Origin of the sequence: Flavobacterium inviolabile (assembly GCF_013389455.1) — a bacterium.
In the GTDB taxonomy this organism is placed as follows: domain Bacteria; phylum Bacteroidota; class Bacteroidia; order Flavobacteriales; family Flavobacteriaceae; genus Flavobacterium; species Flavobacterium inviolabile.
Genome location: NZ_CP058278.1, coordinates 2,076,175 through 2,133,845, shown reverse-complemented (window position 1 = coordinate 2,133,845; position 57,671 = coordinate 2,076,175). Strand labels below are relative to the sequence as shown.

The 57,671-nt window shown below is 35.2% G+C and carries 47 protein-coding genes, 1 tRNA gene and 1 pseudogene (2 of these 49 only partly in view); 25 read left to right on the top strand and 24 right to left on the bottom strand.

The window, feature by feature from the left end:
- A protein-coding gene (locus HW120_RS09525) for a Pycsar system effector family protein (protein ID WP_177733539.1) crosses the window boundary here: on the bottom strand, positions 1–373 show its 5' portion. Its footprint begins 815 nt before the window's first position; 373 of the gene's 1,188 nt are visible here — the first part of the coding sequence; its start codon is at positions 371–373; its stop codon lies beyond the left edge, outside the window.
- 25 nt (positions 374–398) lie between these two features.
- On the opposite strand from HW120_RS09525, the gene HW120_RS09520 reads away from it, so the two are divergent.
- On the top strand, positions 399–4,121 hold the full coding sequence (locus tag HW120_RS09520) for a metallophosphoesterase (protein ID WP_177733537.1): 3,723 nt from the start codon (positions 399–401) through the stop codon (positions 4,119–4,121).
- Here HW120_RS09520 and HW120_RS09515 read toward each other — a convergent pair.
- On the bottom strand, positions 4,104–4,985 hold the full coding sequence (locus HW120_RS09515) for an SdiA-regulated/phytase-like domain-containing protein (RefSeq protein WP_177733535.1): 882 nt from the start codon (positions 4,983–4,985) through the stop codon (positions 4,104–4,106). The genes HW120_RS09520 and HW120_RS09515 overlap by 18 nt on opposite strands.
- 428 nt (positions 4,986–5,413) lie before the next feature.
- Here HW120_RS09515 and HW120_RS09510 point away from each other — a divergent pair, with 428 nt between their 5' ends.
- The 15 genes from HW120_RS09510 to HW120_RS09440 all read left to right on the top strand — a co-directional run bounded on the left by HW120_RS09510 (position 5,414) and on the right by HW120_RS09440 (position 22,624).
- Positions 5,414–7,018, top strand: a complete 1,605-nt coding sequence (locus HW120_RS09510) for a T9SS type A sorting domain-containing protein (RefSeq protein ID WP_177733533.1) — start codon at positions 5,414–5,416, stop codon at positions 7,016–7,018.
- Positions 7,019–7,026: 8 nt separating this feature from the next.
- On the top strand, positions 7,027–10,371 hold the full coding sequence (locus HW120_RS09505) for a hypothetical protein (protein WP_177733531.1): 3,345 nt from the start codon (positions 7,027–7,029) through the stop codon (positions 10,369–10,371).
- Positions 10,372–10,383: 12 nt separating this feature from the next.
- A complete protein-coding gene (locus tag HW120_RS09500) occupies positions 10,384–13,944 on the top strand; it encodes a DUF6443 domain-containing protein (RefSeq protein WP_177733529.1) in 3,561 nt (1,186 codons plus the stop codon).
- A 209-nt stretch (positions 13,945–14,153) separates the two neighbouring features.
- On the top strand, positions 14,154–14,540 hold the full coding sequence (locus HW120_RS09495; RefSeq protein ID WP_177733527.1) for a hypothetical protein: 387 nt from the start codon (positions 14,154–14,156) through the stop codon (positions 14,538–14,540).
- Positions 14,541–14,680: 140 nt separating this feature from the next.
- Positions 14,681–15,436: a toxin-antitoxin system YwqK family antitoxin gene (locus HW120_RS09490; RefSeq protein WP_177733525.1), complete on the top strand. Its 756-nt coding sequence runs from the start codon at positions 14,681–14,683 to the stop codon at positions 15,434–15,436.
- A gap of 52 nt (positions 15,437–15,488) precedes the next feature.
- Entirely contained in the window at positions 15,489–16,235 is a 747-nt protein-coding gene (locus HW120_RS09485; protein ID WP_177733523.1) for a toxin-antitoxin system YwqK family antitoxin, read from the top strand.
- A 113-nt stretch (positions 16,236–16,348) separates the two neighbouring features.
- Entirely contained in the window at positions 16,349–16,606 is a 258-nt protein-coding gene (locus HW120_RS09480; RefSeq protein ID WP_177733521.1) for a hypothetical protein, read from the top strand.
- Entirely contained in the window at positions 16,603–17,022 is a 420-nt protein-coding gene (locus tag HW120_RS09475) for a hypothetical protein (RefSeq protein ID WP_177733519.1), read from the top strand. Before HW120_RS09480 ends, HW120_RS09475 begins: the two co-directional genes overlap by 4 nt.
- Before the next feature lie 89 nt (positions 17,023–17,111).
- The gene (locus HW120_RS09470; protein ID WP_177733517.1) at positions 17,112–17,861 is read left to right on the top strand and encodes a toxin-antitoxin system YwqK family antitoxin; all 750 of its coding nucleotides are present in this window, start codon (positions 17,112–17,114) and stop codon (positions 17,859–17,861) included.
- Between the two features lie 290 nt (positions 17,862–18,151).
- Positions 18,152–18,895, top strand: coding sequence for a hypothetical protein (locus HW120_RS09465; RefSeq protein WP_177733515.1), 744 nt, complete (start codon positions 18,152–18,154; stop codon positions 18,893–18,895).
- A 44-nt stretch (positions 18,896–18,939) separates the two neighbouring features.
- The gene (locus HW120_RS09460) at positions 18,940–19,284 is read left to right on the top strand and encodes a hypothetical protein (RefSeq protein WP_177733513.1); all 345 of its coding nucleotides are present in this window, start codon (positions 18,940–18,942) and stop codon (positions 19,282–19,284) included.
- A 4-nt stretch (positions 19,285–19,288) separates the two neighbouring features.
- Positions 19,289–19,735, top strand: coding sequence for a hypothetical protein (locus tag HW120_RS09455; RefSeq protein ID WP_177733511.1), 447 nt, complete (start codon positions 19,289–19,291; stop codon positions 19,733–19,735).
- A 78-nt stretch (positions 19,736–19,813) separates the two neighbouring features.
- Positions 19,814–20,311 (top strand): hypothetical protein, encoded by a 498-nt coding sequence (locus HW120_RS09450; protein WP_177733509.1) that lies wholly within the window; start codon positions 19,814–19,816, stop codon positions 20,309–20,311.
- Positions 20,312–21,632: 1,321 nt separating this feature from the next.
- Positions 21,633–22,154, top strand: a complete 522-nt coding sequence (locus HW120_RS09445; protein ID WP_177733507.1) for a hypothetical protein — start codon at positions 21,633–21,635, stop codon at positions 22,152–22,154.
- 239 nt (positions 22,155–22,393) lie between these two features.
- Positions 22,394–22,624 (top strand): hypothetical protein, encoded by a 231-nt coding sequence (locus tag HW120_RS09440; RefSeq protein ID WP_177733505.1) that lies wholly within the window; start codon positions 22,394–22,396, stop codon positions 22,622–22,624.
- Positions 22,625–22,834: 210 nt separating this feature from the next.
- Here the strand turns inward: HW120_RS09440 and HW120_RS09435 are convergent, their stop codons facing one another.
- The 3 genes from HW120_RS09435 to HW120_RS09425 form a co-directional block, all read right to left on the bottom strand.
- On the bottom strand, positions 22,835–23,572 hold the full coding sequence (locus tag HW120_RS09435) for a YggS family pyridoxal phosphate-dependent enzyme (protein ID WP_177733504.1): 738 nt from the start codon (positions 23,570–23,572) through the stop codon (positions 22,835–22,837).
- A gap of 17 nt (positions 23,573–23,589) precedes the next feature.
- Positions 23,590–23,663, bottom strand: a tRNA-Cys gene (locus HW120_RS09430).
- A 40-nt stretch (positions 23,664–23,703) separates the two neighbouring features.
- Positions 23,704–24,150, bottom strand: a complete 447-nt coding sequence (locus HW120_RS09425) for a GNAT family N-acetyltransferase (RefSeq protein WP_177733502.1) — start codon at positions 24,148–24,150, stop codon at positions 23,704–23,706.
- 91 nt (positions 24,151–24,241) lie between these two features.
- Here HW120_RS09425 and pdxR point away from each other — a divergent pair, with 91 nt between their 5' ends.
- Positions 24,242–25,690 carry a MocR-like pyridoxine biosynthesis transcription factor PdxR gene (gene pdxR, locus HW120_RS09420; protein WP_177733500.1) on the top strand — a complete coding sequence of 483 codons (1,449 nt, stop codon included), beginning with the start codon at positions 24,242–24,244 and terminating at the stop codon, positions 25,688–25,690.
- 43 nt (positions 25,691–25,733) lie between these two features.
- On the opposite strand, the gene HW120_RS09415 is transcribed toward pdxR, so the two are convergent.
- The 14 genes from HW120_RS09415 to HW120_RS09350 form a co-directional block, all read right to left on the bottom strand.
- A complete protein-coding gene (locus HW120_RS09415) occupies positions 25,734–26,492 on the bottom strand; it encodes a phosphatase PAP2 family protein (RefSeq protein ID WP_246296971.1) in 759 nt (252 codons plus the stop codon).
- 9 nt (positions 26,493–26,501) lie between these two features.
- Positions 26,502–27,569 carry a phosphatase PAP2 family protein gene (locus tag HW120_RS09410; protein ID WP_177733499.1) on the bottom strand — a complete coding sequence of 356 codons (1,068 nt, stop codon included), beginning with the start codon at positions 27,567–27,569 and terminating at the stop codon, positions 26,502–26,504.
- 904 nt (positions 27,570–28,473) lie between these two features.
- Positions 28,474–29,037 carry a hypothetical protein gene (locus HW120_RS09405; RefSeq protein WP_177733497.1) on the bottom strand — a complete coding sequence of 188 codons (564 nt, stop codon included), beginning with the start codon at positions 29,035–29,037 and terminating at the stop codon, positions 28,474–28,476.
- Positions 29,038–29,413: 376 nt separating this feature from the next.
- The gene (locus HW120_RS09400; protein WP_177733494.1) at positions 29,414–30,352 is read right to left on the bottom strand and encodes a 5'-nucleotidase; all 939 of its coding nucleotides are present in this window, start codon (positions 30,350–30,352) and stop codon (positions 29,414–29,416) included.
- 173 nt (positions 30,353–30,525) lie between these two features.
- Positions 30,526–31,158, bottom strand: a complete 633-nt coding sequence (locus HW120_RS09395; protein WP_177733492.1) for an HNH endonuclease — start codon at positions 31,156–31,158, stop codon at positions 30,526–30,528.
- Complete coding sequence (locus tag HW120_RS09390) at positions 31,145–32,290, bottom strand: AAA family ATPase (protein ID WP_177733489.1); 1,146 nt, start codon at positions 32,288–32,290, stop codon at positions 31,145–31,147. Before HW120_RS09390 ends, HW120_RS09395 begins: the two co-directional genes overlap by 14 nt.
- A gap of 485 nt (positions 32,291–32,775) precedes the next feature.
- On the bottom strand, positions 32,776–33,186 hold the full coding sequence (locus HW120_RS09385; protein WP_177733487.1) for an SMI1/KNR4 family protein: 411 nt from the start codon (positions 33,184–33,186) through the stop codon (positions 32,776–32,778).
- A gap of 232 nt (positions 33,187–33,418) precedes the next feature.
- Complete coding sequence (locus tag HW120_RS09380; protein WP_177733485.1) at positions 33,419–33,838, bottom strand: SMI1/KNR4 family protein; 420 nt, start codon at positions 33,836–33,838, stop codon at positions 33,419–33,421.
- A gap of 1 nt (position 33,839) precedes the next feature.
- A complete protein-coding gene (locus HW120_RS09375) occupies positions 33,840–36,542 on the bottom strand; it encodes an HNH endonuclease (protein WP_177733483.1) in 2,703 nt (900 codons plus the stop codon).
- A 267-nt stretch (positions 36,543–36,809) separates the two neighbouring features.
- Positions 36,810–38,279 carry an ATP-binding protein gene (locus HW120_RS09370; RefSeq protein ID WP_177733481.1) on the bottom strand — a complete coding sequence of 490 codons (1,470 nt, stop codon included), beginning with the start codon at positions 38,277–38,279 and terminating at the stop codon, positions 36,810–36,812.
- A 616-nt stretch (positions 38,280–38,895) separates the two neighbouring features.
- On the bottom strand, positions 38,896–39,576 hold the full coding sequence (locus HW120_RS09365) for an MBL fold metallo-hydrolase (protein ID WP_177733479.1): 681 nt from the start codon (positions 39,574–39,576) through the stop codon (positions 38,896–38,898).
- 53 nt (positions 39,577–39,629) lie between these two features.
- Entirely contained in the window at positions 39,630–40,217 is a 588-nt protein-coding gene (locus HW120_RS09360) for a Crp/Fnr family transcriptional regulator (protein ID WP_177733477.1), read from the bottom strand.
- 474 nt (positions 40,218–40,691) lie between these two features.
- Entirely contained in the window at positions 40,692–41,306 is a 615-nt protein-coding gene (locus HW120_RS09355; RefSeq protein WP_177733476.1) for a hypothetical protein, read from the bottom strand.
- Positions 41,307–41,548: 242 nt separating this feature from the next.
- Entirely contained in the window at positions 41,549–42,742 is a 1,194-nt protein-coding gene (locus HW120_RS09350) for a hypothetical protein (RefSeq protein WP_177733474.1), read from the bottom strand.
- 683 nt (positions 42,743–43,425) lie between these two features.
- On the opposite strand from HW120_RS09350, the gene HW120_RS09345 reads away from it, so the two are divergent.
- From HW120_RS09345 to HW120_RS09315, 7 genes are all read left to right on the top strand, one after another.
- Entirely contained in the window at positions 43,426–43,671 is a 246-nt protein-coding gene (locus tag HW120_RS09345; protein WP_177733472.1) for a hypothetical protein, read from the top strand.
- Between the two features lie 90 nt (positions 43,672–43,761).
- Entirely contained in the window at positions 43,762–44,325 is a 564-nt protein-coding gene (locus HW120_RS09340) for a hypothetical protein (protein ID WP_177733470.1), read from the top strand.
- A gap of 101 nt (positions 44,326–44,426) precedes the next feature.
- Positions 44,427–44,984, top strand: coding sequence for a hypothetical protein (locus HW120_RS09335; RefSeq protein WP_177733468.1), 558 nt, complete (start codon positions 44,427–44,429; stop codon positions 44,982–44,984).
- A gap of 1,027 nt (positions 44,985–46,011) precedes the next feature.
- Entirely contained in the window at positions 46,012–47,544 is a 1,533-nt protein-coding gene (locus tag HW120_RS09330) for a sulfatase-like hydrolase/transferase (protein ID WP_177733466.1), read from the top strand.
- Positions 47,545–47,604: 60 nt separating this feature from the next.
- Positions 47,605–48,633: a hypothetical protein gene (locus HW120_RS09325; RefSeq protein ID WP_177733464.1), complete on the top strand. Its 1,029-nt coding sequence runs from the start codon at positions 47,605–47,607 to the stop codon at positions 48,631–48,633.
- A gap of 617 nt (positions 48,634–49,250) precedes the next feature.
- Positions 49,251–50,636: an AAA family ATPase gene (locus HW120_RS09320; RefSeq protein ID WP_177733463.1), complete on the top strand. Its 1,386-nt coding sequence runs from the start codon at positions 49,251–49,253 to the stop codon at positions 50,634–50,636.
- Positions 50,626–51,291, top strand: a complete 666-nt coding sequence (locus HW120_RS09315) for an HNH endonuclease family protein (RefSeq protein WP_177733461.1) — start codon at positions 50,626–50,628, stop codon at positions 51,289–51,291. Before HW120_RS09320 ends, HW120_RS09315 begins: the two co-directional genes overlap by 11 nt.
- Before the next feature lie 499 nt (positions 51,292–51,790).
- On the opposite strand, the gene HW120_RS09310 is transcribed toward HW120_RS09315, so the two are convergent.
- The 3 genes and pseudogenes from HW120_RS09310 to HW120_RS09300 form a co-directional block, all read right to left on the bottom strand.
- Positions 51,791–52,531 (bottom strand): hypothetical protein, encoded by a 741-nt coding sequence (locus tag HW120_RS09310; RefSeq protein ID WP_177733459.1) that lies wholly within the window; start codon positions 52,529–52,531, stop codon positions 51,791–51,793.
- 52 nt (positions 52,532–52,583) lie between these two features.
- Entirely contained in the window at positions 52,584–53,468 is an 885-nt protein-coding gene (locus HW120_RS09305; RefSeq protein ID WP_177733457.1) for a hypothetical protein, read from the bottom strand.
- A 1,123-nt stretch (positions 53,469–54,591) separates the two neighbouring features.
- Positions 54,592–54,705: pseudogene (locus HW120_RS09300) on the bottom strand (AraC family transcriptional regulator); the annotation flags it as partial.
- 49 nt (positions 54,706–54,754) lie between these two features.
- On the opposite strand from HW120_RS09300, the gene HW120_RS17725 reads away from it, so the two are divergent.
- The gene (locus tag HW120_RS17725) at positions 54,755–54,862 is read left to right on the top strand and encodes a hypothetical protein (protein WP_246296969.1); all 108 of its coding nucleotides are present in this window, start codon (positions 54,755–54,757) and stop codon (positions 54,860–54,862) included.
- 271 nt (positions 54,863–55,133) lie between these two features.
- On the opposite strand, the gene HW120_RS09290 is transcribed toward HW120_RS17725, so the two are convergent.
- Together HW120_RS09290 and HW120_RS09285 are read right to left on the bottom strand one after the other, a co-directional pair.
- On the bottom strand, positions 55,134–56,915 hold the full coding sequence (locus HW120_RS09290; protein ID WP_177733455.1) for a DUF262 domain-containing protein: 1,782 nt from the start codon (positions 56,913–56,915) through the stop codon (positions 55,134–55,136).
- Positions 56,916–56,917: 2 nt separating this feature from the next.
- Positions 56,918–57,671 carry the 3' portion of a hypothetical protein gene (locus tag HW120_RS09285; protein ID WP_177733453.1) on the bottom strand. 86 nt of this gene lie beyond the right edge of the window, so only the last 754 of its 840 coding nucleotides appear in the window; its start codon lies beyond the right edge, outside the window — the gene reads right to left on this strand; the stop codon is at positions 56,918–56,920.

The following is a 57,671-nucleotide window of genomic DNA, read 5'->3' as shown; positions in this document are numbered from 1 at the left end:
AATAATCGGCATCTTTAATGATTTTCTGTACCAGATTTTCCGGTTCATTATCTATTTTGGTAACCCGGATAATCGCTTTTACCGCTTCAATATAAGCATCGTCCTTACCCTGTTCTTTCAGAAATTTCCCGGCAATGCCGGTTCCGCATTCTTCATGTTCATTACATCCCTTCACATAGCCTGTATCGTGAAACCATGCGGCTATGATTATTTGCTCCGCTGTACCGGCGTCAACTTTTTCATTATCAATTAATTGCTTTGCAGCAGCTACCACCCGTAATGTATGATTAAAATTATGGTAAGTATATGAAATAGAAAGTTTATCTTTGAGTAGGGCGAAAACAAAATTTTCCGCCTGTTCTGTAATATTCATAAGCTAATTTTTACACCTCTAAATTATGAAATTGTTTTGGTTAAGCATTTATAAGAAACGAAATAATACGTTAGTTAAGTATATCCTGCTCCTATTATTATTTCAGTCATGCGCTACTCACACAATTCAAACCGGTAAAAACATTGCCCATCCGGTTCGTCCCGAAACAACGGAAACCGGGGACATTGCCCATACCCTTTTTCTGGTGGGCGATGCCGGAAATGCCGATGAAGAAAGCGGAAAACAAACACTCCTTTCTTTAAACGGGCAGCTGCAAAAAGCCGATAAAAATACTACCCTACTCTTTTTAGGCGACAATATTTATCCGTACGGATTCCCCGATTCTCAGGATGCGGCGGCGCAGGAACTGGCAAAACTGAAACTGGACAACCAGCTGAAACTTTCCGGAAGCTTTGCCGGAAAAACGGTTTTTATTCCCGGAAACCACGATTGGTACAGCGGTGTAAAAGGACTGGAAAGACAGGAAAAATATGTTGCCGACTACCTTAACGACAAAAAAGGCTTTCTTCCCCGAAAAGGCTGCCCGATTGACAACCTGAAAATCAACGACCTGATTACGGTAATTGCGGTTGACAGCGAATGGTATCTGGAAAACTGGGACGAGCACCCGACCATTAACGACAACTGCAACATTAAAACCCGTGAGGATTTTTTTGAAGAACTGGAAAGCCTTTTAAACAAGCACCAGGATAAAACGGTAGTACTGGCCATCCACCATCCGTTAATGAGCAACGGTTCCCATGGCGGTCAGTTTTCCTTGCGAAAAGAACTCTATCCGCTTGAAAAAGACATCCCGCTTCCTTTTGTTGGTTCGCTGATTAACCTGATCCGGAAAACTTCCGGAATCAGTCCGCAGGACATTCAAAACAAGCAATATACCGCCTTAACCAAACGGATCAAAGCGTTAATTCAGGGACAGGACAATGTACTGGTCGTTTCCGGACACGACCACAACCTGCAGTATATTGAAAATGACAATATCAAACAGATCATCAGTGGTGCCGGTTCTAAAAATGAAGCGGCACGTGCCATTTTCCCGAATGATTTCTCTTATGGCGGCAACGGTTTTGCCAAACTGGATTTTCATAAAAACGGAAGTGCGGTGCTGACTTTCTTCGACAAACAGAATACGGTTTTATACCAGCAAAATATCATTACCCCAAAACCGGAAGCGAAAACAGCTGCCTATCCGGCAACCTTTCCTCCGTTTACAAAAGCAGCCATCTATTCTGAAAAAATGACGTCAAAAAGCGGGTTTTACAGCTTTTTATGGGGAAAACACTACCGTGAATATTACAGCCTTCCGATCACTGCCAGCAATGCTACCCTGGATACTTTATATGGCGGATTAACCCCGGTGAGAGCCGGCGGCGGACACCAGTCGAAATCATTGCGTTTAAAAGATAAGGACGGAAAAGAATTTGTAATGCGAGCCTTAAAAAAGAGTGCTTCCCGTTTTTTACAGGCAGTCGCTTTTAAGGACCAGTTCGTTCAGAATGATTTTGAAGATACTTTTGCCGAAACGTTTTTACTGGATTTCTATACCTCTTCACATCCTTATATTCCGTTTATGGTGGGCAATCTTGCCAGACCTGTCGGCGTCAGCTATACCAATCCGAAGCTGTTTTATATACCGAAACAACAAAGCCTGGGCCGTTTCAACGACAATTTTGGAGATGAGCTCTATATGGTGGAAGAACGTCCGAGCGACGGACATACGGATCTGGAAAGCTTCGGAAAATCGGATGCTATTGTGAGCACCGATGATGTTTTAAAGAATCTGAAAAAAGACGAGAAATATAAAATCAACGAAAAGGAATATATAAAAGCCCGTTTGTTTGATATGCTTATTGGCGACTGGGACCGCCACAGCGACCAGTGGCGATGGGCCGAAAACAAGGAAGGTAATTCGGTTGTTTACCGCCCGATCCCGCGTGACCGCGACCAGGCATTCGGCAAATATGACGGTGCGGTGCTATCGCCTTTAATGCGCATTCCGGCTTTACGCCACATGCAGGGTTACAGCGAAGACATCAGAAGCGTCAAATGGTTCAACATGGAACCTTACCCGATGGATCTTGCCTTTGTGGTTAATGCCACCGAAAAGGACTGGATCGAACAGGCGCGTTACATCAGTGCGCATTTAACGGATCAGGATATCGATACCGCTTTTTCCAATTTGCCGCAGGAAGTTCAGGATGCCGCGATTGACGAGATCAAGCAAAAATTAAAAGTAAGACGGACACATCTGGAAAAATATGCCTCCGAATATTACAAAGTACTGCACAAAACCGTTCTGGTAGTGGGTACCGATAAAAAAGACAAATTCCTTATTGACAGGAGCAAAGACGGTGAGATAACCATCATCACGTCGCGCATGAAGAAAGACGGCGAAGAAGTGACAAACACCAAAACCTACACTCCGGACGAAACCAAAGAGATATGGGTTTACGGTCTGGACGACGACGATATTTTCGAGGTGAAAGGCAGCGGTAAATCAGCGATTAAGCTTCGTTTGTTGGGCGGTCAGAATCACGATACCTACCAGATTGAAAACGGTAAAAAGGTTATTGTTTACGATTTCAAATCAAAAGAAAACACTTATACGGTAGACAAAAAGACCCGAAAGTTTCTAACGGATGATTACGAGATCAATACCTACGATTACAAAAAACCGAAATACAGTGCTTTCAACAGCCTGCCTACAATTGGCTACAACCCCGATGACGGGCTTAAATTAGGCATGGTGGGTTCCTATACCGTTAACGGATTCAACAGGGCTCCGTTTTCGAGTATGCACGGTTTTAAAGCGAATTATTACTTTGCCACACACGGTTTTGAGCTAACATATAATGCGGTGGTAACCAAAGTTATCCGGGACTGGCAGTTTGAACTGGAAGCCCGTTTTACGAGCCCGAATTTTGCGATCAACCATTTTGGTTACGGTAACGAAACGGTTAATAACGATGAGGCATTGGGAATGGATTACAACCGTGTGCGTATCCAGTCCTATAAAGCGGCACCGGCATTGCGAAAAATAGGCAGAAACGGCAGCGATATTAAGATTGAAGCGACTTTTGAAAACATTGAGGTGGAAGATACTCAAAACCGTTACATTAATATTCCGGGTGTTATTAATCCGAAAGTATTCGAAAACCTGCAGTTTGGCGGCCTGAACGTTAGCTATAGTTTTGAGAATTACGACAATCCTTCGAACCCGACAATGGGAATGGGATTCTCTGTTTTGGGAAGCTGGAAGATGAACCTTTCCGAAACGAACCGGAACTTCCCTTCTATTGAAAGCAAGATCAATTTTAACCATAAAATCGATACCAAAGGCAAGCTGGTGCTGGCAACTATCCTGAAAGGAAAGTTCCTGCTGAATGGCAATTATGAATTTTACCAGGGAGCAACCATTGGCGGCGACCATGACATCAGAGGATTCCGGAACGAACGTTTCTTAGGGAAACAGGCTTTTTACCAAAGTTCCGATTTGCGCCTGAGCGTGGGTAAAATCCGAAAAAGCATTATCCCGATGACCTATGGTATCATTGGCGGTTTTGACTACGGCCGTGTCTGGCTGGACGGACAAAATTCGGACAAATGGCACAATTCCTACGGTGGCGGTATCTGGATTAACGGATTAAACGTGATTACCGCCCGGGTAACCTATTTCAGAAGTAATGAAGACGGCCGGATTGCGTTTGGTTTAGGGTTTGGTTTTTAAGGACGCTAACGAAACCTCATAAACATTCCCTCCGTTTTTCTTTACTCTTTCGTCCGCTATTAAAAGCGTATGATCATCCTTAAAGGTGATGGCTTCTTTTTGTGACATATGATTCAACTCCAAACGGGTCATTGTTCCATTAAAAAAGGCATCACCTTTAAAATTTTCAAACAGCCATACTTTTGTATGACTCAGCAAGGTTACTTTTTTACCATCCGGGCTGATTGCCGCACTGGTTATCGCACAATGGTTAAAAATATCACAGGTCTTAAAAGTTCCCAAGCGTTTTGCGGCATGTTTCCCCGGTTTGTTCGGTACGCGGTATAAAAAGGTTGTCCCGTCAAATCCTTTGCTCCTGTTTTTGGTAAACAGGTAGAAATTATCCTTAAAAATAAAGAAGCCTTCCACGTCATAAAACCGTTCCGTTTTTTTAGGCGGAAATTCTTTTTGTTCCGGATAGAAAAAAAAGACCTGCTCAGAGGCATTGACAGCAGTATTCGCTAAATCGCCGGCATTGACCTTAAAAATTGCCAGATCCTGGCGGATATTATCGTTGTTTCCAAAATCACCAATATACATATTTCCGTCCGCGTCGGTCGTTAAATCTTCCCAGTCGGTATTTTTAACATTCTGCACAACCAGCGTATGATCGACCTTCCCTTCCGGATCCAGTCGGTACAATTCATTTTTATTGCCGCTGTCCTCTATAACCCACAGGTGCTTCCCGGAATCGGATGTGGTGATTCCTGAAACTTCTTTTAATTTTTTAGGCAATGGGAACAAAACGGGTAATTCTTTCCGGTCATTACAACAAAAAAGAACCGACAGACTTAAAATAAAAAAGGAGATTTTTATCGTTTTCATGGCTATACTACTACGGTTAATCGTTATTAAACGGCTATGGTATATCAAAGATACTATAAAAAACCCTTTTTAACAGGTTTGCTTACGCTTATAGAAACAAACCGTCTTTATCGTGAACTTTTAAAAGTAAAATGGCGGTATGCCATTTTTTTGCGACAAAAGCAGCGCTAAAAAAACCAATAAAAAAGCTAAACACCTTAATTATAGCGATTTACTTATTAAATAAACAATAATAAAAATCAGATTACTCACAACTTTCAAAAGTAAATCTTAAAAAACACTCAACTATAAATAGTTAAAATCGGTTTTTAATGTATTAATCGTAAAAGTAAACACTATTCTGTTTTTTTATGAAAAACATTCCCGGTGTTTAAAATATTCTTTTTACTTTGCGAATGAGATTATAACTAACTATAATTGAATATTTTATGACAAAAAATTACTTAACCGGTAGCAGGCTGTATGCGCTGCTGCCCCTGCTTCTTTGTGCCTATACGGTTCAGTCCCAGGACCTCATCTGGGAAAAATCGTATGGCGGCAAACATGCCGAGTTTTTAGCCCATGTTGTGCCCACACCCGACTATGGTTTCTTACTGGCAGGAAGCTCTCTTTCCGACAAGAACGGAAACAAGCAAACACCATCCGGTGGCAATTTCGATTACTGGCTCTGGAAAATGGACGAACACGGCAGTCCCGACTGGCAAAAAAGCTTTGGCGGCAGCGGACTCGATTTTCTGCAAAGTGCCCGGATCACAGCCGATGGCGGTTTTATCCTGGCCGGTGTGTCTAACTCTCCGAAAGGCGGCGATAAAAAAGAAGATTCCCGCGGTCAGGACGACTACTGGATCATTAAGCTCGATGCCAAAGGCAATGAGCAATGGCAGCGCACCATTGGCGGCGGCAGTCAGGAACAGCTGGCCTGCATCAGCCCCACTAAGGACGGCGGGTATATCGTTGGCGGATCTTCTTCCTCAGGAAAATCCGGTGACAAAACCGAAGCTAATCAGGGTAACTTAGACTACTGGATTGTAAAGCTGAATGCTTCCGGAACGATCGAATGGCAGAAAACCTACGGCGGCCGTTATATGGATCAGCTGAAAACGGTGGAACAAACCAAAGACGGCGGCTATATCCTGGGCGGCTATTCCAATTCTCCGGCTTCGGGCGACAAGCAGAGCGACAACCTCGGTACCGGGGATTACTGGATCATCAAAACCGACAAAGCCGGTGCCATCGAATGGCAGCGCACCCTGGGCGGTGATGGCGATGACAACCTGAGTGCGCTGATACAAAGCCGAAACGGCGGCTACGTACTGGGTGGTAGTTCCAATTCCAATCCTTCAAACGACAAGAGCCGGGCGAATACCAAAGGTACCGATTTCTGGATCGTCCGTCTGGATGACAACGGACAAACACTCTGGCAGGAAACCTACAACTACGGAGCGGTAGATTTGCTGACCTCGATAGTGGAAAATGAAGACGGTACGCTGCTCCTTGGCGGTTATGCCCGGACAGAAGTATCGGACGGAAAGAAAGACAAAAAAGACATCAACGATTATATAGCGGTAAAGATCAATGCCAAAGGCGAAGAAATCTGGAGCAAAACCGTGGGCAGTGATGGCGAAGATATCCTGAACGGACTGATTGAAACCCGCGATGGCGGTTACCTGCTGGCCGGAACCTCCAAAGGCAAACCGTCCCGCGACAAAAGCAGCGGACATGGCGGGAATGATTTCTGGGTGGTAAAACTCAAAGACCGCTATAAAAAAGAAGTGGAGAAATCAGCTATTGAAGCCTTACCGAATCCGGCACAAAACTTTACCAATATCGTAGTGGGCTATGAATTTCAAAGCGGTACTGCTTCGGTATTTGACCTGTCCGGGAGACAGCTTCAACAATTCAGCATTGATAGCCGGACTGTTCCAGTGGATCTGAGTCATTATCCCGAAGGGATTTATATCGTAGAGATCCGTACCAATCTGCAAACGGATTCTGTTAAGGTTATTAAAGGGATTAACCCTGTTAAAAATTAGTCATTACCATGAAAAATATAGTATTCTCCTTATTATTCCTGATGCTTTCAGCAGCTGTTGCGGCACAGGATGGTTCCGGAAAACCACAGGTTCCGGAAATTACGCTTCCATCACCGGAAGCCTATGCGCTGACCAAATACGGCGACATTCCGATCAATGAATTTACCGGGATGGTTAGTGCCAATATTCCTTTATACACCTTAAAATCCGGAAAAATAAGTGTACCGGTCAGCCTGAATTATTCAGGGGCTGGTGTTAAAGTGAACCAGACAGCAACCTGGACCGGGATTAACTGGACCTTAAGTGCCGGCGGGGTGATTACCCGTACCATTAACGATGCCCCGGATGAAAAAGAAACCATACAGGGGCGTTTATCGGCTGCAATGATACAATCCATGAATATCGTATATGGAAGTGCCGATACCGAAACCTTAAACAAAATGTGTTTTGAGTTTCGTAAAGAATGGGATTTTAAACCGGATATGTTTAATTTTTCCTTTCCCGGTTATTCCGGATCGTTCTATCTGGATGAAAACTTTATACCGCGTGTTTCCAAACTGGACAGCAATATCAAAGTAGAAATCGTTGGGCCGGAAGCCGATTTAAAAACCCGTTTCCGTAACCATGCCGCTTTTTGCATTACAACTGCCGATGGGGTGAAATACTATTTTGGCGGCGATGGTGCTACCGAAAATTCTTTTACCGGAACCCATAAAGAAAATCCGAATGCCCCAACAGGCTTCTATCTTACCCAGATTGTCCATCCGGACAATGGTGTGGTTTATTTTGACTATACCACGAGCGTAACAGGAAAAACGGTGACGTTGTCCCGTACCGAAACCGTGAGTAAGATCACCTACGAAGAAGATGCCCTGGGCTGTACCGCACCGGCAGTAAATACTTCGCTGGTAGCCGGGATTACGCAAAATACGGTTTTTAACGGAAAAACCCTTTCGAAAATACGGGCCGGAAACAACTATACCGAAGTCGTTTTTAATGTTGCAAACGGCTCAACCGGACACTATGCCAACATCCTGAACAGTATAGAGGTAAAAGAAGGAACTACCCTGTTACATAAAGTAAACCTGACGTACCTTTTCCCGAAAGCGCCTACTACTTCCCATCGTTTTTTCCTGACCAAAGTAGAATTTAACAAGGACAAGAACTACGGTACCGGAAGAAAATACGAACAGTACACACTGGAATACAATGACCCGACAGCACTTCCGGATCGTTTGAGCTATGCTCAGGATTTAGCCGGTTATTACAACGGGGTAAATTCCAACACGATGGTACTGCCTAAAAACAATGATGATAACTGGAAGTATTATTCTTCGGCTTTAGCCGACAGGAATTCTTCTTTTGGCTATGCCCAGAAAGGATCGCTGAAAAAAATCACCTACCCTACCGGCGGTTATACGGAGTTTGAATATGAGCCCCGATATGCCAAGGAATACGAAAAGCAAATCATTTCGATGAATATCTGGCGGAATGATCCGGGACGTACGCCCAAATCCAAAACAACGGCTTCGAACAGTATCTTAGGAAATTCAATTGTTAATCCCGACGGTTCCTTCGGATTTTCCGGCGCTTTTATAGACGAACAGATCAAAGTGGACATTACGCTGACGGCCAATGCCCAGATGGGACATACCGACCGTACCTATATAAAACTGACCGACAATACCACCAATACTTCCGAAACGAAATTTGTTGTCATGCCCGACGGCAGCCAGGAAATAGGAACCGGTAATTTTAGTTACAGTACCTCATTAACATTCCCGATCCTTAAAGGCCATGTGTACAAGCTGGAACTGTATAACACCTATGTGTCGCTGGTAAAGTTTGATGCCTCGGCAGCTTTTAGCTATACTTCCAATTTCAAACAGATCGAAGATGGCGGCATACGTGTAAAACGTGCTGTTGATTATACGGCAGCTGCGCAAAATGCATTTGTAAAACGTTTTTATTATATGCCGGCAAAGGACCTGTCTAAAGATATTTTTGAGCTGATTCCGTTTAAAACCAATTACCTGGATGCGGTTACCAATCACGTTGTCCTGAAATGTTGCAGCGGTACCGGAGCAATATTATTTCCTAAAGAAGTAAACTTCAGCACTTTTGCATCCAGCATGCCCAATCTGGATGTATTTGACCAGAAATATGAATATGTAACCATCAGTTACGGAGGCGATAATTTTGAACTGGGCGGAAAAGAAAAACACTTCCACAACCAGGACATGAGCAGCCAGCAGGATATCAATCCTTTCTATAACAGTCCTTTCCAGCAGGAAAGAAGTACTTATAAAGGAAACCTGGAATCGGTATACAACGGAACGCTGTTAGGAGAAGCGGAGCTGATAAAGCGCAAAGACGTTTTGTATAAAACCAATGAACAGTCGTTTACCTATCGTTATGACAATGTGTATACTTATGGTGGTACGACCGGCGGACTGGCTTTTGCCGTTTGTGAGAACCGCCTGAAAACCGTTCAGAACCTGGATATCGGTATTTACAACCTGTATTCCCGAAAAGCGGAATTGATTAAAAAAGAAAGTAAAAACTTTATTGAACCAATTCCGATTACTACCGGAGGCGTTAACGAAGCCAATTATAAAACTGTGGCTTCCACACAGGAATACCAGTACAGTTTGCTGCCGGGATTACCACTGGCCGTAAAAACAGCTACCAGTGACGATACGGTGTTTACAGAAGTACGCAATGTTTATGCCGACCAGCCGAACCTGTTAACCGGATTAACGGCAGCACAGATCAGTGCCTGCAATAAATTGGTAGCACTGAATAAAGTGAGTACGCCGGTACAGGTAAAAACCTTCCGCTATGCCGACAACAATGCCCTTCCTGTTTTAATGGGAACCCAACGCACGCTGTTTAAAAGCTGGAACAACAACCCGAACCTGATCCTGCCGGAGATTATCCAGGCATCAAAAGGAAGCGAAGCGCTGGTGGATCGTGTGGTTATCGAAGAATATGATACGCATGCCAACATGACCCTTGCGGCTATGGTAAACGGACCGAAAACCAAATATACCTACAATCAGCTGGATCAGGTTATGATCAAGATTGAAAACTATATTGCTCCGTCATCCGGCGGCGGCGGTACGTTTCCGGAACCGGATCCGGCGGCTCCCTGCACGCTGCATCAAACCTATCCGGAATCGGTGATTTCCTGGTACCAGTATGACCCGGTTACGCATCTGGTCACACAGTCCATCAATAATAACTGCCGTAAAACGACTTACGAATATGATGCCCTGCTACGCCTGAAACGCATCAAGGATCACGACGGCAATGTTATAGAAGAGTATGATACCAATTATGTAACCAATTAATACGATAACACCATGAAAAAACTGGCAATACTATTGCTTTGTGCACCGTTATGGGTTATTGCACAAACCACCACACAGAATTACACGAAAAAAACCGTTTACCGGGAAGCCAATGGCGGCCGTCCGGCAAGTACGGTAACCTATTATGACGGACTGGGTCGCCCGGTACAGCAGGTAGCGAACAAGCAATCGGCTACCGGCAAGGATATCATCACCCATATCGAATATGACATGGGGCGCCAGCTAAAGGATTACCTTCCGTATGCAGCTACCACTGTTGACATGAGCTACCAGAACAATGCCCAGCAGGCTACACTCAACTATTCCCAGTATACCGGACAATATCCGTTTAGCGAAAAACTGCTGGAAGCCGCACCATCGGCACGGCCTTTACGACAGGGTGCTCCGGGAGCCGACTGGCAGCTTGCCCCAAATGAAGGGGTCGATCACAGCGTTAAAATGGAATACCAGACCAATACCGGCAGTGAGGTAAAATACTATGCCGCAGCGACCACCTGGGATGCCGCACAGGGGTTATATGTCCCGCAGCTGCAGAACAAAGGTTATTATAAAGCGAGTCAGCTGTATAAAAACATCAGCAAAAATGAAAACTGGACCTCCGGTAAAGACAATACCGTGGAAGTGTTTAATGACAAACAGGGAAAACTGATCCTGAAAAGGCTTTATAATGACGAGGTGGCGCACGATACCTACTATGTCTATGACGAATACGGCAACCTGACCTATGTGATCCCGCCATTGGCAGCCAATCCGGAAACCCAGCTGAACGATTTGTGCTACCAGTACAAATATGATTCCCGCAACCGGATGGCCGAAAAGAAACTACCCGGCAAACAATGGGAGTTTATGGTTTATGACAAACTGGACCGTGTGGTCGCTTCCGGCCCGGTGCTGACACCGTTTGGCGGTACGCAGACCGGATGGATCGTATCCAAATATGACGGACTGGGACGTGTGGTCTATACCGGATGGCTGGCCACTTCCGATACACGAAGTGCTTTACAATCCCAGCGCAATGCAGCCAATACCAATTTTTCGGAAAAAAGAGCTACCGCTACTACGGTGGACGGCATAAGCATCGGCTATACCAATGTGGCTTTCCCGACCAGCGGCATGAAACTGCTTTCGGTATTGTATTATGACGATTATGCCTATCCGAATGCGCCAACTGTACCATCGCAGGTGGAAGGACAAAACATCACCACAGCCGTAAAGGGACTGGCTACCGGAGGCTGGACGCGTGTGCAGACGAATGCTTCCGAAACCTTCAGCGAACAGGGCTATACGTTCTATGACCTGAAATCCAGACCGGTTCGTACCTATACCACCAATTACTTAGGCGGGTATACGCAAACCGATACCAAACTGGATTTTATGGGGAAAACGCTGTATACCAAAACCTATCACAAGCGCAACGGCAGTGCCACATTGCTAACGCTTACCGATAGCTTTACCTATACCGAGCAGGACCGTTTGCTACTGCACAAACACCAGATCAATGGTGGTGCCGAACAACTGTTAGCTAAAAATACGTATGACGAATTGGGTAAACTGATCTCCAAAAACGTGGGTGGTTCCGATCCCTCCGGCGCTATAGGGGTACAAAAGGTTGATTACCGCTACAACATCCGCGGCTGGCTGACAGACATTAACAATGAAGCGGCTTTAGGAAGTCCGGAGCTGTTTTTGGGCAACGGGGATTTGTTCGGGTTTAAGATCAACTACAACCAGGTAACCGAAAGCCAGAACGGAAGGGTAACAACGGCTTCCCAGAGTATGGGAGGTTTGGTAAAACCGTTGTATAACGGGAATATAGCCGAAACGTTCTGGAAGACGAAAAACGATCAGATACTGCGTAAATACGGCTATCAGTATGATAAACTAAACCGGCTGAACAAAGGGTTTTACCAGAAGCCGGAAACCATGAGCCCGGTATCCGGATCCTATAATGAAACGATCAGCTATGACAAGAATGGCAATATTACATCCTTACAGCGCAAAGGAAATCTGGATAATCCTACCTTTAGTATCGATATAGACGATTTAAGTTATTTCTATAACGGCAACAAACTGATGCGGGTAAACGATGCGACCAACAATCCGGAAGGTTTTACCGATAACGGTTACGGAAATACTTATGACGATTATGCTTATGATGCAAACGGCAATATGATCAAGGATGAGAACAAAAAGATCACGAATATTGTGTACAATCATCTGAACCTGCCGGTGGAAATAACATTTTCCGGCGGGAATAAAATTAATTATCTTTACAACGCAGCGGGTGTAAAAGTACAGAAGAAAGTTACCGAGGGGGCAGCAGTTAAAACAACCGATTATTTAGGTGGTTTTCAGTATGAAAACAGTATTTTAAAATTTTTCCCGCATGCAGAGGGTTATGTGAATGCCGTTTACGGATTTGGGGATTATTTTTTTAATTATGTATTTAACTATACCGATCATCTGGGGAATACACGCCTGTCCTATACGGAGAATAGTTTTACCGGAGAGGCCACCATTATGGAAGAGAATCATTATTATCCGTTTGGTTTAAAGCATAAGGCCTATAATACACAAGGCTATACTTTTGTATTGCCTATGGACGGAACTCCGGGTTATAATGTACCGCAATTGATGCAGGAAGATGAAATGAATCCTAATCCGTATAAATACAAATATAACGGAAAGGAATTGCAGGAGGAATTGGGATTGAATCTGTATGATTATGGAGCGCGTAATTATGATGCGGCTATAGGCAGATGGATGAATATTGATCCATTAGCAGAGAAATCCAGACGTTTTTCGCCTTATGTATATGCTTTAAACAATCCGATGTTCTTTATTGATCCGGATGGGATGCAGGCGATTAGTACTTCTAATATTTATGATGACCGTATACAGATGACGACGGCGGTGGAAAATGATGACTGGGTTAATTGGAAAGCAAGTGACGGAACTCAGCATATTACATACGATCCTGAAATAAAAACAGTTGATCAAGCAGCAAAAAAAGGATACACTAATATTCAGGAGGTTTTTGATAGTAGAACAGGAAACGATGCCGATTATAGTAATAGTTATGAATTTACAAAAGATGGTAAATATAGTGTAAATGGAGGCGATTTTGTTAAGGCTTCAGATAAGAGCTTTACAACCGAAGGTGGAGCTATTATTAATGCAAATTCAAGTGCCGCCTCACAGATTGCACCAATTTTATCTAATTCTGGGGATATCGCAACAGTTGCAGGGACTGTAATGATTTTTACAGGTGTAGGTGCCCCAGTTGGAGCTGCATTGATTAGTTATGGAAGCATTGCTTCAGCAGCTGGAACAGGATTAGAATTAATAGATAATTATAATACAAACACATTAACTAATGAAAAAATGTTAACTAAAGGAATTATGTTAATTGCACCTGAAATAGGGAATGAGGCATTTAAGATTTTAGGTGAGCCTGCAGCTGGACAGTTATTAAATTTAGGAACAATGGGAGCAGATAAAGTTATGGATGCAATGAGAGAAACTAAATCGGGTTTACATAGAGCTAATTAAATATGGGAGATTTTACTACTTTAAGTATTTTGATTATTATTTTGATTGGATACTTATTGATATATAAAGAGAAATTTAAAAACTGGAATACAAGAGATTCAATTAGTAAATCTTTTGCTATTAAATTTCTTTTAATCGCCTTTTTGGGTATAATTTTGATGATTTTAAAAATTATTAATTCTCATTAGTGAGTATATTATATTAATTATATGAAATATTTAATTATAACTGGTTTGTTTATTTTTTCGTTTTTGAATGATGCACAAGAAGAAAAAATGAATGGAAGTTACAAAATGGAATTTGGGCAGAAGTTTCAATCAGAAAACGGTATTATAATATTTAATGATAGCATATATGAAAGAAAACTTCTAAATGGAAAGAAGATAAACGGGAAAATTGAATATAAAAAATTTCACCTCCTTTTAAAGGATAATAATTCTGATTTACAAATGAGTTTTTCCAGAAAGGAAATGTTAAAGGATACTATTTATTTTGCAACTAAAGTACTTTCTAATCATAAGGTAGAAAACAGTAATAATATTATTATTAATAATGGAAGCTTGATAAAAATTAAAAAACTCCATAATAAGAAATAATGTTTGATTTCTGTTTTTTTAACAATTTGAAATCAACCACATATTAAATCTTAAAAAGATTAGGATGGATTAATCTCCATCCTTTTCAATATAAATACGTTTGAAAAAGGTGAAAGATAAAGTTGAAAAAACAGATAAAAATGATAAAAGCTAAAAAATATATACTTGGTATTTTTTTTAGTTTATTGCTACTATTTTCCTGCCAGGATAACCAGACAAGGAAAACAATGAAGTATTATTACCCGGATAATAGCGGTCATGTAATAGCTGAATATCTGCTTGATAATGGAGACACTATTATTGATGGAAAATATTCATTTTATGATAATCAAAACAGATTAAGAAAGACCGGAACTTACGTTAATAATGAGATTTACGGCACCACCAAATTTTATTTTGAAAATGGTAATGTGGAGTCGATTCACTTTGTTAAAAATGATAAAGATATAGGCGAAATAACCTGGAATTACCCGGATGGCAAAATTAGAAAATACGCTTTCTATGATGATTTTGGTAATCCTACTTTCATCACAAAATATGATAAAGATGGAGAGTTGAATAACTGGCAAGGACTTTTTTTAATTGAAATATATCAATATAAAATCAGGGAACAAAAAAAACCAAAAAGGTATAAAATTGGTGATACAGTTAAATACCAGTTTATGTTTCCGAATATACCCAATACCGAAAGAGAGTTCCATTTTGAGCTGTTAGATTATGACAATTCAAAAATAAAACGGGATATTACCAAAATAGAACCGGTAACCCTTGATGTTGAAGAGCAGGCGGTCAAAAAAGGAAAGAATACAATTCGTGCCTATATTCAATATAAGTTTAAAGATAAAAGAGAAACTGTTTTATCCGATACCCTCTCTTTTGATTATCATGTAGAATAACATTTTTTTGAATTAGGGTTAACTAACTTTCCTGATCAATGATAAAAATAAAATGAAAAAAATAATTTTGTTAGGAATTACATTCTTCTTTGTCTCTTGTAAAAATGAGACCCAAGAAATTATACAATATGATAAACAAGGAAGAGTAGCTTCAAAAAATTATGTTAGTAATAATACTTCCTTAGATTCTGTAATTAATTTTACAAATGGCATAATAGATTCCAAAATGTTTTTTAGCAAGGACAATGAATCGTCCTGTTATGTTAAATATTATGATAAGCTAGGGATAGCATCAGAAGGAAATACTATTAATAAGGTAAAGGATGGGAGATGGAAATATTATGATTCTAAAAATAGATTACGAAAAATAGTAGAGTATAAGAATATATGTAATGAAGAATATGCTAATCAGGAGTTTAATTATGATGAAAAAGGAAAATTATTAGCAAATAAAAGTTCATACTATACCTATAAATTTAAAACTTCGAAATTAGAATCCAATAAAGTAAATGAACTAACGGTTAATTATGTTCCTTTTATAAAAAAAGGAACTACTTCCTTATTAGTTTTTTCGCCTGAATTTGATTCAAGTTTTTGCAATATCAATGCCGTTAAAAAAGATAGTGTAAGTACAACTACTCATTTGACGTTTAAAATTGATGTCAGTTTTGGAGATAAAGGCAAGAATAATTTCAGAGGTTATATTTTAGAATACTATTATAAAGAAACTTCTGATAAAAATGTTTTAAAAACAAGAGAAAGAAAGACTTTTATCAATATTCCGGTTGTTGTTGAATAATTATTAAATAAACAGTATTAAAAAGAAAGTTATAGTACTAAAAACGGATGGATATTCTCCATTCGTTTTAATAGAAATCCAATTGATTGGTAAAGTAGTAAAACGGATAAAAAATGATAAAAGCTAAAAAATATATACCTGGTAATTTTTTTATTTTATTGCTACTATTTTCCTGCCAGGATAACCAGACAAGGAAAACAATGAAACATTCTTACCCGGATAATAGCGGTTATGTAATAGCTGAGTATCTGCTTGATAATGGAGACAGTACTGGTGGAACTTTATATAAAAATGGTACGGGTACTTACTCTGTTAAAGAAGGGAATAGAGCCGCAGTTATAATACAAACATATCCATACAATTTATTATGAAAAAAATCTTATTTAGTTCTATTTTTATTTTAGGTTTAGTTTTTTGTAAGTCTAACAACACATCTCTAAACAACCTTAATGGTGAATGGGTAATTCATAAATCAAATCAAAACATCTATGAAATCAGTAAACTTGATTCTATTGAAAATGTATATTTAGTTTATGCTAAAAAAAATGACTCTATTTTCAAGATCATGTCTTCTAAAGATCATATATCAAATTGTACCCCTATAAAAAAAGGAGATTTATTAGAATTAAAATTGAAATCTACTTTTCGTGAAAATTTTAACCAAAGGAGGGATATTGCCGGGGTCAATTTTAATGGTACAATTATAAGATTTGAAAAAGCAGAAGGCATCGTCCGAGATTTATTTGTTACTGACAATATAAAGGGGCTATGTTACATAAAATCATAGAATATATTTAATATGGATTGATTTACAATTACTATATTAATTTTTAAAAAAAGGATGGATTACTGTCCATCCTTTCTAATAAAATAAAAATGAAAAAAATAATTTTGTTAGGAATTACATTCTTCTTTGTCTCTTGTAAAAATGAGACCCAAGAAATTATTCAGTACGATAAACAGGGAAAAATAGTCTCAAAAGCTTATATGAATAATGATGAAGAATCATTAGATTCAATATTGTATTTCAATGATGGTATGATGAACTCCAAAATGGTTTTTAGTAAGGAAAATAAGTTGTCTTTTTATACTAAATTTTATAATGAGCATGGATTAGAATCGGAAGGAAATACCATTTATAAAATTAAAGATGGAAAATGGAAGTATTATGATTCTAAAAATAGATTGCGAAAAATAGTTGAATATAAAAATATATGTAATGAAGAATATGCTAATCAGGAGTTTAATTATGATGAAAAAGGAAAATTATTAGCAAATAAAAGTACATACTATACCTATGAATTTAAAACTTCGAAATTAGAATCCAATAAAGAAAATGAACTAACTATTAATTATGTTCCATTTTTAAAGAAAGGTAGTAACTCATTTTTAGTAATTTCTCGTGAATTTGATTCAACCTTTTGCAACATCAGAACGGTTAAAAAGGATAGCGCAAGCTTTTTTGCGAATCAAACTTTTAAAGTTGGAGTTACTTTTGAAAAAAAGGGAAAGAATAACTTTAGAGGTTATATTTTAGAGTACTCTTACGAAAGTACTTCTGATAAAAATGTTTTAAAAACAAGAGAAAGAAAGACTTTTATCAATATTCCGGTTGTTATTGAATAAACAGTATTAAGAAGAAAGTTATAATACTAAAAACGGATGGATATTGTCCATTCGTTTTAATACACAAATACTATTTATAGAATGTAGACTCTCTGACGAGATCTTCAGGTATTTTAAAGTTTCCCCCCACCCACATGCTGACGGTTCTGTAAAAGGTGATCGGTAATATTTATTTTAATAATGCTTATCGTTACTACAGTTATGTCCTGTAAATATGAGTTTATTAAAAGATATCAAACAGAAAATGGAAATGCTGTTTGTAAAATCCGGAAACCAAAAAAAGATACAAAATGAGAATTTTAACGATAATATTAATTTTATTTTTAGTTGGTTGCAATTCAATCAAAAATATTGAACTGCAAAATAGTCCGGCAGGAACCTATATTTTAAGAAGTGATAAGTTATATCAGGCATTATCGGATAATAATTATTCACAACTCGAATTAAATCCTGATGGCACATTCAAATTGTTTAAAGCAGAAATAACATTTAGCCCCGTAGTAGAACAATGTGAAATAGCATCCAAAGGCAAATGGACTGTTTTGTCCAATGATCTTCTTGAATTAAACAGTGAAGACAAGTATCTGAAACAAAAGGGCTTTGAGTATGATTTAAAGAAAGAAAACAAATTTTCACAGGATAGTCTATATATTCAGGTAAACTTTCCCTCTGATTATCATCCTGTCAGGCTCAACTTTCATTTTAACAACAATAACAGTAAGTCTGTCAAAACTAACAAAACATTTATGGCTATACCTAAGTCAATGCATTTATGGGATAGAAAAATCACTGCTAATCTGATCCGTTTTAGTATGGATGCCGATGTTTCAGGAACTGCACTTTACAGAGGAAGAATATTGTTTTCAATTTTTGAAGAGTATATAGATACTGAAAAATATAACTGTTTGACGATTACATTACCATATTTTGACAGATGCTTTTTGGAATTTGAACCATATCAAGAATTAATTTATATTAAAGACAAGAATAAACTACAATGGAAAGGTCAAGTTTGGGAAAGAGAAATTAAATGATCTCCTAATGTTATATTCTGTATTTTACCTAAATAGCTATTAAGATGAAAAAAATAATATGTCTTTTTGTTTGTTGTCAATTTTTCTCATGTGAAAAAATAGACTGTGAAAAATTATCACATATAAAAAAAGATTATGAGTGTCTTTTAATCGTTAAAAATCTTGTTGATAGTACTTCTGTATATAATTTTGAAGTTGAAGGAAAAAGTTTAAAAACCAATAAAGATACGCTGTATAAGCAAGAAAACAGATGGTTTTGTACTTACTATAAATATCTTGATAAAGGAGACACAATTATAAAGAAAAAGGAAGAATTAGTATTTTATATTCATAAAAAAGATACAATACTATCTTTTAATTGGGAATGTGACGGTAAAATTTATAAATAAATTTATGAGAAAGCTATTCGTTATAACGATTTTATTGGTATCAGTGTTAACATCATGCAATTTTAGTGCTAATGTTAAAAATGATAATGAATTACAAGACAAGCAAGATGCTGAATCCGTTGCCGGATTATTGTATCTCTATACTTCCAGAAAAGAATATAAATCAGTTCTCAATCTTATGAGTACTGATTTTTATAAAGTTGCCTCAAAAGATCAATTTTTAGAATTCTTAAACGCCAAAGAGAAAAAATTAGGTGAATACAAAGATTTAACGCTTTTGGATTGGAAAACGACAAGTCTTAAAGGTACGGATTCCAAAACAGAATATTTGCTAACTTATAAGGTTGTTTATTCCAATTATACTGCTGAGGAAAAAATTTCTATGATAAAAGAAAACAACAAAGTAAAAATTTTAGGATATAATGTTAATTCAGAAGGCTTTATAAAATAATTGAATTTGTAAAATTTGTTCATAATTATACCGTATGATAAACAAGGAAAAGGAATTTTAAACTTTAAATAAAAAAACATGGAATTATCGTTAACACTTTTTAAGCATTTAAAAATGCTGATAATTTTGATTTTTACTTCGGTAGTCTTTTTGGGTTTAGCGCTTTACTTTTATGATGATTTTTCCAATAAAACTTTAGTTTACTTGCTTATCCTTTTTTTTGTGCTTTTTATGTTACCTGTATTGTATTTACATTACAATTATTATGAAAACAGTAAAGGCGTTACTTATGAAATAGAGAAATCAGGATTGACAATAAAGAAAAACAATATCAAAAGAGAGATTAAGATTGATAGTATAAATGAAATTGTGTTTTTTATGACTGCAAATAGACTCCAAAAAAGTGGCTATAGTCAATTTGCATTTGAGAATTACCATTATGCAAAAATCATATTGAAAGACGATGAGCAAATCATAATAACTTGTTTGTTTTCTGATAAGATTGAAGCGATCCTTGAATCGAATTTTAAAACCATTAAAATCACAAAGATTAAAACGTTTTACCCAGTAATTTAACATCAGAAACAATAATAACGACACTATGTTTATAACATAACGCCGGCCATATTAACAGTAAAACTATGAGAACAGTTGTAAAACTTTTATTGAAAGTTTTTATGAAATACCCCTTAATGAAAAAGAATTGAAACAGAAAATAGAAGAATTAGTTACAAAAGGATTTTAAAAAAAATTAAAAATAGAAAATAGAATTTTTGATATTTATATAGCAGATCGAAATGTTAATAATCGTTGTTCATCTGATATTTATACCGAACAAGATAGATTGTAACAATAAAAGTTAATCATACGTTTTAATATGAAAAAAAGTGTAATTCTTTCTTTATTTTTCTTTGTAATTGCCATATTGCTTTACTTTTTACAGGTATTTTGTTATCAAGATTATTATAGGAAATATTTCACTATCATTAATTCTTTAATATTTTACCCTGCGTTATTACTATCGGTCTTTTTTTCATTAAAGAGTATCGTTTTTTTAATACAAGGAAGAACAAAAAATAGATTTATTTTTTTGACACTCAGTTTTCCAGGTCTTATTTTTTTTCTTTTTTTCATTTGTCAAATGATAAAAGTGATGTTGTAATTGGATGACTCTGAATGAGTTTTACTGCAGGTCAATAAAATTAGATCCAAATGCTAATGAAGCACTCAGAGGTTTTGATTCGAAAGAAGACCAAAGAGCAATTAAAAATGGATACTATTTTAATAAATGAAAAAAAGATCAATAAAATTTTCTTATTATGCGTTTATAGGCTTTACTATTTTAGTTTTAATTAATATAATTTCAATTTTAATGCCTGAAAATCAAAGTAAATTACTCAGAGGTGTATCAGGCTTTATCAATTGGATTCTGTTTATTCCTATTTTCTTATTAACATCATATTTTTCATTGTATGTTTTTATAGATTATATAAAGAATGGGTTTAAATTTCAAATAAGATATCTATTCCTAACAATCCCTTTTTTAATATATTTAATATATTACGCAGGTAGATTTATATATATTATTTTCATAATATAAGTTTCGTTGACTATTGAAGGACTTTGTTCAAAAGTTATCAGATTGTACGAATATGTAATTTGTGTGAATAAACAACCAATCACAGCCCGTTTCAATTGTATTTAGTAATAATAAAGGATGGATTAAGGCTTATATGAAGTACGTAATTACGACCCTGTGATTGGCAGATAGATGAATATTGATCCATTAGCAGAGAAATCCAGACGTTTTTCGCCTTATGTATATGCTTTCCTATTATTTTATCAATTCAGATAATATACAGGAATAACAGATTTTATTTATCATAACCATATTGATATGAAAAAAATTATTAGCGCTACATTAATTACCCTGATTTCAATATCATGTGCCAATGCTTACATGATAAAAGGAGAGAGAAAAGAGGATGCAATCAAAAACATTATCATCGATTTTACCAAAACAAAGAATAACAAGATAGAATCTATATATGAAATTACTGAATTAAAATCTTCAGATAAATTATACGCTTTTGTTTTTAATGAAAGAAAATGGTATACTCCAAAACAATCTGATACTATAAATGGTAAAACAAAATCATTCCCAACTAGTTATGTAGAGTATAAAAAAAGACTTTATTTATGGCACGATAACGATTCCATTATATCAAAAGGATTAATTGATGTATTAACAAAATACAAATTGATGGATTCAACTTTGATAAAAAAAGAAAGAGGATTGTTTGTTTCTGAAGACGAAATTCCAATCATAAAAACGGACGAAAGAGCCAGGTACTATTATTATTTTGTATGCAAAAAGAATATCTCTGAGTATGTAAAAGTTAAAAGTAATAAACCATGAAAGAAATAATTTAGTAGCACTATATAAGCCATAACTATGACTAATAAAATTATTGTATTTACATTCTTGATAATATGTGTTTGCATATTATTATATATGATTAAGAAACGTATTGTTTGGGAAGATAAAAAGTCCGTTTATAGCAATACCTTTTCTTTAAGGGCATTTCTTATGTTGATTTTTATGATTATAATTTTAGTAGTATTACTTTTTAAATAAAATATTTAGACAACAATATTATGCGGTTTAGTATTGGAGCACAATTTTCAAGAGAATTTAATTTTGAAGAAACATTATTAATAACGAATACTTTAAATAATAATTTTAGTAATTTCTTTACGCAAAAGAAGTATAGTTTAGATGTAAATAAAATTTACATCAATATCATTTGTGTATCAAAGGAATTTGAACCTTTTTTTAAAGTAAGACCTCTAAAAATTTTGAAAAAAGAAGCAGCAGTTGAGTATTAAATTAAACTTGAATTTGCGCTTTTTTTCCAACTCAACATTCAAGAAAAATACTACGTATTATTTGATGAGCTATTAAACCAATCAAAAGAAATTCTTAATGATAAAAAAATGAAAAATTTTAATGTTACAGCGTTTTTAACTGATCTGGAAAAATGTCTGTCATTAATTTGATAAACTTCAGTGTAAAGTTAATTGATGTTAAGCAATAACCTACAAGCTTTTCCCTTCATTCCAATAGTAACTATCGGGATATAATCTTTGCCCGAAAATTGCCGTACCAACCCTCACGATGGTAGCCCCTTCTTCAATGGCGGTTTCCAGATCGTTACTCATTCCCATAGATAATTCCGTCATTGCTACATCAGGAATAGCCAAAGCGCTAATTTGCTGCTGAATGTTTTTAAGCAGTCGGAAGCAAGTACGTACTTTTTCGGTTTCGGCACTGAACAAGCCAATAGTCATCAAGCCTTTAATTTTCAGGGTTTCAAATTGGGCTACCTGCCGGATCAATCCGATCGCATCTGCCGGATGAACACCAAACTTACTCTCCTCGTTTGATGTATTGACCTGTATCAGTACTTCGATACTGCTGTTTTCAAGCTGTAGTCTGTGATGCAGTTTTTCGGCTAAATCCAGACGATCAAGCGACTGGATACAGGAAACATTGTATTTCAGGATATCTTTGATTTTATTGGTTTGCAAATGCCCGATAAAATGTGAGGTATGCGGAACGTGTTTTAACACTTCATACTTTTCTTTGAGTTCCTGCACTTTGTTTTCAGCGATCAGCGCTTGTCCGTGCTGTAAAGCAATTTTAATACGATCGGCAGCGACGGTTTTGGTCGCTAATAACAACTTTACCTCCTCAGGATTTCTGCCGGTTCGGATACAGACCTTGGCGATCCGTTCTAAAATTTCATCAATATTCGTTATGATTTGATTTTCCATTTTTTAAGATTTTATCATGGAGGCCGGAAATGGATTCGAACCACTGTAAAAGGTATTGCGTACCCTTGCCTGACCGCTCAGCCATCCGACCTGTTAAAACGGTAAGCTGTTTGGACTTACCGTACAGCCTGTTATTTCCACCAATGGTAGTAGTTGTGCAAGCCGTCATACTCGAATCCGCAACGCGGATAAAGCTGATTACCGATAGCATTTGTTTTTTCGGTTTCCAGCATCAGTCCGCATGCACCTGTTTCTTCACACCATTGCTTACTGCGGTCTATTAATGCCACCGATATGCCCTTTCCTCTATAGTCCGGATGGACAAACAAATCACTTAACAACCACTGTTTTTGCAGTTTGGTATAATGAAACAATTTGTATAACTGCACAAAGCCCACTGCCCTGCCATCGGCAATTGCTAAGAAAATATCCGATTCGCTGTTTAAGAATCGTTCTTTCAGGAATGCTTTCCCTTTTTCGACATCTGATTCCTGGCGGTAAAAAATACGGTAAAGATTGAATAATCCGGCTGACGCTTCCAGGTCTTCCAGACTGGCTTTTTTGATGTTGTAATGCATTGCTTGTAACTATTTTTAAAATGATAGTGCAAACGTATAACGCTATTGGACTATATTTGCAATCCAGTTTTAATATAACAGGTAGTCCAGAATGTTTCCATTTGAACATATAATCATCCTTGACAAAAAAAGTAAAGTCTCAGTTTACAAGCAGGTTGCTTTTGCGATAATTGATGCCATCAGAAACGGTGTTTTAAAACCCGGAACACATTTGCCAAGTAGCCGTGAACTGGCAGCACTGCTGCATGTACACCGCAAAACAGTCATCGCGGCCTATGATGAACTGGAAGCCCAGGAATGGATCACGGTCTATCCGAGAAGGTATGTAACGGTAGCCGAAAATCTTCCGTTGCTCCAGCCTAAAAAGTGGAATGAAAATAAAACCGGATTTTCCTATGACAATGAACTGAATGTTCCCTATCGGATAATTGATCCGCATGTCCCTTCGGAAAATGGTATTCCTGAAGTCATCATAGACGACGGGCATCCTGATGTCCGCCTTTCCCCTATTTCTGATTTATTGAAAACATACCGCCTGCTTACTTCCCGGACCTATGCCATCAAAAATGCGCATATCGGCACGGCACAAGGCACGCTAAAACTCCGGGAAGAACTGGTTCATTACCTGTCCGTTACCAGAGGTTTGAATATTTCGGCCGATAATATCCTGATTACGCACGGGGCGCAAATGAGCATTTATCTTGCGGCACAATTGCTTCTAAACAGCCAGTCAGCGATTATCGTCGGCAAACCGAATTATGGTGTAGCCAACAAAACCTTTGCCGAAACCGGTGCAACACTCATTGAGGTACCTGTGGACAAAGAGGGCATCGATACCGATAAGATTGAACAGCTCTGTAAAAAGGAAAAAATTAGTGCGGTATATGTAATTCCGCACCATCATTACCCGACAACGGTAACATTGAGTGTGGAACGGCGGATGAAACTGCTGGAGCTTTCCGCAAGGTTTTCATTTGTGATCATCGAAGACGATTACGATTACGACTACCATTATGCTTCGTCTCCTTACCTGCCGTTGGCAAGTGCACATCATCAGGGGAATGTGATTTATATCGGTTCATTTTCCAAGATCCTGGATCCTTCATTGCGAATCGGATTTATGGTCGCTCCGAAAAATTTTGTAGCACAATGTACTGCCCTCCGGAAGATCATAGATGTGGGCGGTGACGGCTATATGCAAAATGCCCTGGCCATGCTGATTAAGGAAGGTGAACTCAAACGGCATCTGAATAAAGCTAAAAAAATGTACCACCAACGCAGGGATTTTTTAGATGAATTACTGCGAAACAGATTATCCGGGCATGTTACCTACTCACTGCCATCGGGAGGTATGGCGGTCTGGATTATGCTTCAAAAAGATTTCTCTGTAGATGATCTTCAACAGAGCGGGAAATTAAAAATAATCCGAACCGACAGCGAATTAAATGCCTTTCGTTTTGGCTTTGCCTCAATGGACGAACGGGAACTGGAAGCAGCAGTTAACCTGTTGGCCAGTCGGTTGGGAAAACGTGATTTATGATTTTTTAATAAAATCCTGAAAACAAATATTTTCAGGATTTCGTTTAAAAAGTAACCGCCAAGGCACCCCCCATTTGTTTACCATCATAATAAGGTGTAAACATCGCAGTCGTATTTTTTGAACCGGTTTTGAATATATGTTCGTTTAAAAAAGGGTTTACCCAATATGCAAGTTTGGTGCTTAAAATGCCTATGCCAGCACCTGCTGTAACATCTGTTAGCCAATGCTTGTTATTGTAAATCCGGAATGCTCCTGTTATTGATGCTACGCCATAGCCCGCTACGCCATACCAACAGGATTTGTCTTTGTATTCCTGAAATAAAAATTCTGCTCCTGCAAAAGCTATTGCTGTATGACCAGACGGGAATGCATACCGGGTATCGTCCGGTCTGTCTATGTTTGTACAGCGTTTTAATGCGGTTACAGAAGTAAAAATTATTAGCATTGATGTACCAAGGATTACACTTCTGTTCTGCAAGTTGTTTTTCCCTTTTATGTTCAGATTATTAAGCACATAAACAGACAATGCCGGAGTATATTGAGAAAAATCATCGACCGTTATTCTCTTATCGATGTCCTTCATAACTCTGCTTCTGATGTTTCGATTTAATTTTTGTAAACCATCATTCTGTAAACCAATGGCTCCATAGCCAATTAAAACAGCAGGAATTAATAATTGTTTGTAATTAAACGCTAAATTTTCAGGGGTCTTTTTACTTAGAGTGTCTGTTTCATTTAATGTTTGAGCTGTAGATGAGAAAGCTATTAAAGCCATTATTATACTCACGATTACCTTATTCATTTGGAAAATTTAAAATGTTACTGTTGCGCCTACTAAAGTGGTGTGATTAATCCGGTTTATCTGATAATCGATTTTATAAGGTTTTTTAACCATTGCTGTCACATTATCTTTTGCTATTTTAGTAATGCGTCTGTTTGCAATTTGTTTACCAATAACATAACCCATAAAAATACCAATGGGATAATCTGAAGTCCAATGTACTTTTCCACTCACCATATTAAAAGCCAGCACACCCATTAGGGAATAACCAACAGGTTTGATCCATTTTATTTCCGGATAGTTTGTTGAAATGATCGTTAACGTTGACATAAAAGTGGCAATATGCCCGGATGGCATAGCATCATAATTAGGAGTATTGCTTTGAAATGCCGTAAAACTTGGAAATGGATTCCAGTCACCCCCACTGTTATTATCGGCAATAGCGGCACTTGGACTCTGTCTTCCTGTAATTCTTTTTAATGTTTGTGTGGCAACGCCCACAGATAGTAATCCCTCTACCAGTTCACTGGAGGTATTCAATGCTCTTAAATCGTTGTTTTTTAGTTTACCGATACTTAGAAAAATTGCACTTAGAATAAGTGTGGTTCCACCATTTCCCGTATAATAAACTGCCGAACTAATGTTTTTGGGAACAATGGTGAAAATCCCGGCTACAGTACCGTATTTACTATCTTTATCCCAACCTCCCATCCGGGATCCGAGTTCTCCTGCTCCGTCCAGTATTTTTTGATCAAAAGGCAATATTGCTGCTGTACTTCCCAGTACTAAAGCATCCCATTTCAGATTTTCTTTTTGTATTGTAAATACTCCGAAATCATAGATATTATGAGGAATGTATTTAACCATATCAAAGAATTTTGGTTTGGAATACTCATAAATATAATGGTCGTCTATATTCGTAAATCGTTGGATTGACTTGTCTGCTGCTGAATTGGCTTCTGTCTCGAAGCCAGTCCGTAAATCAGGTTTTATATTTGATAAATTATTGTTTTTTAAAGAGTCTGTTTCTGGTGGCACTTGTGCCATTAACATAGAGGAAATAAAAACAGTGATTAAGCTTAGTATTGTTCTGCTCATTTTTTCGAAACTGTATCGTTTTGATTTTAAGGTTTATAAATCGTTTTGGTTTGTCATTATAGTTAATAGTGTGGCTACCATTATTATAGCTGTATTTAAGGTGTTATCACCTATTCATACCAGTTTGTCATTAAAAAGCTATGGCATAATCAGAAGGGGAATAGAAGTAGAAAGGATATAATCCAAATGGGGGCTTTGTATATCGTTTATAAATGAATTAATGTGTTTACAACTTTGGATAATTTATACGACCTCATAGCTTCTATAATTACCGAAGATTTTGAAGTTTTTAAACATTGTGCGATAGCAGCAGATGCAAATAAGCTAAAAATTATAAATACTCCCGGAAGCACCTATATTGTTAATCTGGTAATAATAAAGTTAATTTAAGGTGAAATTTGAAGCAAAAATAGTAATTAATTTTTCCTACAATTTTTATTAATGTTAATAAATCGCAATTATTTAAATTTTAACAGTACTTCGTTATAGAAAAGCGGCAGACAACTGTTATATATTAACAAACAGTCTTTTATATATAACAAGTGGTGATAATTTGTTGGATTGATTGAGTTTTTTTTACTGAGGCTATTCAATATGATACTTCCTGAATAATTCTATTTTATTAAAAGGCACAGCTAAACAATTGGTAATATGTGAACAAAAGTCGCGTTCAAAAATCTAATTTTATTTTTATAGCTAAAAGCCTGGGTTGCTTTTTATTTCGGCTATTTCCCGATTTTGTAGATTACAGCATCTTTTTCGTATTCAAGACCGCTTTTTCAAGAACTTTTATCGAAACGGCATTTTCTTTTATTGTCCATCCGATTATAGGTTTCAATTTTAGTTTTTCAAATACCTTTTTTAAACTCCACAAAACCGCTGTTGGCAGCTGGCTTATACTTTGTTATATTTCCTGTTTAACTGTTTCTTTTCTATAAAGAAGTAAAGTCAACCCTAAAGAAAAAAGCATGCAGCTTAGTACCATACAAACTCCGTTTTTCAGTATAAAAAATGAAAAACCTACTGCAGGTGCACCCAGTATAACCAGTAAGGCTTTTAGAGTATGGGTTTTAATAAAGTTTGATGCATGAACTGCCAATCCTATAAAGAGCAGGGATGGTCCGATAATAATAAAAGGATACAGAATTGATGGCGTATTGCTAATGTGTTCGCTTAATTTCATCCTGGCATTATCGTCATTTTCAAAACTCCACATTATAAAGTCAATGGTGCAAAGACCTATATGTGCAATAACGCCTAATGCCGTTAGAAAAGAAGCTAAAGTGTTCCATTTGTTTTTGGGAAACACTTTATTAAACGACAGTAGTAATACCGCTCCAATCAGGTTAAACCAATGTGCAAAATCTATGGGTTTCTGAAAATATGCTAGTTTAGAACCTTGAGAAAACATGATATAACTAACAACAAAAAACAATAACCCGATCAAACAAATACTTTTTGGTTTCATAATTTTTCTATAAGGACATTTTTTTGTTACATTAATTTGCCGTTGCCTTTTTTACAAGCTTGCTGTTAATATTGTTTTTTACGAAACTTTACCTATCTATTTCGTAAAAAACTTTAGTAAAACCGATTCGCTAATATAATTCATTTGGACACTGATATACTTTTGTGTGTCAGGTATAATTTTTCAGGTTAAGTATATTATATTTCATTTTTTTAGAATTATACATTCGAGTATATAATTATCTGAGTTTATTATAAGCTAGAGTCAGCGAACAGATTAATTTCTGTTAAAGTTAGCATTTTTTGTAAAGAAAAAGGGGCAAGTTGTCGAAGCAACCAACTTATTTTGACTAACTACTCTTGTATATTCGTTTTTATCATTCTATTTTCTTTTTTTCATATTTTTTTAGTGGTGAATCTGTTTTGTACAGTACTTTTCCAGACGGTACAACCTTGCTTGAACCGTCAAGATGGGTTTCTTGATCATCAAAAAAAATGTGTGCACCAAAGGCTTTTAGAACTTTGTCTTTTGACAATCCTCCCATAAAATACGCTTCGTCGACATAAACTCCCCAATGACGCAATGTTTTAATTACTCGCATGTGACTTGGCGCATTTCTAGCAGTCACTATTGCAATTCTTAATGGTGTTAATTCAATTGTTGTGGGTAAAAACTCTTGGATTTTCGACAACTTTCTTAACAATTCAGCAAAAGGTCCGTCATTTAATGGAACATCTTCATTTTCAGATTCGTGTTGATGAAAAGCTTCAATTCCTTTTTCCTTATATATTTGTTCCGATTCTTCAGAAAAAACAACAGCATCAGCATCAAAAGCAAACTTAACTCTATCTATTTCGGGAAGATAGTCCATTGGTGGGTCATAAATTAATGCGGTAGCACAATTTGAAGTATCACTTATCTTCTGTACTTCAATTTCATCTTTTGATAAAAATAAATCTACATCAAATGCATCAATAAATGGAGATAGAGGATCTCCTCCTGAAAATGCCCATCTTGTAATTGGAAGATTATAATGTTTGATCGATTTTAAAACTCGAACCCCCGTTTCCGGGCTATTTCTAGACATTACAACAACTTCAACAATTTGTTTGGATGCAATTTCATTTAACTTTAATAAGCTTTTGATTAGTGGAAAAGCCGTACCTTCTGCTAATATTTCGTTTTCATGTTCTAATTGATATTTCCTAAATCCTTCAATATTCTCTGTTTTGAAAATTTCGTTTTCTCTTTCTAAATTAAATAGAGCTCTAGAAGAAACTCCAACTACTAAAATTTGTGAAAAGTCTAATGCCATGTTTAATTCAAATGTTTAATTGGTTTATTCAGTTCTTCTAAAATGACGCATGACGGTTCGGGTATTGCCGAATTCGAGGAGTTTTAACACAAAACTTTGTTCGGAGAACTGAACCTCCACCTTACACTAAAGTATATGAAAAACATGGAACTCCCACTATCGCACCCCCTTCGTTATGGACTGAGCTTCTCTCGCAATAAATTCCAAATTTGGAGTGCTGTTTCGTCGCTGATATTTTTGGTGTCAATTGTCGTGTCGTTTATGCCTTGTATTTTATTTAAATCATTTTGCTCAAACTCTTTCAGTCTGAAATAGTCGTATGTATATTGACCTTTAGGTTTGTCATTAACCACAATATACTTTACTATTCTAGTGTCATCAAATTCTATTGCTATACGCTTTAGAAAAAAATGATATTTGTCAAGGTTTGGATGTATAAATTTATAAAGATTAGTGTCAAATGGATTCTCTTCAATAGTTGTCAAGTCTACAATGAATTTTCTATCATCTTTTTTAACTAACATATTACATTTTTTGCAGGATATTGCAAGGTTGGTAACCGCAAACATCAATTTTGGGTAATGCTTTTTTGGTAGTATATGTTCAATGTCTAAAACCATTTTAAATTCTCCCTTTGTATTCCTTTTGCAATAACAGCAAGTTTCAGACTGTAAATCTCTAAGTATTTCTTTTACTTTGTTTTTTATAGGGTCAATTTTTTTATTTTCCCAAACTTTACCTCCTTCTTTTACAGCTGCGATAATAAGGTCGTAGTCGGCTTGTGATAAAATATTATTGTCTACCATCGGTTACAATTTGTTCTGCTAATTTAAGAACGCCATCAGAAAGTACTTCTTGTTTCTCGTCAAATGAGTTTTCTTTTATATCGTCAAGAATTTGTGTAATTCTTTCAAGCGTAATTTCTCCAGCAGCTAATTCGTTTAATTTGTCAATTAAGTAATTTGATAAGTATCTATTTTGGGGAGTAACAGTATCAAACAATTTAAAAAATATCTCCTCGATATTTATTCGGTCAGTCTGTTGCAATGTAAATTCAAAGTTTTTTGATTTAAAAATTTGTGTGCCTTCAACCGAAATTTCAGAATCACTAATTATCAATGGAGAATGTGTCGCAATAATTATTTTTGGTTGATAGTAAAAAAAGATGTCCATCAGATTTTTCACATAGTGTTTTTGCCAAATAGGATGCAAACTATTTTCAGGTTCGTCAATTAGTATAATAGCACCTTCTTCAATTGTGGTTGAAAGATAAATTATAGAACTAATTAGACTTAATTCTCCTGAACTTGCAGACAACAAAGGTATTTTATGCTCTTTCTTTGAAAGAAAAATATCAATAGACTCGATTATTTTTGTGTCTATTAATTGTCTCTCAAATTTGAAAATCTGGGCAAATGTTACCTTTTCAAATTCTTGAAAATTTAAGTCCTCCATTTTGAGCCAAATAATTTCTTCCTTGCTCTGTTCAATGTGAATTTTTCTAATTAACGACTCCGCTCGTTCTAAGTTTGAAAGATTTAAGCTTTGACTGTTTCTTAACTCATCAAATTTGTCAAGATTAAGATTGTTTAGTTTAAACCCAATTAAAGGGTCGTATCCAACATACTCAATCGCCCTCGTTGCATTTTTAAGTCTTGTAAAGTCACCGTCTTTTAAATTTCTAAAAGCTTTTTTTACAATGTCCTTGATTTGTTTTCTGCCGCCTCGTCCTCTTAACAAATGAATTCTGTGGCTATTTTCAAATTTGTCGTGAATTGAGTTAGCGATAGCAATTACCTGAAATCTGTCTAAAATGAACTTGTCAGCAATTTCAGATAGTAACGTACTTTTTCCGCTACCATTCTCTCCAATTAGAATGTTAACATCATTTGTCTTGTTAGACCCAAATATTTCCTTTGGAATTCTACTCTTTGTCATTGTTGTATCATCTTATTGTCTTACTTATAAGACTGCTTTTTTACATGTATATTTCGTAAAAAAGTATATAATCCTATTTCTTAAAGTTGTTTTATTAACTCACTTAAATAAGACATATACTCTAACAAAATAGCAATACTGTTAAACCCGAAAGAAAATAATTTATAGATAATAAAGCAATACGTGTTTTTACCTAATTTATTGACAAAGAAATTTTAAAGTATTGAGATAGAATTCGTAATAAAAAGAAGTGAATATATTCATTTGAATGAGGAAGAATAAAACAAATAAGTATAAGAAACAAAAAATCCGGCAAATTTTAAATTTACCGGATTTTTGGCCGATGAGGAATTCCCCTTCGGTATAAACAAGCTGTTCTGAACCAGCTGAGCTAATCGCCCTTTTGTTTTCCGTAGTCTGTAATGGTGTTACTGATTAGATAATGTATAACCCTGTATTTGCAGTACTAAACGATTTAAAACAAATTATTCAAAAACGTCCGTATAGTCTACCAAACTTTCTAAAAAACCGGTAAAGGAAGCTGCTATTTTCGTTAACTCAACTTCTGAGTAATACACAAAAATACTTCCGTATTCTTTTTGATCTAAAGCCATTGCTAAATAACCTGTTTCTGTATAACCGATACTAAGGTAATTCTCTGGTAAATAATCTAGTTTTTCGACCAGTGGTGTACCATATTTTATAGATTTAAAACTTGAAAGAAGTATACCATCATCCGGTTCTCCGAAATAAAGAGAATAACTTTGAGGAAGTCCTCCATTGTATTTTAGCATATGAACCCGATAATCTTCAGGTAAAGTTAACCCTATTTCCTGTTCAAACTCATTTAATTCTTCTTCAGTGATAAGTTCATTTTCTATTCTAAAATCTATCATATTCTTATGATTATAATTATTTAGATGATTATATACTTGAATATACCAATAAAAAAATCAGTCTAAATTCAGTTCTCGACTAGATTTAGACTGAATCTTAATGATAGTTTAAATGAAAAAAGCCGAAATAGATTAAAAATTGGATTGGTGTACATTCAAGTATATAAATACCACGACTCATTACAAAAATGCAGCTTAACTTTTTCTCCTGTTTTTGTTTACATGTTCAGGATTATTCTTCTGAATAATCAACAAGCTCTTCCAGGAATTCAGAAAAGGAAAGAGCGGCAAATTCCAGTTCTGCAATAGAATAATAAACATATATTACCCCATAATTTTCTTCCCGTAAAGACATGCAGATATTTCCACCTCTGATACTACCTATATTAAAATAACCTTCATCCAGAATTCCTTCATTGAACTCATTGTTTTCAATAAAATTTGACTCTCCATATTTCAAAGAATAGATTTCAAACACATTGATATCATCATCATAATCTCCTAAAAAAACTTCAGTAGAATCAAAATAGGCGCCATTGCTTTTCAATAAAAAAGCTTTATAATCTTCCGGAAATATGCTTCCTATTTGACTCTCGACTTCACTGATTTCACTTTCAGTGACAAGCTTATTATTAATCGTTATATCTATCATCTTAATTTAAATTTAATACATTTTCAATTTGAACAAAACTTCCCATATGTGGCAATGTTTTATTATGTGCTTCAGTTCGTATAATCTGCATTGTTCCTTTCAGATTTTCGTCTAAATCATCCAAATGGTGCCAGGTCAGCTGCAATTTTGATTCTAATTTAGCGCCCAATGTGGGATCGATCCCCATCGCTTTCCAGCAATTATCAAAATCTGACCTTCTTACTCCGGTCATATTTACTTTGACCTCTCCGTCAAATTTAATAATTTTATTCAAGGCATCATCAAATACTTGTTTAGAAACACCCGAAATCGTTTTACCGTTTCCTAATTTTCCTTGCGCATTGAGATACATTTTTAACCCCTTAAAATCAGGTGAAGTACCGTTAGCACTTACCGGAACATTATAACCTTTTGCTTTTGCTAATTCCGGATCATATACAACCCGGGTATTCTTTTTTAACTGAGTTTTTGTTGCTTTAATAATTGCAGCACGCTCTGAAGCACTTTTGCTCATGAACGCTATATATTTTTCAATATGTTCTTCAGTACCTTTAAACAGCACTCCACCGGCATCATCTATTACATCTAAGTTTACCGTTGATTTTCCCCGCTTTACAATAGTAAAGTTTCTTTCGGATAAAAAATCTTTGTGTTTGAGAGAAAGACTTTCTGCTATCTCATCTAAAAGCCCCGGTCCTTTTTTCGCTTTCGTAAATGCTTCTTTCAGGATTTTTAATTCTTCTTTTGTAAGATTATCTACACCTTTAATTATATTTTGCATTTTTAATTCTAACAAAAACTTTCTGAAAGAAAGTGCTCCCCGCTTGATACCAAGATCAGCCAGGCGGACTAATTTTGGTATAGCTGCCGGATTTATTCCGGAATTAAGTGTTGCTGCTGTTTCTAAAAATTCTTTAGCCGTATTACGAAACTCAATTGTCAGTTCGGCCTGTTTTACAATACTGAGCTGTACTTTATCTGCAAGTCCGTCGATTTTTGCGAGACTTTCTTTTAATATTTTAACATCATCGAAAGTTTTAGAACTTTTATTAAATACGCCTGCAACTTCTGTTATGGGTTCGGCTAATTTAAATACTGCGGCAAATGCCGCAACATCCAGTGCGGCTCCTGCTATCGCTACCACTACCCAAGCAAAACTAGGTTCGTCTTTTAACAATCCGATTTCATAACTATCATGAGCTTTGGAATATTGATCGAGGGCATCATATACATTATAGACACTCATTCCTAATGATACCGCTGTACCGGCAATAACATAAGGAGTTGCCGCTCCCCAGGTAGCCACAACTACTATGATAGAAGCAATAGCAAGGCCGATATTAATAAAGATGTCTATCGTCCCGATATCATTGATTTTTTGCTTAATAGCTGAATCAATAATACTACCTTTTACAACACCTTGTTTCTGATAGGAATGTTCCAGTAATTCCTGACGTTTATATATCGCATCCGGATTTTCTTTTAAATCTTTACGAACATTTTTAGCACTTTCCCGTTTTGATTTTATAAATTCAAATAGAAAATTTTCAAACTCTTTTTGAGAGCTTACTTTAGCCAGTCTTTTATAGTCAAATGTTTTGTCTTTAAAAAGGAAAGAGTCCAGTGATTTTACTTCATCAATACCACTTTCCATTTCGGCTTTTCCTTCATCATACATTTTCAGTGCCTGAGTAGAACCATTACTCTGACCAGATATCAGCACAGCATTAAATTGCTTGGAATCTCCGTCTTTTATTTTTTTAGCTGCTCCGCTTTTGGTAAATGCAGTATAAAGCTTTGTCAGAACGCCGTCTTTCTTTAATCGTTCTTCTTCTTTGTATAATAAATGCTCATACTTATCGATATAATCTTCTGCCAAACGAACTGTTTCATCACGGAACGCATCAAGATATTTTTTAATCGTATTTTCAAAATCCTGAATATCTTCAAAGCCATTGTCTTTTGCCTTTTTATCCAGCTCCGGTTTATATGTCATTACAGCTCCTACAGCTGATTCACCACCCAATTTTAATAATTCAAAATACGCTCTATACTCCTTGTAAAGTTCTTCCAGACCAAATAATTTGGCTTCTAAAATATCGAGATCGTTTATGGCTTTTTCCCGCTCTTTTGCTTTCTCTAAATAGCTTCCAATGGACTTTCTTAAGTCGACGGCACTTGTTGTACTTGAAGTGGTTTTACTCTTCATATCATCCCACTGCTCATCGGTGATCCCTAAATATTTTTTCAGACTGGCAATTTCAACTTGACAAAATGTCTCTTCTCCGATGTAATTCTTATATGTATTTTTACCGATATCCCAGTTGATATCAGTAATCTTACCGAAGATTTTCATATCTAAAAAGTTAAAAAACTCCTTATCACTTTTTATATCCATTGGAACGATACCCACACTTAACCTTATTTTTTCATTCGGAGGTGGTGTTTGTATTTCTTCTTCTTTCTGCACAGAAGATGCTTGTTCATTTTTAGACGCACTTTGCTCCTGCTCTCTTTCCAATTCTCCCAATTCCTCATCCATTTTCAGTAAAGTAACAGCATCAAAAACAGGTATGCCGATAATACCCCGATCGTATTGAAAAGCGGCCAATGCCAACTGTGTTTCCACAGTGAATTCCATTTCTTGTTCCGGTGCATTATAGCCTAACTTACGTAAAGCCTTATTCACCTCTAAAACAGCCAATCCGGTATTTGAAACTGTCAGAATCGATTGCCCGTTCTCGATTTTTTTAAAAGCCCGGTTTTTAAAGGCGGTATATGTGATTTGTGTTACCTCATTTTTTGACAATAGGATCGTAGCATCCTGATTCGTAACCTCTATATAGTTGTTCTCTGTCCGGGAATGCTCATTTTTTTGATTCTGTTCCCCTCCCGTTCTCTGCGCAAATGTTTTTCTACCCATTTTTTATTCGTTGCTATACAGCTTATTTTTTGTTCTGTTGATTTGATTTTATTCCGGTCTCCTGATAAAAGTGTTGACACGGGCTTGATTTTTTCCGAAAGCTTTTTCGCTTTCAATCGCCAGAAAAGGACTTATCAACTCCTGTCCAATACTTTTTCCGCCTTCATTATGCAGTGCTATCGCTACATTTTTCATGATGTTACGGATATTGGAACCGGTATAGGAATAGTCTTTTGCCAGATGTTTTAGAAAAGCTTCGCTTTCGAACATTACATTTTTAGGCAGGTATTGCTTCCAAAGTGCTTCCCGGGTAGCTTCGGTCGGACGAATGATATTAATTGACAAATCAATACGACGTTTAAAGGCTTCATCCATATTGTTTTCAAAGTTGGAAGCCAAAACCGTAAGCCCGTCAAATTTTTCGATGCGTTGCAGTAAATACGACACTTCCTGATTGGCATACCGGTCATGGGCATCTTTAACATCCGAGCGTTTTCCGAATAACGAGTCGGCTTCATCAAAGAAAAGCATACAGTTTTTGCCTTGCAGGCGGTTAAAAAGAATTTCAAGGTTTTTTTCGGTTTCACCAATGTATTTACTAACTACCTGCGAAAGGTCTACATGGTACATATCAATACCGTATGTATTGGCAAGTATTCCGGCCAGCATTGTTTTCCCGGTTCCGGGTGCACCGTAGAATAAGGCAATAAATCCGGATTTAAAATGGTGCTCGTTACTTTTAAAAAAACCGCTTTCCAATGCTTTAATGTATTGTCCGATTGGTTCTATCTGTTCTCGTACCATCGGCTCCAAAACAATATCATCCAATGTTAGATCCGATTCGTATAAACTTCCGGGAAAATAGGTTCCGTGATCCAATCGTGGTTTTTTACCCGACAGGAAATAGTTTAAATACGCTTTATCCAACTCAATTTTTCCGTAAATAAAATCCGTTTCCGTACGATTGTAAATAATATCATTTTGCAATAAGACACTTCCCGCTATCAGTTTGGCATTATAAAGTGACCATAAGGACAAATCTTTTCCGGCCAGTAAAAAGAGTGCCGTTTGAAATGTTGGCTTAAACGATCGGTTTGTTTTATTGTATTCTCCGCCAACATCGATTGCAAATGCGCTACTGCTTTCTTCTATTTGTATAAACGATTTGAATAACGACGGATAATGGGCCGATGCAATACCTAAAGCCAATAAAACCCGATCCATTTCCTGAAGTTGATACGTATTGATAATAATTCCGTAAGGTGAATCCGAATCTGTTTTCGGCAATTCAGGGATTTCCTCAACCGGTTCAAAATCGAGTTTTCCTTGTAAAAACAGTTCTTTACAACGTATTGAGATCAAAGATTCCAACCATTCCATTTCTTTATTTAAGGAATCATGATTCACATTAATTGTTTTTGATAGATCAATGTGCGGCTCCACCTTTTCAGTGGTCTGTACCTGTTTTTTTATAGGTTTTTCCGGAATGATTTCATTTAAAAGGACAGAATGGCTCATAATTATTTTTGATTTCTAAATATATTCTTTTGAGGTACTATTTATAGCCGTCAAAATTATCAGAAGCAATCTTATCTGGCTAGTTATAAAGCCATTGTATTCTGTCTTTGCAGTAAAAAGTATCTTTAGAACACTAAAAAAGGACAATCAAAAGATTGTCCTTATATCGTTGGGATTTCAGAAAAATACCAAATTTGTTTTACTCTGAATTCGGCTCCGGTTGCCTGAAAACAGATTTTAAAGTTTGATAAGAATGGTATCTTAGCATAATGGATATAAAAAGCCCAGATAATATATTATCTGGGCTTTTGTAAAATCAAAAGTTCAGCATTTGAAATAGCCTAGGCGCACCGGAAATAAATGATGAATAGGATGCTAGAAAAGTATTCGGAAACCTGAAACAAAAAGTACTTTCCTTACCATCATCTGAATGATCGTAAGAACGAAAAAAACCTGTATTTATAAATGCTATTTCCTTACCGTTTTCACCTTCCCGAACGAAAATATCATTTTTATCTTGCAAGGAACTTCTATCACTTGAGCTAGCAATTATAACAAATTATCATACTCCATCAGATAAGGCAAAGCTTCTCTTACTTCTTGTTATCCATCTTTATTAAAGTTCGCTGCATTTCGTCACAAATTGCTCAAACTTCCGATTTTTATTTATCATGATCGGTCCGTGACCGAAACAGATAATGGCCGGATTCAGTTTTGCCAACTTCTGGAGCGATTTGATGTTGCGCTGCTGATCTGTGGTGAATAGACTTGGTGGAAGCCGTAAACCGGTCGCTGTTGTGAGCAGGTTCATATTTGTCGCCACATCTCCGATTATTAGTACCCCATCTCGCTCACGGAATAAAGAGATATGACCTGCCGAATGTCCGGGTGTCTCTATTACTTGAAAGTTTCCGATCTTATCGTTTTCAACAATTGTCCGTTGGACTTGATGTCCCTGACCCGCCCAATACTTTTGTTGAAACTTTGCTACCCAATGTTGTGGATCCGGATAGTCCTTGGTTACCATACCCGTTTCGGTCCTAAAAACTTCGCCAGGATGGCAGAGTAAGGGTATCGAGAATTCTTCGCATATCTGATCACTACAGCCCTGGTGGTCTGCATGTGCATGCGTCAGTACGTGTTGATAAACGGAGATTTTTTGGAGAGCATTCTTTACTGTGCTATATGAACTCCGTATTCCGGAGTCTACCAATATACCTTCGATAATATAGCAGTTGATACTGTTTCTTGGCATCAGGGAAATCTGAAACACCTCGGGAGCAATTTGACGTAACATAGTTTTTTGTGCAAATCTAGATCACTGATCAGGACTGCATAAGGACATTTGTCCTATAATACCTTGGGTCTGTGCAGTTGCCCCTTCGCCCGTGTAAGCGACCGTTGCGTGATTCCCAGGTATGATGCCAGATCTTGTGTAGCTATGCGCCGGACGAGCATCGGTTCGTTCGACAGGACATGACGGTATTTATCCACAGCTGACCTGTTATTGTAGTGCAGCAAGTAACTTTCCTTTTGCTTATACTCCTGTTCCATCACCGCTTTTATGACTCCGTTCCAGGCAGTCACCTGAGCAAGCAGATCCTGATAGTCCGGGTGGCTGATCCTATAGATTACGCTATCTTCTATAGCCCTGATACTCCTTCTGGATTTTTCCTGCGCCACAAATTCCGGAAACGAGGTCACAAATTCATTTTCAAACTTGAAACAGGTTATATTTTCCTTTCCTTCTTTGTCAAGAGCGTATGCTTTTACAGCGCCAATAACAATAAAGCCAATATGATGGCAAGATTCATCCTCACGGATAAAAAAATCGCCCTTTTTTAAGCAAATCTGTTTGAAGAACTGCACAGAAAAATTAATCTCCTCGGTTGAGAGAGCTCCTGTTGAAGAAATGTAGTTTATTAATAGATCTGTCATTTCGCAATCTTTTTGTTCTTTTATTTTAGCTGGACCAGCTGATTGTACATAATACTACAAAAATATAAACTTCAAAGTTAATATCTTCAAACTTCTAAAATTAGTAACACTTTCCATAAGATGATAAAATCCAAAAAATTCAACATAGGATTCCATTGCTACTCGTCTTATAAGTCTTAAAAGATTTGTATATTTAATTTACCCGGATATTAGAATTATGTACATTTGGAATTAATAAACTCACGGGTTTGATCATGCAGATACTTCCTCCGAAAATTTTGTCGCCATACATCAAGCACTATCTTTTTTTGGAAAGTGGCGGAAAATCGAAGCGAAAGCCAGTTGTATTTACTAATTTAACACAAAAGCCAATATGATTGGCTTTTGTGGCTTAAAAAGAATAAGCTCAATATTTTCACTAAACTAGCCATTTTGAAAAACACATGTTATACGCTGCCAAAGTTGTTAAGGTTGTTATTTTTCACAGTTGGAAATTATCTTTCTCATTTTCGTTCTGAAATTGTCCCAAAGTTCGCTGTCCCATTTTGCAACTTTCAAGTTTTCAGAATAGTTTTTGAGAGAATTCTCTAATTCTCTTGCAAATACGATACTATCTACTGCAAGGTTTTTGTCGTCAAATAAATTTGTTCCGCTACGATTAACAATCCAGCCACCTGTTGTTTCCCCTTGATGTAAAATACCACAGCGAATATTTACATAAAAGTCGTGTTCTTTACTTTTAAAAGCTGAAAATTTTAATTCGGATGTCAAAAATTGTTTAAATGCTTGTCCTGATTTACGGTCGCTGTCACCCCAACCGTTTTTAAATGATTGTAATGTTTCAATAAGTAAACAACAATTTGCCATTATAGAAAAACCGTTTTTGAATTCTTTGGTGAATTTTTCATCACTAAATAGAAAAGGTTTTAAATATCTACTATGTAATCTTTGAAAAATAAAGTCAGCTATTTGCGTTTTATCTTGATTTGTTACAAAGTCAAGATATTGTTGAATGGTCACTTTTTTTTCTATGCCATCTTTGTCAAACCATCTTGCAAGTTCTATTGTTGTGTCCAGTGTTTTAGCCATATTTTTTTAGTTTGAATCAATGTCATGGGGTGTTCGTGTTAGTTGCATATAACGTGCCTGAGCTTTGCGAAGTGGCGGGAATTGAAAGCAAAAGTTTCAATTCAGCACTACTTAGAGCAAAAGCCTATTATTTGGCTAAATTTAATAAAAAGTCAATATAATTGGCTTTTAAGGGATACAAAATTAAACTTCAATCTTAAAAGAAAGCAGCCATTTTGCAAAATGCATGTTAGCTGCTGTTTCTATCTTTTCTTATATTCCCTAATAAGCAAATATTTATCGCTAGTTTTTTTTATATGATTATAATAGTTGTTTAGTAGATTCTCAATTAAATTTTTTTTTAAATCTCCTTTAAAATTAATGGCAAAATCTCCTAATAATTGAAAAAGGGTTGTGACAGAGATAAAAATTGGTAATTCCTCTCTAGTAAAGTTATCAATATAATTTCCTTCTCTTAATAAGGTAGTAGTTGTACTATCGTTAATTAAACAAATTTTTATAATAACATCACAATCTTTGTATTTAGATTCAAATTTAGAATTTGTTGATTCAACATTCTTCTCTAATACTTTTTTTTCAGCTTTATTTAATTGATTTATAGCTTTGACGATTGCTTGAGTAACTTTAGATTGCTTATTACTTTTCACAGCTTTAGATTCTATCAAAACTATTGCGTTTTTGCTTATTATAGTAAAATCTGTTATTTCTTCATCTCTTGAATTTTGTAGAGATGTAAATAAATCTTGGTTTTCTGTTAAAAAATTTGAAAGAAAATGCTGTATATTATTCTCTTGATCATAACCGTGCTTACCATTTTTTTGAAATTCATCAAAATTATAGTAAGAAATCTTATTTTCTAATTGAGAGTCTTCATTATTAGGATAAGAAATAATATTTAGTTTTTGTACATTAGAATTATCAACGTTATCTATTGATAATTTGAAACCTTTTAGGTTATTTTCTGGCATAAAATAACCATCGGTTATTTCTTCATATAATTCAAAATCTTTATGAATATCAATTACCCATTCATTGAATTTGTTAATAGAATTTTGTTTATATAAAACTGTTGTAAAAATTGGAAGATTTAAATGATTATAATAAACTATTTTGAACCTTTCTGCTTTGATAAAATTAATTACAGATTTGTCAAAATTTATATAAATTGTATCTTCTTCACTGAAATTTGAATATGTTACCCATAATGGATCCTTTGGATTATCAAATACATAAAGGGTTACACTTCTATTACTCAATTTTGGATTTCTTATAATAAACTCAAAATCGCATCCTGAAATAAGATCACTTAAAATACTTGGCTCGAACTTAAAAAAAATAATTGGAGTTTTATCTTCATCAATTTCTATGAAAAAACCATTTATAAGACCATTAATTTTATTTTGTATATGATTGGGGGCAATGTATAAATCTGGCATATTGTTCTTTTGAAATTGCAGCTAACATCTTACTTCACGAAATAAAAGACATTTTGTTTCGTGAAAAAACACTTATATCCGTATTTCGTAAAATCTTACACTAATTTACCTAAATAAAAGACATAAAAAAAACCAACTTTACATTTTCAGGTGTAAAACTGGGTGTTTACACTTTAACTTAATGGTTATCAGTGTTTATTACGGAGAAAGAGGGTATGTACCCCACTTCTTGTATCGCCCTGTTTACAAGCTTTTCTGTATTTTCAAATAAAATGGTAACGATTTGGTAACTAAATTACTGTCATCATTAGGCAGTTGTTGTCACATTTTTGACATAAACACCTCATTGCGAATATAATAATATTAGGCATTTATATACTTGAATGTACCAATCCAATTTTTAATCTATTTCATCTTTTTTCCATTTAATCTATAATTAAAATTCAGTCTAAACCTACTTAAGAATTAAATTTAGACTCAATTTTTCATTGGTACAGTGAAGTATATAATTATCTTAATATATTTGATAACATAATGACTTTTTATTTTTTTGAGTGGTATCCGGATAATGATCACTGTTTTGAAATAGAAGATTAAGCATAAAAAACGGAATTTCTGTTTGAAAATTCCCTCGCAAGTTCAAGCGTCACGCTTGTGACAAAAATTAAAAGGACACGAGCAAGATGCTCGCACCAGCAGATGAATTTACAACAAAAAATAAATTAATGATACATACAACCAAAGGATTATTAGGCATTATAAATAATACTCCAATTACAATAACAAGTAATGCCGTAATTAAATGGAATTTGGAAGATGCTTTAATTATACAAACGATAAATTATACTTTTAAAGAGAGCCTTGCCGATTATGATGTTAAAGAAAAAGACGACCTTAACGACCCTTACAAGTATTATCATAAACTATAAAAAACGACACTAACAAGACTTTTGCGCTTCGATTGCCCGAACGAACAAAAGCCACAAACCATTACCCCCAATACAAAACAGACATAGCGTATGACAAAAAACAGTTTCATCTTGATTTTATTTATTTGCTTGACAACTTGTTCTTGCGCACACCGTTTAAAATCTACCCCAGACAAATTCTTAGATTTTCTAAACAATTACCAAACAGACAGTTTACGGGTATTAGTTGCTGACAGTTTTCAACTTCAACGGACATACATAACTTACAAAAATGACAAGACATCATTTATTGAAGAATACGTTCCAAACTCTAAAAACTTTAACGAAAAATACACCGTTCTAAAAGCAACCTACAACAAGCAGACAACAGAATTTTTAGTAAAAGACCAAAGCGACTATTTAAAATATTTAGACATCGATTATCCGAAATGGAAAATCATCCTAACGACAAATAGTAAAGGCAAAATTAGCAGTATGACTATTGACTCTACTGAAAGTTACCAAACTTATTTGTTGCAAGTGAAACAAAAAGATGAAAATTTTGAAAGTTGGCTAAAAGTAAATTATCCTAACGAGACAAAGGAAAATTTGTATTCAACCACAGGACTTTTGACAAAACGACTTAAAGAATATGCAGAAAAGCACGGCAGGTAATAAGCGGTTTTGTGCTTCGATTTCCCGCCCGAACGCAAAGCCCCGAAACGTTGGTGCAATTATCCAGACAACACACTTACACGAACAAAAACAAATTTAAAATGATAAAAAATAAATATATTTTATCTATCCCATTTCTTCTAACAACAGTATTAAGTTTTGGACAAAAAATAAATGTTAAAAACAGATTGGATTCTTTATCCAATTCAACGGATAGCAACTATTTACCAAAGACAGAAATTGAACTTGAAAATTGGATGAGCGAAAATTGTTTCAATTTCAATAGTTATTCAATAAACGGAAACAGTATTTATGAAGGTTTTGGAATTGACAAATCAGGTGGACTTTTAATTTGGTATTACACCGAACGTGGAAAAAAAGACAATTTAAAATACTTCAAATCAGAAAATGAAATTGTAGAATACGCTTATAATCAAATTAAGTCTGACAAATGGGCAATGACGCATTGTATAGGTTTTTCAACAGATATAAATAAAATTACTGAACTGAAAAGCAAATTACAGAAAATGAATACAGAATTTTTTGAAGACAAAATACCTTATTACGGAATACACAAACCTGTATATAGAATATTTGTATTAGGATGTGACATTAAAAAAACAGAACATTTAAAAGAAAAATATTATACAGAAAAATAAAAACTTCCATTAACAAGGGTTTTGCAAAATGGCGGGGTAAAGTCTAAATTGAAACTTTCGGCTTCGTAATCCGCAAAAGACAATAACGAACGGGAATATTATCAGCTTGCATTTATCGTTAATGACGAACGAGAGATTTCGGCATTTAGAAACATCAAAGAAAGCCAACCTAACCCCCCCCGATAGCGCGGATTTACAATCCGTGCTCACTAAATCACATATCCTTAAAAACAAAACTACAACTTTTTAGGGTTGTAGTTTTTAGTTTTAATGGCACGATGGATATGCTAACTCCACGCTAAGTTTGCATATCCACTGTTCTTAACTTTAACCCCATGCTAAGTTAGCCTATCCAAAAGTTATATACCTGTATTTTGTTGTTCAGTAAGAAAGCAATTTATACATCACATAGCAAGACGTAATTTCACCTAATTTATAAGCTATAAAAAGAAAAAGTTCTCAGTTGAACCGAATAAAAAGCTGACTAATCACAAAAATGGAGCTTATAGTAAAAAAAAAAAAATTAATCTTAAGGATGTTGCGGCTTGGTGTTCCAAAGTTAGCGAAGACAGGATTATAACGTATTGATAAATAAATACCATGATACATGTTCCAACTTATATTTGTCATATCTCCATCTTGTAAGTCATCTGTATGACTTAATCTACGCAATTTATTTCTGTTTTTATGTAGCGGCTATGACAGAATGATCAATTTCATTCTTGAAATGTGATTTTTTTATTTTACTTATTGTTTTATGTACTTATAAAACAGGTGTTTATACTTAGTATTAGGTCGATTCGCTTGTGTAAATTTATTCCTATTAATTGAATAAGCTTATTTAATGTACTGTCTTAGATCAGTTTTACTCGATTTTATATCAGCTTATTTGTGGTGGGACTCTTAATAGCATTGGTTTCAATAGTATAATTTCTAAGAAAGCATTTTTAGTTTTATTACAATCATTTTTAGGAAAATATTAGTCGTTTCAAATTGCATTTATATTTAATAATTTAATCAATAAGTAATGGACTTAAAAGAAAAACTCAATCAGATTGGCCCAAAGCCGGACATGATTCTTATTATTACCGACGAACAGCGTGCAACGCAGCATTTCCCGCCGGGCTGGGAAGAAAAAAACCTTCCGACTCTCACATTTCTAAAACAGAACGGATTTAGTTTTGATAGAGCTTTTTGTAATACCTGCATGTGCTCTCCCAGCCGTGCGACGTTATTTACAGGAACCTATCCTGCTAAACACGGAGTCAGCCAGACATTAACCGAAGGAGGCCTTTTATCTCCGCAGGAACCGACACTCAGTAATTCCATCCCCAACATCATGAATGTGCTTTGGGCAGATGGTTATGATGTGCAGTATAGAGGTAAATGGCATATGAGTAAAGGAATAGCTCCCAATGGCACTAAAACTAATTACGATGATTTAACTGCTGCAGATATTTCATTGTATGGTGCAATGGGCTGGATTGCTCCAGATGCCGGTGAAGATGTCAATCCGCTTAATTTTGGTGGCGGATATGCCAATCATGATGCAAAATATACGGCCCAAGCCATACAATACCTTAAAGAGGTAAAAGCGCAAAGAGCATCAGGAAATCATAAACCCTACTGTCTTATCCTTTCACTTGTTAATCCGCATGATGTTTTAGCATACCCAAAATCGGCTGGTAAGTCGGGATATCTTACAGATACCTGGTCGGGCAGGGAAATTGGGCTTCCGGCGAGTGTAAATGAAAATTTACTTGAAAATAAAAAACCTATGGCTCAGGAACAAATTTTACTCAACATGGCATTAAGTCTGGGCGAAATAGCTACTGATGAGGATAAGCTGAACTACATTAATTTTTATGGTTATTTATTAAGTCATGTTGATAAGGAGATTGGGTACCTAATTAAAGAACTATATAAGGAGGATGAGAATGGAAATAAATTGGCAGATTCTTCAATTGTTACTCTTACTTCGGATCATGGAGAGATGGGTTTAGCGCACGGCGGTCTGCGTCAGAAAACTTTTGTGGCCTATGAAGAAGCCTTAAGGGTGCCGCTTGTGATTTCAAATCCAATACTTTTTAAAGATCACAGCATAAAGCAATCAATGGCATTAGCAACATTGGCAGATATTATGCCGACTTTTATCGATATAGCAAATGTATCAAACCCGCCTGCAGGACTTGCAGGTGCAAGTTTGTTTCCCATAATGGAGAATAATACTCCTGTTCAGCATAGCATATTATTTACTTATGACGATATCAAGGCTGGCTCTAATAGTAATTGGACAGTTGTGAAAGCTGCTAATCGTATTCGTTGCATCAGGACGGAAAAATGGAAATTCGATTATTATTTTGATGCGTCAACAGCTTATTTCAAGCAATATGAACTATATGATTTAGTTAATGATCCATTAGAAGTTACTAATCTTGCTTACGATCCGGCATACAGTGAAATCAGAAGAGATCTAGAGGAGCAATTGCATCAGCTTGAGATAGAAAAACTCTGGGTCAATATGCCAGAAGATATTTATAGTCTAACGACATTCAACTGACAAAACAGCTTTAAAAATCTAAAAAGAAACAGTTATAATAATAACAAAAACACATATATCATGTCGCAAAATATAAATTCAGGAGTGAATACAGTAAGTTATACAGATTTTAATAATCCTGCCGGACAAACAACAATACAGGGAATAAGAGGAGTTTCGGAGTCTGAAAACGTGTATATTGCAGGTAGTTTATTAAGTGAAAACAATCTTGTTCAGGGATTAATTTACGAAGGAACGCTTAAAACAAAAGGGAATGAAGGCAAATGGCATGTCGTTAATTTCCCCAGTACGCCAACAGCAGAAGTTGTAAACACTTCTTGTTATGGACCTAATAACGGACCATATGGCACGGTACAAATTGTAGGATCTTATAAGATAACTGCCTCTGCTGATAAAGCCCCGAGCGGAAATCTCGGATTTTACTACGAAGGTCCTATTGATGGTTCCGGAACATGGATTCAGGTATCGCCAAACGGAGGAAATACGAACAATGTATTTGTTCACAGCGTAATGGGTGGACTTGCTGTTGGAAATTATGATATTGAAAATGATAAAAACGGATATGCGTTTTTATATAATACCATCAATAATGAATGCACCGATTTTAAAGTGCCGGATTCACTAACTACTACCTTATATGGTATTTGGCATAATGGCGGGGATAGTTACACTATGGCCGGAGGCTATACCAGTCTGAAACTAGGTAAAATAAGCCAGGCCTTTTTGGCGGATTATAATTCTAAAACAAAAGAAATCACTAATTTAAAATCATTTAGTTACAAGAACGAAACAGCCTTATCTATAATTACTCATTTTGAGGGTATTACCATTTCTGATGAGAATGGCTATAATATGCCGTCGGATTGGATTACTCTAAATAGAGAAAAAACCGGAGCATCATTTGTTTCTGTGAAAAGAAATTCTGATGGATCATTTGGAGAAGCACAATGGATTGATATTGATTTTCCAGATTCAAGTGCTACAAGTGCTAATACGGCATATAGGAATAATATATTAGGGATTTATGTGGTCGAAGATAATTCGGGAACCAAAGCAATATCTTCTTTCGTTGCAAAAGTAAGTATTTAAAAAAAGGTGATGATATAATTTGATTGAGTTTTTAAGGTTATACCGGTACTGTAAGAAGTTTAAGTATAATTAAATTGGATATGCTAACTTAGCATGGAGTTAGAGTTAGAGTTAAATACTAAATCTTAAATTTAGCGGATGAAAAAATGTCGTAAAAAAATAACTATGTATAAAATGTAGCTTAACTTTCCCTCCAGTTTTTGTTTGCATATCCGCTATTCATTGCCACCTTTCTAATCCATTCGAGCAAAACATGCATTAAACTATCGAAGACCTAGTTTGTCAAGATTAGAAAAATTCTCCGATGAGACTAATAAAAAGCTAAAAAATTATACAAATTTGGCTTAACTTTTACTCTATTTTTTTGCTTCCACATCTATTTATTTAAATAATTTAACACAAATAAAATATTTTTATATAATTTTATAAATTCGAGATAGAACTGTTTGCAGCGATAATAATTAATCTACCTACGTTATGAACTCTACCAGAAATCATTAATATAAGACCAGGATGTTACGAATAATAAGCTTTGAGATTATAAAACATAACTTCTTTAAACCCCAAACCTTTTTTTTACAAACGATCAAGACCTTTCCTATGGACCATACAATACAATGCTTATCGGAGCAAATGGCACGGGTAAAAGTCAAGTATTGGAACTAGTAACAAAGTTGTTCAATGTTCTTATTGCTTCACAGGAAAAAGGTATCAAGGTACAGAGATATGAACATGACTTTGTTTTAGATTACCAAATAGACGGAAAAAAGGCTCAAATTAGATCTGTAAAGAATTTTGAGACCTACTTATTGAACGGCAATTCTGTGGATTTTAAAGATATGCCAACGCCTGGAAAAATACTTGCATCGGCAATCAATTTAAATGACCGTTTCCCTTTTTATACAAAACGTAGCAAATTGAGTAACTATTTGGGTATAAGGACGGCCTCGAATAATGCGTTCAAAAATCACAATACTTTAATTGATCGATTTTCGTCCTCACTTTATAAACATGAGAATATTGCACGGTATAAGACAGTCTTTGACCGTATAGGTCTACTTCCCGAAATAAGTGTCATTTATAAGGTAGGAAAAAATCTTGGCATTGCAAAAAAAGATAGCTCCCGAGAGTATCTCTACGATAGTGGCCTTCTAAAAGCTAAATTTAGCGAAGTCATAGACAAGTTAGATACTCAAAACCGATTTCTGATTCGCCGTGATAAATATTCAAGAGTAATTTCAGAACAGAACAACCTGGATATTATCACCAATTTTTTTAAAGCAAAGCGAAACAAGATAACAACTGAAAAGAGATTCATAGAGTATGATTCCCTCGCAAATTTTGACAATGAGCTAGAAGTTAAAGAATTTATAAATGAGGCGAAAGCCCTCCAACTGATAAGAGACTTGGAACTTTTAGAAGTCCATAAATTAATATTACGTCGAAAAAGTGGAAAGTATGGATTTGATCAAGGCAGTAGTGGAGAACACCATATATTGTCTAACTTTATTAATATAATTTATGCCATAGAACCAAATTCACTGGTTATGATTGATGAACCAGAGATAAGCTTACATCCTAACTGGCAAATTCAGTATATGTCACTTCTCCAAAAGGCCTTTTCGGATTACACCGATTGCCACTTCATCATTTCGACCCATAGCCATTTCTTAGTCAGCGACTTGATTCCCGAAAAATCAGCCGTGCTAAGCTTTCATTTGGACGATTTAGGCAGCGTCTATAACGAAACTCTCCTATTTGAAACCAACGGTTGGTCAACTGAAAACGTATTATACCGCGTTTTTGGAGTCGGGACAGTCAGAAATCATTATCTGGAAATGGATCTCAGAGAACTATTATCAAAAATTTCAGACGATTCGCACGAATTTGTACGAATGCGAGAAATTGTTACATCGCTACAACGCTTTAAACTTACTGATGATGACCCTTTAGTAAAAATTATAGAAACCGCACAACACTACTTAGAGAAACATGGCTATTAGGCAGTACCATTTTACTATACGCCTCCCGCGAAAGTATACTAAAATTATAAATTATCTAAAACCTCTGCAGGGTAATGAGTGGGACTGCAAAGTTTCTGAACTACGTAAAAAAAAATACGGAACAGGAGCACGCAGGGATGAACTTAAAGGTCTCATAAGAACACATCTTGAAAAAAGACAGGGTCACCATTGCGCTTTTTGCGGATTAGATCTGCGCACCCGCGGAGCGCAGATTGAACACATTGCTCCAAAAGCTGCTCGTCTCTATCCTCAATTTATGTGGGAGTCAAAAAACCTTATTTTAGCATGTCCACTTTGCAATGGCTTTACAAAGAAGTCCACCTATGACTCAATTGATATATTGGATGCACAGTACCGCAATTGCACCTTCAAAATAGTTCATCCATATTTTGATGATCCTAACATGCATTTTGAATATGTTACACATCCAAATACAGGTCTGGCATTTTTGATTAAAGCCCGATTAATTAAAGGTGTACCATCAGCACAGGGAGCGAAGAGTATAGAACTCTTCGGGCTGAAGGAGCCTGAAATGACAGAAGAACGCTACAAGGATGCACTTGCGAATTCACTTCCAGTACCAAATTTCGATGCTTTGATCCAGGAAGTGACCAATAAGGGCTACGTTTCGTAACTAATTTATCTAGTTTACATTTAAGGTGAACTCGAAGGTACAAATTTCGAACCAATTGTTCGAAGATTTGAATTCTCTTAGTGAATTAATCGCTGCATGATTTTAGAGGTAGTCAGCAAGATAGTTGCAGAGAGTGAGACTCCAAAACTTTATTTTACAACGCTTTGCAAATGTATTAGTTACAACACCTTTCCCAATCAATGGTAACGATTTAAAAGAACAATTTTTCATTAAATTGTCACCATTTGTCATTACAACGTTTACAAAAGAAAAAGCCCTTAGATTTTTAATCTCAGGGCTACATATGCGTTTTCTTCATTATTCAGAAGATAGTTGCGGGCTGAGAGGTATTACAATCGAACACCTGATGCCGCTTTTGTTGTATTTTAATAAGGTTGAGTAAGATTTAGAAAAATTATTTCAAATCTTCAGAATTTGTATATTAACTATATAATTGTCTTTAGTTTGAAAGAAGAGGATTAATGGTATTAACTGCTTTTTAAAAAAAACTTTTAATGAGATCATAAATCAGTGCTAATAATAAAGGTAAAATAATAGACGTTAAAATCCAAAACAATTTATTTCGCCCTTTTTTAACTGAATTTTGATGGTCTAAGCCAGTCTGTATCTCAATGGATGGCCAAAGATTTTGAATATATGTAGGGAACTTTGTAGATAGGTGGATAGAAATTATGAATACAACAGCAAACAATAATTTACATAGATTGGCATCAAAAATTGGGTTCATTAAAATCAGTCTATAGAATTCAATATTAAATATGATCAGTAATGGCAAGATAATATAGTTACTGTATTTTATATGAATTTGGTTATCAGCCCAGTCAAGAATTTCACTTAGTCTGACCAACACTCCGTTTACCCAAATTGTCTCATCACCACTTACTTTTATAAAATTTTGTAAATTTTCATCTTTTACTGAATGGACAATCTGGATTTCGATGCTTTTGGAATTGTCATAAGTGTAGAAATGCATAGTGATTTTCTGAACAATACGATTTTCAAGAATTTGGTTCTCCTTAAAAATTTCATTGGACTGGCTTTCAAAAGAAGTATTATCTCTAGTGTCTACAGTATACAGAATATAAAAGTCGTTTCTGCGATCCTCGGTCAAAGACTGGACCTCTTTTTCAATTATATCTGAGAGATTTCTGATAATTTTAGGAGTTATTATTTTAAAATTGAATGTTAACATTCTTTTTTCTCTAATTGTTCTACTCATGTATAATTAAAATATTTTTTTAATGTGTCAGATTGATGCTAACAATAGGTTTTTAGTCGATTCCAAATCTTCTATGCATTTCTTGCCATTCTTTTCCAAATTCAATACTTTCTAATGCTGCTTTTCGTTTGTCTTCCGGTAAACATTGAATGCAGGTTGGATATTGAAGTCCTTTATAATATTGTTTACATTTTGGACATAATTCCATTTTTTTTATATCAAAATTATATGCACATTTTCTGCAAGCAGTTATTGTATCTTCAAAGGAAAGATATTTAATGTTATCATTTAAATATTTTAAGAATGCTTCTTTCTCGATCGTTTCAGCGTCTTTATCCTTTGTATGTACTCTTTGCTGCCAATACCTAACACTTTTTAGGTTATTTTTATTTCTCCATCTATCCTTTGATACAAAACACTTATCTTGAATTTCGTATGCTTCTTCATTTTTATAAAAAATAGAAACTAGCTCATTTATTGATCTATAAAGTGCTTCATCAAATTCGTGTTTACAATCTGCACAACGATATTTTGGAATTTTTCTAACTCTTTCGCTTGGATTTTTACTGTTGCAATTTGGGCATAATGGAACGGGAACATAATCATGGTTTTTTAGTACGTAATCAGTAAATTCCGACTCATTAATTTCAGGATTGTTGTTTATGTGTTTTTTAGTATATTCTCTTGCTACTTCTCTTAGATATTCGGAATATTTTTTTGGGTGAGAAAGGTGCTGTATCGTTAAAGTCTCGTTACTGCTACATATTTCACATTTGTCTTTAAGGAATTGGGGTCTTCTTTCTTGCCAATCTTTTGTATTCCAAGAACGTTGACCTTCTTTAAAGTCACCCCAAAATTGAGCCTTTGCTAGTTCTAATCGAATTTCGCCATTTTCTAATTTGTATCTTAGCTCTATAAGTTCGCTATATATCAGCATATTCGTTTTTGGTCATTCGTTTATACATACACTTTGGGCTAAACAGCTGTTAGCGGTAGTTATTTTAAATCATATTCCCTAACAAAACTGTGTCCGTTTGGTCATTTATAATTTACAATCAATTTTTTCTCTTTAAATCGATTTCTGAAGGCGGAATAAATTGTGTAAACTCTCAACATTTATCGCATTTTTCTGAGTAATCTTTTTTCTCTGGCATAATCAAATAAATTATTAGACTTTATTTTCTGATTCATGGAAATCGGAGAATCTTGCTTCTTCATCAGAATCTTTATTTTACATATTTTGTATCAAATCGGTTGAGAATGAAAATGAATGTCTTCTTCCTTTCTAATGTTATACATTATTTTGACTATATGTTCTTTTGTTTCAGTACTTCTTTCTTTGTCAACGCAATCAAAGAAATTCCAAATTCTTTTCTGCCTGAAATGGATAAGACAACTATTTTAAATCTATTTTCATTTAATCCAATCTACCAATAGCTTCTAAATTATGACCTCCAGCACTGCCAAGTACGTCAAATGTGTCTGCCGCTGCTGTTCCAGTAAAATCATTGCATTGTACGTTTGCTTTCATAATTATTATATTAAATTAATATTGCTTCTGAGAAGTTGTGAATAATTACTGCAAACAGTGTTTTTTACGAAAATTTCTACTTGTTTATTTAGTAAAAAGCTGTACGACTTTATTTCGAAACCCGAAAGAAACTAATTTATACTTAACAAAACAATACGTGTTTTTACCTAATTTACAAACTAAAGTATTGAAATAGAATTCATAATAAAAAATAGAGAGTGGTTTTATTTACTAGAGAAGAAAACCGCAAAGTACAGCAAATAAAAAAGCCCTGACTTAAAATCAATGTTTTTGCAAGAAAAATCTATCAAGAAGAAAGGGGTTGCAATCGAACACTTGGTTCCTATTTTAACATTTCTAGACAGAGTGAAATAAATTAGATTAATAGTGTCGTTTATCTATCGTGACAAAACTGTTGACCAGAAGCTAATAGCCAAAAATTGGTAAAAATATCTGATGGCTGATTGTTTGGCTGCTAGTTCTGTAGGTACATATCCAAATTGTGTTTAAATGCGAAAATAAATAATTTTCAATTCAAATTCCTATATTCATTCAGCGTTGCACCAGTTTTTTGTTTAAAAAGCCTGATAAAATGTTGTGGATGTTTAAAGCCCAAATCATAAGCAATTTGACTGATTGATTTACTAAAAACAATAGCGACAGAAAAAGAAGCCACACCTATTCAAATTGCATTGGCTTGGTTGCTAGCTCAAAAACCGTTTATCGTTCCAATTCCCAGTACCACAAAAATTCATCGTTTTACAGGAAAATGTAAGACGTACAGTTGTGAATTTAGGTAAAACCAATTTGCAGAACATTGCTAATACATTTAACCAAATTGAAATTGTAAGCGAAAGATACCCGAAGGCAATGCAGAAAAGAGCTGGGAAATAGATTTGAGAATAAAAAGAATATGAACCTTTCAATTTTTTTGGAAGGTTTTTTCTATTTCTACGGCTTCGGGGGTAAAATTTGATGTGATCATAAATACGCCTTTTACTGTTTCTTGGAGGCTTAATGCTCCTATAAATCACATTAAGCCTATAATTAATTTACTTGTAAAAAGATTTTCTATCCCCAGATTTCAAAACATAATTTGCTAATTGCATTATCTCTGTTTTGGATAAATTGAGAGATAGGGATTTGTGAATTTATATCATCATTAGCTAGAAGATACTTATGCTTTATTAAAAAATCTATTCGTTTATTAATTTTTGTTGAGAAATATTTATCGGAGTCATATCTTCTTATTAAAATATGATTTGCAACAGAATTAAGTTGCATATAAATTGATGATTCATCTATATTTTCGTTTTCAAAATCATTTTGAAAAAATATGGGAACTAGTATAAATGATGATTGTTTTCTACTACGCATTAAGTCCTGAAAATCGATTGAGTCTTGATTTTCTGAAGTAAAATACATTAACCGTGCAAAGAAGTAATGATAGAATCCCCAATTATTCATCGGTTGCAAATTACTATATACTCTATTTCTATTTTCCTGAATTTCACCAACTTTAAGATTCAATATACTATTCAACTCGTCAAAATCAGTATTTCTAATTTCTTTTATCAATTCATACATAAAATTTCTAATGGAGCTTTGTGTAATTGATTTACTTAGTAAAGAACGAAACACAGTATAGGTGTCTATAAATTTATTTACTAAATGGATTTTTTTACTGATACTTTCCTTGTCATCAATTTTTGATATGGGAGATAAAAATAATGGATAGACTAAAGACTCTGCAATTGTATAAAAATTGGTTATATATAAACTTCTGAAATTTTCATTGTTATAATTTTTATACTTAAATAAATTTATATAAAGATTGGAGTAGAAGTTAAAATCCGACTTTATAAATAAATAAAAGTCATCAGATTTTTTCAGATAAAGTTTTGAAGCGTTATTTTTCACCCAAGAGTGAAATTGTGTACCTATTAACTCAAAATCTAAATTTTCTGATCCTTTAGTCGTTGACCTTTTACTTTCTGCATATTTTGCTCTAAGCCAATTTCTAAAAAAATCGACATCTGTATCTACTCCTATTGCAGATTTTAAATCAAAAATGCGTTCTTTCCAAAACTCATTCATCTCTTCACCTTTGTCCTCGTTATCAATCATTGAAAGTAGATAACCTTTCAAAATTTCGGTTGGATTGAGGCTCATTCCTCTGTCATTCATCGTTTCAAAAATAGTATAAGCACTTTCCATGCTAAATGCTGTAATCTCTACTAAAACAACATGATTAAGTAACCATTCGATAAAAATTTGTAGCTTATCTTGGTGCTTAAAATCTTCGGGAAATAATAAGGTAATATCTTCATAACGGGCTATGATATTACCTATAGACTCATCTTTGGTGTTATTAAATTCTTTATACTCTTGAATCGTATCATTATCTGATAAAACCTCTAGAGAGTTTGTTATTAAATGTTCAATCGTTTCTGTTCTTGATTCTACATTTAAAATCAGAGTGTTTTTTCCACCTTTTCTAACATATAAATGTTTTTTTATTTCTGCTTTCATATCTTCATCAACTACCGTATGTAGTAAATAAATCAACAGTAAAGTGAAAGATGTTAATCGTTGCTGACCATCTACTATGGATAACTCCTTGTTATCGTCACACAACACAATAGGCCCCATGTAATAACTACCATAGTCTTTATAGCTTTCTATGGTGTCGTTTGGTTGATAAGATTTATCAAAACTAATTGCTAAATCACTTATCAAGGCTTCGATATGTTTTCTTTGCCAGCGATATTCTCTTTGAAAAGAATCTATTCTGAAACGATTGTTTGACAATACATCAGCCAAACTTTTGTCTTTTGCCTCTAAAAATCTCATAATTATATAAGCTCTTTAATTAATTTTTTTTGAATAAAAAAGGCATTCTCATATATGCCAAAATATGCGTTAATGGGATCTATTTCTGCGTGAAACAGTTTACACCGCAATTCGTATAATAACTCTATAATCACCTTTGCTACTTGTTCATAATTATTGGTAATATAAAGATGTTTTACACTATCAATAGTAATGGCGTTAGCTGGGCAACCGTGGCTACCGTCTGTATTTTGCTTTGGTTGTACAATAATTATTTCAGGTTTTCTGGGGTTCATTTCACGAAAACATGCATCTAAATATTGTTTCTTCTCATGTGGTATTGCAATGTAATTAGGCTCTGTACTTAATTCTTGTAAAGACCATTGATAAAGTTCTACCAAATGTAAGGTTCTGGTAGTTCTCCTATTATAAATTTCACACTTCCATCTTTTAGTTGTTTTAGGTAAAGTATTATCAAATACAACTTTATAATCAAATTGTCCAAAACTCACAACGTACTGAGGAATTGCATTTTTTGTAATATTGATAGTATGAAATGAAATTCGCTCATCTTCATTTGGCATAGGGTGCGCTTCTAACTCGTAATATAAATCGCTAATGTACCTTTTGAAAGCGATAGAGTCATTATCATTATTTCGCAACAAAGAAATAATTTTATCTCTATAGCGGTTGGAATTATTTTTTATATGGTCAATAATGCTTCTGTCAGAAGTGCGATTTGCAGTTTCGTCATAAAATTGGTTCATATACCATGCA

Bases quoted from the DNA above. Each gene is read 5' to 3' on its own strand.
- HW120_RS09520 (WP_177733537.1), top strand. From the start codon at position 399: ATGAAATTGTTTTGGTTAAGCATTTATAAGAAACGAAATAATACGTTA.
- HW120_RS09515 (WP_177733535.1), bottom strand. From the start codon at position 4,985: ATGAAAACGATAAAAATCTCCTTTTTTATTTTAAGTCTGTCGGTTCTT.
- HW120_RS09510 (WP_177733533.1), top strand. From the start codon at position 5,414: ATGACAAAAAATTACTTAACCGGTAGCAGGCTGTATGCGCTGCTGCCC.
- HW120_RS09505 (WP_177733531.1), top strand. From the start codon at position 7,027: ATGAAAAATATAGTATTCTCCTTATTATTCCTGATGCTTTCAGCAGCT.
- HW120_RS09500 (WP_177733529.1), top strand. From the start codon at position 10,384: ATGAAAAAACTGGCAATACTATTGCTTTGTGCACCGTTATGGGTTATT.
- HW120_RS09495 (WP_177733527.1), top strand. From the start codon at position 14,154: ATGAAATATTTAATTATAACTGGTTTGTTTATTTTTTCGTTTTTGAAT.
- HW120_RS09490 (WP_177733525.1), top strand. From the start codon at position 14,681: ATGATAAAAGCTAAAAAATATATACTTGGTATTTTTTTTAGTTTATTG.
- HW120_RS09485 (WP_177733523.1), top strand. From the start codon at position 15,489: ATGAAAAAAATAATTTTGTTAGGAATTACATTCTTCTTTGTCTCTTGT.
- HW120_RS09480 (WP_177733521.1), top strand. From the start codon at position 16,349: ATGATAAAAGCTAAAAAATATATACCTGGTAATTTTTTTATTTTATTG.
- HW120_RS09475 (WP_177733519.1), top strand. From the start codon at position 16,603: ATGAAAAAAATCTTATTTAGTTCTATTTTTATTTTAGGTTTAGTTTTT.
- HW120_RS09470 (WP_177733517.1), top strand. From the start codon at position 17,112: ATGAAAAAAATAATTTTGTTAGGAATTACATTCTTCTTTGTCTCTTGT.
- HW120_RS09465 (WP_177733515.1), top strand. From the start codon at position 18,152: ATGAGAATTTTAACGATAATATTAATTTTATTTTTAGTTGGTTGCAAT.
- HW120_RS09460 (WP_177733513.1), top strand. From the start codon at position 18,940: ATGAAAAAAATAATATGTCTTTTTGTTTGTTGTCAATTTTTCTCATGT.
- HW120_RS09455 (WP_177733511.1), top strand. From the start codon at position 19,289: ATGAGAAAGCTATTCGTTATAACGATTTTATTGGTATCAGTGTTAACA.
- HW120_RS09450 (WP_177733509.1), top strand. From the start codon at position 19,814: ATGGAATTATCGTTAACACTTTTTAAGCATTTAAAAATGCTGATAATT.
- HW120_RS09445 (WP_177733507.1), top strand. From the start codon at position 21,633: ATGAAAAAAATTATTAGCGCTACATTAATTACCCTGATTTCAATATCA.
- HW120_RS09440 (WP_177733505.1), top strand. From the start codon at position 22,394: ATGCGGTTTAGTATTGGAGCACAATTTTCAAGAGAATTTAATTTTGAA.
- HW120_RS09435 (WP_177733504.1), bottom strand. From the start codon at position 23,572: ATGGAAAATCAAATCATAACGAATATTGATGAAATTTTAGAACGGATC.
- HW120_RS09425 (WP_177733502.1), bottom strand. From the start codon at position 24,150: ATGCATTACAACATCAAAAAAGCCAGTCTGGAAGACCTGGAAGCGTCA.
- pdxR (WP_177733500.1), top strand. From the start codon at position 24,242: ATGTTTCCATTTGAACATATAATCATCCTTGACAAAAAAAGTAAAGTC.
- HW120_RS09415 (WP_246296971.1), bottom strand. From the start codon at position 26,492: ATGAATAAGGTAATCGTGAGTATAATAATGGCTTTAATAGCTTTCTCA.
- HW120_RS09410 (WP_177733499.1), bottom strand. From the start codon at position 27,569: ATGAGCAGAACAATACTAAGCTTAATCACTGTTTTTATTTCCTCTATG.
- HW120_RS09405 (WP_177733497.1), bottom strand. From the start codon at position 29,037: ATGAAACCAAAAAGTATTTGTTTGATCGGGTTATTGTTTTTTGTTGTT.
- HW120_RS09400 (WP_177733494.1), bottom strand. From the start codon at position 30,352: ATGGCATTAGACTTTTCACAAATTTTAGTAGTTGGAGTTTCTTCTAGA.
- HW120_RS09395 (WP_177733492.1), bottom strand. From the start codon at position 31,158: ATGGTAGACAATAATATTTTATCACAAGCCGACTACGACCTTATTATC.
- HW120_RS09390 (WP_177733489.1), bottom strand. From the start codon at position 32,290: ATGACAAAGAGTAGAATTCCAAAGGAAATATTTGGGTCTAACAAGACA.
- HW120_RS09385 (WP_177733487.1), bottom strand. From the start codon at position 33,186: ATGATAGATTTTAGAATAGAAAATGAACTTATCACTGAAGAAGAATTA.
- HW120_RS09380 (WP_177733485.1), bottom strand. From the start codon at position 33,838: ATGATAGATATAACGATTAATAATAAGCTTGTCACTGAAAGTGAAATC.
- HW120_RS09370 (WP_177733481.1), bottom strand. From the start codon at position 38,279: ATGAGCCATTCTGTCCTTTTAAATGAAATCATTCCGGAAAAACCTATA.
- HW120_RS09365 (WP_177733479.1), bottom strand. From the start codon at position 39,576: ATGTTACGTCAAATTGCTCCCGAGGTGTTTCAGATTTCCCTGATGCCA.
- HW120_RS09360 (WP_177733477.1), bottom strand. From the start codon at position 40,217: ATGACAGATCTATTAATAAACTACATTTCTTCAACAGGAGCTCTCTCA.
- HW120_RS09355 (WP_177733476.1), bottom strand. From the start codon at position 41,306: ATGGCTAAAACACTGGACACAACAATAGAACTTGCAAGATGGTTTGAC.
- HW120_RS09350 (WP_177733474.1), bottom strand. From the start codon at position 42,742: ATGCCAGATTTATACATTGCCCCCAATCATATACAAAATAAAATTAAT.
- HW120_RS09345 (WP_177733472.1), top strand. From the start codon at position 43,426: ATGCTCGCACCAGCAGATGAATTTACAACAAAAAATAAATTAATGATA.
- HW120_RS09340 (WP_177733470.1), top strand. From the start codon at position 43,762: ATGACAAAAAACAGTTTCATCTTGATTTTATTTATTTGCTTGACAACT.
- HW120_RS09335 (WP_177733468.1), top strand. From the start codon at position 44,427: ATGATAAAAAATAAATATATTTTATCTATCCCATTTCTTCTAACAACA.
- HW120_RS09330 (WP_177733466.1), top strand. From the start codon at position 46,012: ATGGACTTAAAAGAAAAACTCAATCAGATTGGCCCAAAGCCGGACATG.
- HW120_RS09325 (WP_177733464.1), top strand. From the start codon at position 47,605: ATGTCGCAAAATATAAATTCAGGAGTGAATACAGTAAGTTATACAGAT.
- HW120_RS09320 (WP_177733463.1), top strand. From the start codon at position 49,251: ATGCTTATCGGAGCAAATGGCACGGGTAAAAGTCAAGTATTGGAACTA.
- HW120_RS09315 (WP_177733461.1), top strand. From the start codon at position 50,626: ATGGCTATTAGGCAGTACCATTTTACTATACGCCTCCCGCGAAAGTAT.
- HW120_RS09310 (WP_177733459.1), bottom strand. From the start codon at position 52,531: ATGAGTAGAACAATTAGAGAAAAAAGAATGTTAACATTCAATTTTAAA.
- HW120_RS09305 (WP_177733457.1), bottom strand. From the start codon at position 53,468: ATGCTGATATATAGCGAACTTATAGAGCTAAGATACAAATTAGAAAAT.
- HW120_RS09290 (WP_177733455.1), bottom strand. From the start codon at position 56,915: ATGAGATTTTTAGAGGCAAAAGACAAAAGTTTGGCTGATGTATTGTCA.